This is a genomic window from Streptomyces sp. NPDC002845, assembly GCF_053591955.1.
Window position 1 is genome coordinate 55,053 of record NZ_JBSFUU010000028.1, and the last position, 57,671, is coordinate 112,723.

Annotated in this window: 48 protein-coding genes and 4 pseudogenes (2 of these 52 cut by a window edge); 13 read left to right on the forward strand and 39 right to left on the reverse strand. The window is 68.1% G+C overall.

Going from position 1 to position 57,671, the window contains the following annotated elements; genetic code table 11:
• The 17 genes and pseudogenes from ACWD3C_RS21615 to ACWD3C_RS21695 all read right to left on the reverse strand — a co-directional run.
• On the reverse strand, positions 1–421 hold the 5' portion of the coding sequence (locus ACWD3C_RS21615; protein ID WP_451146215.1) for a winged helix-turn-helix transcriptional regulator. It extends 416 nt beyond the left edge of the window; only the first 421 of its 837 coding nucleotides appear in the window; the start codon lies at positions 419–421; the stop codon falls past the left edge of the window.
• Between the two features lie 49 nt (positions 422–470).
• On the reverse strand, positions 471–1,013 hold the full coding sequence (locus ACWD3C_RS21620; protein WP_451146217.1) for a hypothetical protein: 543 nt from the start codon (positions 1,011–1,013) through the stop codon (positions 471–473).
• Positions 1,014–1,037: 24 nt separating this feature from the next.
• On the reverse strand, positions 1,038–1,871 hold the full coding sequence (locus ACWD3C_RS21625; RefSeq protein ID WP_451146219.1) for a large ATP-binding protein: 834 nt from the start codon (positions 1,869–1,871) through the stop codon (positions 1,038–1,040).
• Positions 1,868–2,536, reverse strand: a complete 669-nt coding sequence (locus tag ACWD3C_RS21630; RefSeq protein ID WP_451146221.1) for a hypothetical protein — start codon at positions 2,534–2,536, stop codon at positions 1,868–1,870. Before ACWD3C_RS21630 ends, ACWD3C_RS21625 begins: the two co-directional genes overlap by 4 nt.
• Entirely contained in the window at positions 2,533–3,021 is a 489-nt protein-coding gene (locus ACWD3C_RS21635) for a hypothetical protein (RefSeq protein WP_451146223.1), read from the reverse strand. The genes ACWD3C_RS21630 and ACWD3C_RS21635 overlap by 4 nt, the downstream gene beginning before the upstream one ends.
• Positions 3,018–3,785: a glycosyl hydrolase gene (locus ACWD3C_RS21640; RefSeq protein ID WP_451146225.1), complete on the reverse strand. Its 768-nt coding sequence runs from the start codon at positions 3,783–3,785 to the stop codon at positions 3,018–3,020. Before ACWD3C_RS21640 ends, ACWD3C_RS21635 begins: the two co-directional genes overlap by 4 nt.
• Entirely contained in the window at positions 3,782–4,372 is a 591-nt protein-coding gene (locus tag ACWD3C_RS21645; RefSeq protein WP_451146227.1) for a DUF4913 domain-containing protein, read from the reverse strand. Before ACWD3C_RS21645 ends, ACWD3C_RS21640 begins: the two co-directional genes overlap by 4 nt.
• 153 nt (positions 4,373–4,525) lie before the next feature.
• The gene (locus tag ACWD3C_RS21650; protein ID WP_451146310.1) at positions 4,526–5,038 is read right to left on the reverse strand and encodes a hypothetical protein; all 513 of its coding nucleotides are present in this window, start codon (positions 5,036–5,038) and stop codon (positions 4,526–4,528) included.
• A gap of 123 nt (positions 5,039–5,161) precedes the next feature.
• Positions 5,162–5,434 (reverse strand): annotated as a pseudogene (locus ACWD3C_RS21655) (DNA cytosine methyltransferase); the annotation flags it as partial.
• Between the two features lie 115 nt (positions 5,435–5,549).
• A pseudogene (locus ACWD3C_RS21660) lies at positions 5,550–5,732 on the reverse strand (hypothetical protein); the annotation flags it as partial.
• 1 nt (position 5,733) lies between these two features.
• Positions 5,734–6,318, reverse strand: a complete 585-nt coding sequence (locus tag ACWD3C_RS21665) for a hypothetical protein (RefSeq protein WP_451146229.1) — start codon at positions 6,316–6,318, stop codon at positions 5,734–5,736.
• 56 nt (positions 6,319–6,374) lie between these two features.
• The gene (locus tag ACWD3C_RS21670) at positions 6,375–7,547 is read right to left on the reverse strand and encodes a DnaB-like helicase N-terminal domain-containing protein (protein ID WP_451146231.1); all 1,173 of its coding nucleotides are present in this window, start codon (positions 7,545–7,547) and stop codon (positions 6,375–6,377) included.
• Entirely contained in the window at positions 7,544–7,789 is a 246-nt protein-coding gene (locus ACWD3C_RS21675; protein ID WP_451146233.1) for a hypothetical protein, read from the reverse strand. The genes ACWD3C_RS21670 and ACWD3C_RS21675 overlap by 4 nt, the downstream gene beginning before the upstream one ends.
• Positions 7,790–7,936: 147 nt before the next feature.
• Positions 7,937–9,724, reverse strand: a complete 1,788-nt coding sequence (locus tag ACWD3C_RS21680; protein ID WP_451146235.1) for a type IV secretory system conjugative DNA transfer family protein — start codon at positions 9,722–9,724, stop codon at positions 7,937–7,939.
• Positions 9,725–9,787: 63 nt separating this feature from the next.
• Positions 9,788–10,516 (reverse strand): hypothetical protein, encoded by a 729-nt coding sequence (locus ACWD3C_RS21685; RefSeq protein WP_451146237.1) that lies wholly within the window; start codon positions 10,514–10,516, stop codon positions 9,788–9,790.
• 198 nt (positions 10,517–10,714) lie between these two features.
• The gene (locus tag ACWD3C_RS21690; RefSeq protein ID WP_451146239.1) at positions 10,715–11,992 is read right to left on the reverse strand and encodes a hypothetical protein; all 1,278 of its coding nucleotides are present in this window, start codon (positions 11,990–11,992) and stop codon (positions 10,715–10,717) included.
• A gap of 118 nt (positions 11,993–12,110) precedes the next feature.
• Positions 12,111–12,263 (reverse strand): hypothetical protein, encoded by a 153-nt coding sequence (locus ACWD3C_RS21695; RefSeq protein WP_451146241.1) that lies wholly within the window; start codon positions 12,261–12,263, stop codon positions 12,111–12,113.
• A gap of 344 nt (positions 12,264–12,607) precedes the next feature.
• Between ACWD3C_RS21695 and ACWD3C_RS21700 the strand changes: the two are divergent.
• Positions 12,608–12,985 (forward strand): annotated as a pseudogene (locus ACWD3C_RS21700) (helix-turn-helix domain-containing protein); the annotation flags it as partial.
• A gap of 73 nt (positions 12,986–13,058) precedes the next feature.
• Here the strand turns inward: ACWD3C_RS21700 and ACWD3C_RS21705 are convergent.
• From ACWD3C_RS21705 to ACWD3C_RS21715, 3 genes and pseudogenes are all read right to left on the reverse strand, one after another.
• The gene (locus ACWD3C_RS21705; protein WP_451146243.1) at positions 13,059–13,553 is read right to left on the reverse strand and encodes an ISAs1 family transposase; all 495 of its coding nucleotides are present in this window, start codon (positions 13,551–13,553) and stop codon (positions 13,059–13,061) included.
• A 68-nt stretch (positions 13,554–13,621) separates the two neighbouring features.
• A pseudogene (locus ACWD3C_RS21710) lies at positions 13,622–14,317 on the reverse strand (ISAs1 family transposase); the annotation flags it as partial.
• A 190-nt stretch (positions 14,318–14,507) separates the two neighbouring features.
• A complete protein-coding gene (locus tag ACWD3C_RS21715; protein WP_451146244.1) occupies positions 14,508–14,984 on the reverse strand; it encodes a hypothetical protein in 477 nt (158 codons plus the stop codon).
• A gap of 190 nt (positions 14,985–15,174) precedes the next feature.
• Here ACWD3C_RS21715 and ACWD3C_RS21720 point away from each other — a divergent pair, with 190 nt between their 5' ends.
• Complete coding sequence (locus ACWD3C_RS21720; protein ID WP_451146246.1) at positions 15,175–16,134, forward strand: IS5 family transposase; 960 nt, start codon at positions 15,175–15,177, stop codon at positions 16,132–16,134.
• Here the strand turns inward: ACWD3C_RS21720 and ACWD3C_RS21725 are convergent.
• The 14 genes from ACWD3C_RS21725 to ACWD3C_RS21790 all read right to left on the reverse strand — a co-directional run bounded on the left by ACWD3C_RS21725 (position 16,049) and on the right by ACWD3C_RS21790 (position 31,344).
• Positions 16,049–16,552 (reverse strand): hypothetical protein, encoded by a 504-nt coding sequence (locus ACWD3C_RS21725; protein ID WP_451146248.1) that lies wholly within the window; start codon positions 16,550–16,552, stop codon positions 16,049–16,051. The genes ACWD3C_RS21720 and ACWD3C_RS21725 overlap by 86 nt on opposite strands.
• Positions 16,553–16,612: 60 nt before the next feature.
• Positions 16,613–16,912: a hypothetical protein gene (locus ACWD3C_RS21730; RefSeq protein WP_451146250.1), complete on the reverse strand. Its 300-nt coding sequence runs from the start codon at positions 16,910–16,912 to the stop codon at positions 16,613–16,615.
• 61 nt (positions 16,913–16,973) lie between these two features.
• Entirely contained in the window at positions 16,974–20,306 is a 3,333-nt protein-coding gene (locus tag ACWD3C_RS21735; RefSeq protein WP_451146251.1) for a P-loop NTPase, read from the reverse strand.
• A gap of 284 nt (positions 20,307–20,590) precedes the next feature.
• Entirely contained in the window at positions 20,591–21,361 is a 771-nt protein-coding gene (locus ACWD3C_RS21740) for a hypothetical protein (protein ID WP_451146253.1), read from the reverse strand.
• 97 nt (positions 21,362–21,458) lie between these two features.
• Complete coding sequence (locus tag ACWD3C_RS21745) at positions 21,459–22,604, reverse strand: hypothetical protein (RefSeq protein WP_451146255.1); 1,146 nt, start codon at positions 22,602–22,604, stop codon at positions 21,459–21,461.
• A 141-nt stretch (positions 22,605–22,745) separates the two neighbouring features.
• Positions 22,746–23,444: a hypothetical protein gene (locus ACWD3C_RS21750; RefSeq protein ID WP_451146257.1), complete on the reverse strand. Its 699-nt coding sequence runs from the start codon at positions 23,442–23,444 to the stop codon at positions 22,746–22,748.
• A gap of 28 nt (positions 23,445–23,472) precedes the next feature.
• On the reverse strand, positions 23,473–23,994 hold the full coding sequence (locus tag ACWD3C_RS21755) for a hypothetical protein (RefSeq protein WP_451146259.1): 522 nt from the start codon (positions 23,992–23,994) through the stop codon (positions 23,473–23,475).
• Positions 23,991–25,562 carry an ATP-binding protein gene (locus ACWD3C_RS21760; RefSeq protein ID WP_451146261.1) on the reverse strand — a complete coding sequence of 524 codons (1,572 nt, stop codon included), beginning with the start codon at positions 25,560–25,562 and terminating at the stop codon, positions 23,991–23,993. Before ACWD3C_RS21760 ends, ACWD3C_RS21755 begins: the two co-directional genes overlap by 4 nt.
• Before the next feature lie 30 nt (positions 25,563–25,592).
• Positions 25,593–26,045, reverse strand: coding sequence for a DUF6238 family protein (locus tag ACWD3C_RS21765; RefSeq protein WP_451146263.1), 453 nt, complete (start codon positions 26,043–26,045; stop codon positions 25,593–25,595).
• A gap of 34 nt (positions 26,046–26,079) precedes the next feature.
• Positions 26,080–27,552: an SCO6880 family protein gene (locus ACWD3C_RS21770; protein WP_451146265.1), complete on the reverse strand. Its 1,473-nt coding sequence runs from the start codon at positions 27,550–27,552 to the stop codon at positions 26,080–26,082.
• A 142-nt stretch (positions 27,553–27,694) separates the two neighbouring features.
• Positions 27,695–29,089, reverse strand: coding sequence for an SCO6881 family protein (locus tag ACWD3C_RS21775; protein ID WP_451146267.1), 1,395 nt, complete (start codon positions 29,087–29,089; stop codon positions 27,695–27,697).
• A gap of 26 nt (positions 29,090–29,115) precedes the next feature.
• Positions 29,116–29,805: a hypothetical protein gene (locus ACWD3C_RS21780; RefSeq protein ID WP_451146269.1), complete on the reverse strand. Its 690-nt coding sequence runs from the start codon at positions 29,803–29,805 to the stop codon at positions 29,116–29,118.
• The gene (locus tag ACWD3C_RS21785; protein WP_403745295.1) at positions 29,805–30,113 is read right to left on the reverse strand and encodes a DUF6112 family protein; all 309 of its coding nucleotides are present in this window, start codon (positions 30,111–30,113) and stop codon (positions 29,805–29,807) included. The genes ACWD3C_RS21780 and ACWD3C_RS21785 overlap by 1 nt, the downstream gene beginning before the upstream one ends.
• 85 nt (positions 30,114–30,198) lie before the next feature.
• Positions 30,199–31,344 (reverse strand): C40 family peptidase, encoded by a 1,146-nt coding sequence (locus ACWD3C_RS21790; protein WP_451146271.1) that lies wholly within the window; start codon positions 31,342–31,344, stop codon positions 30,199–30,201.
• Between the two features lie 579 nt (positions 31,345–31,923).
• On the opposite strand from ACWD3C_RS21790, the gene ACWD3C_RS21795 reads away from it, so the two are divergent.
• The 6 genes from ACWD3C_RS21795 (at position 31,924) to ACWD3C_RS21820 (ending at position 41,981) form a co-directional block, all read left to right on the forward strand.
• Entirely contained in the window at positions 31,924–32,670 is a 747-nt protein-coding gene (locus ACWD3C_RS21795; protein ID WP_451146273.1) for a DNA-methyltransferase, read from the forward strand.
• Between the two features lie 421 nt (positions 32,671–33,091).
• Positions 33,092–34,585: an N-6 DNA methylase gene (locus tag ACWD3C_RS21800; protein WP_451146275.1), complete on the forward strand. Its 1,494-nt coding sequence runs from the start codon at positions 33,092–33,094 to the stop codon at positions 34,583–34,585.
• Complete coding sequence (locus ACWD3C_RS21805) at positions 34,582–36,090, forward strand: type I restriction-modification system subunit M (protein ID WP_451146277.1); 1,509 nt, start codon at positions 34,582–34,584, stop codon at positions 36,088–36,090. The genes ACWD3C_RS21800 and ACWD3C_RS21805 overlap by 4 nt, the downstream gene beginning before the upstream one ends.
• Positions 36,087–37,268 (forward strand): restriction endonuclease subunit S, encoded by a 1,182-nt coding sequence (locus ACWD3C_RS21810; RefSeq protein ID WP_451146279.1) that lies wholly within the window; start codon positions 36,087–36,089, stop codon positions 37,266–37,268. The genes ACWD3C_RS21805 and ACWD3C_RS21810 overlap by 4 nt, the downstream gene beginning before the upstream one ends.
• Positions 37,265–40,204 carry a type I restriction endonuclease subunit R gene (locus tag ACWD3C_RS21815; RefSeq protein WP_451146281.1) on the forward strand — a complete coding sequence of 980 codons (2,940 nt, stop codon included), beginning with the start codon at positions 37,265–37,267 and terminating at the stop codon, positions 40,202–40,204. The genes ACWD3C_RS21810 and ACWD3C_RS21815 overlap by 4 nt, the downstream gene beginning before the upstream one ends.
• A gap of 163 nt (positions 40,205–40,367) precedes the next feature.
• Complete coding sequence (locus ACWD3C_RS21820) at positions 40,368–41,981, forward strand: hypothetical protein (protein WP_451146283.1); 1,614 nt, start codon at positions 40,368–40,370, stop codon at positions 41,979–41,981.
• Positions 41,982–42,181: 200 nt separating this feature from the next.
• Here the strand turns inward: ACWD3C_RS21820 and ACWD3C_RS21825 are convergent, their stop codons facing one another.
• Positions 42,182–43,120 carry a DUF5655 domain-containing protein gene (locus ACWD3C_RS21825; protein WP_451146285.1) on the reverse strand — a complete coding sequence of 313 codons (939 nt, stop codon included), beginning with the start codon at positions 43,118–43,120 and terminating at the stop codon, positions 42,182–42,184.
• 229 nt (positions 43,121–43,349) lie between these two features.
• On the opposite strand from ACWD3C_RS21825, the gene ACWD3C_RS21830 reads away from it, so the two are divergent.
• From ACWD3C_RS21830 to ACWD3C_RS21850, 5 genes are all read left to right on the forward strand, one after another.
• Positions 43,350–44,609, forward strand: coding sequence for a helix-turn-helix domain-containing protein (locus ACWD3C_RS21830; RefSeq protein ID WP_451146287.1), 1,260 nt, complete (start codon positions 43,350–43,352; stop codon positions 44,607–44,609).
• A 60-nt stretch (positions 44,610–44,669) separates the two neighbouring features.
• Positions 44,670–45,914: a restriction endonuclease-related protein gene (locus ACWD3C_RS21835; RefSeq protein WP_451146289.1), complete on the forward strand. Its 1,245-nt coding sequence runs from the start codon at positions 44,670–44,672 to the stop codon at positions 45,912–45,914.
• On the forward strand, positions 45,911–49,240 hold the full coding sequence (locus tag ACWD3C_RS21840; RefSeq protein WP_451146290.1) for a hypothetical protein: 3,330 nt from the start codon (positions 45,911–45,913) through the stop codon (positions 49,238–49,240). The genes ACWD3C_RS21835 and ACWD3C_RS21840 overlap by 4 nt, the downstream gene beginning before the upstream one ends.
• A gap of 14 nt (positions 49,241–49,254) precedes the next feature.
• Positions 49,255–52,059 (forward strand): RNaseH domain-containing protein, encoded by a 2,805-nt coding sequence (locus ACWD3C_RS21845; RefSeq protein WP_451146292.1) that lies wholly within the window; start codon positions 49,255–49,257, stop codon positions 52,057–52,059.
• A gap of 304 nt (positions 52,060–52,363) precedes the next feature.
• Positions 52,364–52,702 carry a hypothetical protein gene (locus tag ACWD3C_RS21850; protein ID WP_451146294.1) on the forward strand — a complete coding sequence of 113 codons (339 nt, stop codon included), beginning with the start codon at positions 52,364–52,366 and terminating at the stop codon, positions 52,700–52,702.
• 3 nt (positions 52,703–52,705) lie between these two features.
• Here ACWD3C_RS21850 and ACWD3C_RS21855 read toward each other — a convergent pair whose 3' ends face one another.
• The 4 genes from ACWD3C_RS21855 to ACWD3C_RS21870 form a co-directional block, all read right to left on the reverse strand.
• A complete protein-coding gene (locus ACWD3C_RS21855; RefSeq protein WP_451146296.1) occupies positions 52,706–53,086 on the reverse strand; it encodes a hypothetical protein in 381 nt (126 codons plus the stop codon).
• A 278-nt stretch (positions 53,087–53,364) separates the two neighbouring features.
• Positions 53,365–54,204: a hypothetical protein gene (locus tag ACWD3C_RS21860; RefSeq protein WP_451146298.1), complete on the reverse strand. Its 840-nt coding sequence runs from the start codon at positions 54,202–54,204 to the stop codon at positions 53,365–53,367.
• Positions 54,205–54,459: 255 nt separating this feature from the next.
• Positions 54,460–56,358 (reverse strand): DUF7380 domain-containing protein, encoded by a 1,899-nt coding sequence (locus ACWD3C_RS21865; protein WP_451146300.1) that lies wholly within the window; start codon positions 56,356–56,358, stop codon positions 54,460–54,462.
• A 266-nt stretch (positions 56,359–56,624) separates the two neighbouring features.
• On the reverse strand, positions 56,625–57,671 hold the 3' portion of the coding sequence (locus tag ACWD3C_RS21870) for a hypothetical protein (RefSeq protein ID WP_451146302.1). It continues 1,545 nt past the right edge of the window; only the last 1,047 of its 2,592 coding nucleotides appear in the window; its start codon lies beyond the right edge, outside the window; its stop codon occupies positions 56,625–56,627.

The window sequence follows — 57,671 nt, forward strand, 5'->3', positions numbered from 1 at the left end:
GGACCTGGATCACGGCGGTCGAGTGGCGAAGGTGCAGACGGCGCACGGCGTCCTCGACGCGCTCGGCACCGGCCACCTTGCCGAGCGGCAGGTTCGCCTGGGACCAGTCGGACAGCGCCCGGTGCACCGAGGACAGCGAGTTGCCGAACCCGCTGAGCTGGTACGGGGCACCGTGGCGATCACCGGCCCGTGTCACCAGCCCGTCAGCGTGCATCTGGGCCAGCCGCTTGCCGACGAACTGCTCGCTGACGAAGGGGAGCCGGGCGGCGACGTCACGCACACGCATGGGGCCGCCCTGCTGGGCCAGGGTCTGCGCCGACCAAGTGGTCCACTTCGGCGCTATCAGAGACAGCGCGTCCTCGACGCGCTGCGCGTCGACGGAGCCGATCTGGGAGGTTGCGGGCTGTACAGGGGTGGACATGGCGGTAACTCCATTATGGCGAAGGGTGAATCGGGCGGCGGGGCGCGGATCAGTGAGGGTCGCGTTCGGCGCGAAGACGCTGGAGCACCGTGCCGAGGCGGCGGTTGCTGACGTGGATGCCTCGGTCGCGCAGGCCCTGGCGCAGGGCTTCGCGGTTGAGCCGGGGCAGACGGGCGGCGACCTGGCGGGCGATGGCCATGAGGTCCTCATCGCCCGGCGCGGGTCCGGTTCGCCGAGCCGAAGGCCGGCGGGCGGCAGGCTGGTCCAGCAGGAGGCGGACGTCCAGCAGGTCCCACACTGCCTCGGCTTCCGACTGCTCCTGGCGTTCGAGGTCCACGACTTCCGCCGCGTACCGCAGCACGAGGTCGTCGAGGGCGTGCTCGCCGGAGCGGCAGCGCTGCCAGGCCGCGTCGAGGTTGCGGCGGGCGGCACGGGCATGAGCGTTCGTCTCGGCCAGACCACCGAGCCGCCGCAGCACGATCGGCAGAACGGGATCGCCCGAACCACCATGCGCGCCGTCGCGCCGGAGGTCCTCCAGCGGGCGGCCGAACCGGTGCTCGACCAGGTGGCGGGTGTAGATCGCGGTGGACATGGGGGTCGTCCTTTCCGGGGGGAATCAGCGGGAACGGGAAGGCTTGGTGGCCGGGCTTGTTGCGGGTGCGACAGCTGAATCGGCGACGACGTCGGAGATCGCCGCGGTGTTGCTGCGGCTGAGGGCGGCGGATAGGCGCGGCGTGGCCGTACGTGCATCCCGGAGGGCCGCCTTGCCCTGCGGCGTGAGCGAGAGGAGCTGTCCAGGCCGGTACAGTCCCTCGCTGATGTCCTGGTCCAATAGCCCGTCGGCGACCAGCCGCCGGACGGTTTCGGGCCAGACCTCCGGGGTGGGGCGTTGGCCCCGAACGTCGGAGAGATAGATGTAGCCGTAAGCCGCGCTCTGGTGGAATCGAAGCCCGCCCGCCTCCACGGCTTCAAGGGCTCCGAGCTGGCGACCACCCGCGATGGCCCAGTCGTCGTCCCGTCCCGGCGCCTGCTCCGGGGCCAGGCCCAGGCTCTGGCGCGGTGCCTTCGAGGCCGGCTCGGCGTCGGACTTGGGCAGAAGGCGGTGGTACGTGGACACGGCCCGGGTCAGTTGCTCGTAAGCCGCACCCCGGCGGGCGACGAGCAGCTCGATCTGCGGACCCGTGGTGCGCAGGATGCCGTACCAGCCGCGCATGCCGGCATGCTCGCCCCGCCCGACGGGCTCAAGAAGCTCGATCGCGGACTGGGCGGCGCGGGTCAGTTCGCCGTGCAACTCGTCGACATCGCGAGCGGCTTCGGCGACTGCCCTGCCGACGAGGTGAAGCGGGCCGAGGGGCGGATGGTCGTCGCTCAGCGCCCAGGGGTCCTCGACACCGAACTCCTCGGCGACCAAGTGCGCGCCGGGCCGCTTCGCCATGTCATGGGGGTTCATTCGGCCGCCTCCATCCGGGCGAGCAGGGAGCGCACCAGGGTGGGCAGGCTGTCGGGGCCCTCACCGATCCAGACGTGGTCGGTCGCCTCGCCGAGGACGTACGCGGCGTCTTCGAACAGGCCGCTGGAGATCTCCATGCAGGCGTCGGTGATCCGGGAGGCGGCGAGGAGGGACTGCGAGAGCACGTCGACGTAGTCGCCGGGGCTGAGGCCGGCAGCCTCAGCGGCTGTGCGGATGGCGGCCAGTTCCAGCGCGCTGAACGCGAAGTCGAACTCGTCGTCCTGCTCCGCCGGTGAGTGCGCGGCGAAGGCCGGGTCCGGCGGTTCGGCGGGGATGCCGACGCGCGTGCAGATCTGGTCCACGGAGGCGGTCAGCTCGGCGAGGGACTCGGTGAGCCAGCCGAGCGCGGAAGCGTAGGACGCCAGGGTGAACAGACCGGCGGGGGTGGAGGGAAGCGGCTCCTCGATGACGAACCCTTCGAGCCGGTCGTTCAACTCGCAGACCACCCGCGGGCCGGCGGACAGCGCGCCGAGGACGGGATGCAGGTAGGAGCGGCTGGCGGAGGTGGGGTACTCGGTGGTCAGGACCCCGGAGACGCTCTGCGCGGCGTCGGTGAGCAGCCCGGCCAGTTCGGTGCGGGCCAGGGGAGTGCGGTCGGCGGTCATCGCAGGAGGGCCTTTCGGGAGGCGGCGGGAGCGGAGGGGCTGGTTTGCGCCGGTGCGGTGGCCGCGAGGGACGCGGTCTGGTCGACCGCGTGGGGGGATCGGGATCGGGCTGCCTGGCCTCGCGCCTCGGCCACCGGGTCGGTGTCGGCGGGCCGGTTGAGGTCGGTGCGGTTGGTGCGGAGCTGGGCCGTGCGGTAGACCGCGTAGTCCTCCCGGGCACCGGCTGCGACGAGGTAGATCTCGCGCTTGTGGGTCGAGGTGGGCGGGGCCGGGCGGAACTGGATGACCATCCGGTAGGAGACTGCCGGGTCGACGTAGACCTTGTGGAAGCCCGCGAGGCGGCCGGTCAGCGGCAGGCAGTCGTCGCTGCCGTGGACCAGGTTCTGCAGTTCCAGCAGCGCCAGGTCGCGGATGTCGTCGGGGAGTTCGCGCAGGTCCGCGATGGCATCCGGGTGCGCGGCGAAGGCGAAGCGGGCGCGGCTCACATCGACCTCCGAGGGTTCGGTCGCTGGGCGGTGTTCACGGACGGCGCGGTGCTGGTGCCGAGGCCGGCGTTGGGGATCGCGGAAGGGCTGGTGGAGCGGGTGAGGGCAGCGCGGGTCCGCAGAGCGGCGCCGTCGCCGCGGTATTCCGGCGGCTCAGGCAGGGGGCCGTCGCGGTTGTCCAGCCAGTCCTGGGCGGCGTCCTCGTCGGCGAAGGCGCCCTCGCGAACCGTGTAGGTGAGGGAATCCGTGGCCACCGCTTCGAGGAACACCCGGATCGGGACATGGGCCGCGCCCGAATCGCGGACCATGGTCCACGTCTCGCACGGGGCGTAGTCCGAGGCCTGAGTGGCCAGGACCTTGTACCGGTCGCCCGAGGCGCGGATCTGCTGCTCGACGCCGACCGTGAGGACGTCGGCGGGTTGTATGAGATCGGCGCCGACCTGTGCGATCGGCTCGGGCGGGCAGCCGCGCTCGACGAGCCAGTTCTGGGCGAAGGCCAGACCGGCGTGGCTGGCGGCCTCGAAGGTGAACGTGCGCTCGAGCAGATCCCGCGTGATCTTGATGGCAACGAGCTGTGGCTCGCCGGGCACGCCCCAGGTCACCGACCCGTCGTGGGCGACGAAGTAGCTGCGCGACCCCTCCGGGGTGGTGTGGTGCTCGGCCAGCACGGTCAGGTCTCCGGCCCAGAGACTGCTCTCGGCGAGTTCGGAGACGGCGTCGGCAGGCTCGAAATCGTCGAGGCGGAAGTCGAGTTCGGTGGTCACTGAGTGGCTCCCGCCAGCCCGGGCGCCGGGGTGGCCAGCACACGGTGGTTAGGCCGGGTCGGGCTCGTCGTGCATGCGGCGAAGGGGCCGTCGGGGGCACGGAGATGAACCAGGGCCTGGTCAAGGTGGTCGCGGTGCCACGTCGAGGGACCGGACAGGCCGGCCTCGGCGTCGGTGAGCTGCTGCCACGCGAGCCAGAGCGCGTGCAGCCGGGCAACGGCCTCGGGGTGCTCGTGCCACTGGTCGCACCATGGCCGGGTGGTGCTGATCTCCCGTCCGTAGACGGGCAGGAACAGGTAGTTCACCCAGTCGCTGAGTGCGGCCAGTTCGACGGCGTACGCCTCGCCGCCCAGGGCGAGGATGAACACCGAGGCCGGGACGTCGGCCTTGTCGGCGTCGGCCGTGTCTGCGGTGGGGGTGTCGTCGGTGGGCTGAGGGGTGGAGACGGGCTCGGAGCCGAGGCGGTCGAGGATGACACCGTGCTGGCGTACCTCCGCCATGGTCTTGGCGAGGGTGCTGGCGAGATCGTCGAGATCGCCGTCGGGAACGCGGAACGGCTCGGGGGCGGCCTTGCTGGGGTCGGACATGGCGGATCCAAGGGAGTGAGCGAGCAGGGCGGGGGCGAAGTGCGGCGCGCTCTTCTGGAGGTCACGGCGGTGCTCCGTTCGCAGGTCGGCATGAGCAAGAGGATGCGGAGATTCCGCGATTTGGTCCGGCCGGGGAAAGGCGGTAGTGCAGCGCTACGGCGCGGTGCAGCGGGGGCAGCGGGGGCAGCGGGGGAAGGGCGGTGCCAGCAACTGCACGGCGCGGGCGGCCTGTTGGGGGACCACGCCGTTGCCGAGCGCGGTGAGCTGAGCCGGTCGGCCGAGTCCCGGAGTTGCGGTCACCCAGCCAGGGGCCAGGCCCTGCATCCACTCCACGAAGTCGGCGCGCAGGCGTCCGGCAGCGTCGGTGGGCGCCGGGGCGGGGCGGGTGAGGTTCTCCCATCGGGCGATGGCGGAGGCGTACGCTCCCCATCGCCCGTTGGTTCCACGGCCTCCGGGGGCGTCTCCGCCCACAACGGCAGCGCCACCGCCGACAGGGGCGGGCGCCAGCCCTTGCCCGGACGACAGCCAGGAGTGCCGGTGTCGCTCGCCCTCGGGGTGGGCAGCAGCGATGCTGCCGCGCTCGGCAGCGTCATGTCCCCGTTGCCGTGCCGCTGGTTCGGCGAGCCCTTGATCCCGTCCGACGCCTTCGGCGTGGGCAGCAGCCACTCCACCTCGTCGGCCAGGTTCGGGCCGTGGCCGCCACTCTTCCGCTTCGACGGGTGCTGGGAGCCGCCGTTCTTGCCGATGTTGCTCGTCGGAGTCTTGAGCAGGGTGCTCGGCGGGCCAGGCGGTGAGGAAGGTCCGCTCGCGACGATGCGGGGCTCCGACGTCGGAGGCACGAAGCACGAGCCACCTCGCGTCGTACCGGAGATCGGCCAGGGAGCCGAGTACGGCACCAAGTGCCCGCACAGGAAGCTGGGTTGGGTCGTCTCCCAGACACCACGGGCAGAATTCCACGTCGCCAGGGGAACCGGCGGGCGAGGTGAGGAGACCTCGGACATTCTCGATCACCACCAAGCAGGGGCGGAGGGCTTCGACCGCACGGGCGACGTGCAGCCACAGCCCCGAGCGGGTGTGGGGGTTGAGTCCGGCCCGGCGGCCGGCGACGGAGACGTCTTTGACAAGGGAAACCGGCCGTCAGAACGCACACCCGAGGCACATCGGCCCAGTTGACGGCGGTGATGTCCTGCAGATTGGGCACGCCGGGCCAGTGCCGGGCCAGGATGCGCGCGGCGTCGGGGTTGATCTCGGCGTGCCAGGCCAGAGTGCCGCCGAGAGCGGCCTGGACTCCGAGGTCCAGACCGCCGTATCCCGAGCAGAGCGAGCCGATCAACGGCCCTCGCGCGGTGGTGGTCTCCATGTCACCGGCCCCGTGCGATTCGGTCGGAGGAGGACGCCACCGCCGTGGTGACGCCGGGAGGTGGTGACCCCGGAGTGGGCGCGGTGGTCGTGGACCGGCTGCGGGCAGCCTGGAGCCGAACGGACGGGGGAGAGACCGTTGCCGATGCGGAGTGCAGGGAGTTGGCCCTGTCGTGCAGGGCAGCGTCGGCGGTGGTGAGTGCGTCCTCCATCGCCCGTACGGCTGCCTCCCGGGCATCCCTGGCGTCTGGCTGGTCGCGCAGAGGCTCGGTCTGGTTCAGGAAGGCGAGCTGGTGGGCCACGGCTCCCAGGGCGGAAGCCGCTTCGCCCGCGGGCTCGACGGCGGCGGCGAAGCTGGTGATCACCCGAGCGGTGTGGAGGGCCTGGTCGTGGTCGGCGGCACGGAAGAGGACCTCGTCGCCCAAGTCGGTGATCAGCTTTCCGAGTTCGGAGACCTGGCGTGCGACGGCGACGGCATCGGGTGAGCGGTGGGGGTCTCCGGGCACCGGCAGCTTGCCGCGCTGGGCGTCGAAGGCGGAGGCCGTGGCGCGCAGGGCCAGGGCGTCGGAGAGGGGGGTGTTGTCCACGGTGCGTTCCAGAGGTGAGGACAGCCGGATGGGCTGGGTTGGTGGGTGAGGACGGTTCAGCCGTGGGTGCGCGAGGGCGGTCGCGCGGCTGATGGCGTGGAGGCAGGGCCTGGGCATTCCGAGGGCTGTGCGGCCGGTCGCGGTGTGCTGCGGGCGAGGGCGGCGTGGACCCGCGCCGTCGGGGGCCCCTCGGTCGGCGGCGCGGGGGGCGGCGGCGCCGGAGCGGGGTGGCCGTTCGCGGTCTGCCAGCGGGCGCGCACTTCGTCGAGCGGCCCGAGCGCGTGCAGGGCGTGGTTGATGAGCCTCCCGGGGGCCAGGGTCTCGTTCTCGGCCAGGGCGCGGATGGCGCGGGCGGAGGTGGCGGCCGTGCGGGTGACGGAGGAGCGCATGATCTGCTCGCCGAGCCACTCGGCGCTGCCGGGGCCGACGCCGTCGCAGATGGCGGTGAGCTGTTCGGCGGTCAGCGTGCCGTCGGCCAGCAGACCGCGCCGCTGGGCTTCCCACAGCACGGTGATCCGGTCGATGGGCTCGCCGCGGTGGTGCAGTGCGCCCAGGCAGCGGTAGAGCTGGGAGTGGGCGGGGTCGGCGAAGTCGCCCGGTCGCAGCCAGCCGACGACCTCGTCCATCGCCTTCGGTCGCTCGACCAGGACCGCCAGCAGGAACTGCTCGTCTTCGGCGACCTGGTCCGCCCGTACCGGCGGCGGCGCGACGGGTGCTGTGGAGGGCGGCGTGGCCGGGGCGACCGGGCTCGGTTCGGACCCCCAGCGGTGCGCGAGGTCGCCGAGTACCCCGGCCAGGACGTCCGCATGGTGCAGCGCTCCCTCCACCTGGCCCTGGAGGGCGTCGGCACGGGCTGCTTGGTGGAGGCGGATCGCGTGCTCGGTCACGCTGCGGTGGATCGCTCCTTCCAGCACCATCCGGCCGTACACCGGGGCGTGCTCGGGGCGCGGGCAGGTAGAGATGAGGATGTGGGCGTATACCGCGGTCAGCCCCCGGACGTGGTGGCTGGCCTCGTCGACCGCGTCGGTCACCCAGGAAAGCGGCACCGGTTCCTTGGTCGCCAGGGCGGGGTGGCCGTCGGTCCGGAGTTTGCGCAGGGCGGCGAACAGCGCCTGGTGGACCGGGCGGTAGAAGTGATCCGGTGCGAGCCAGTCGAGGTGCGCGAGCTGGCCTGGATCAAGCAGCACCGAGCCGAGCACCGCCTGCTCGGCACTCAGCAGCGGGTTCATCGCTGCCGCCCGGGGTGGGTTGTCGGTGGATTGTCCTGCTGGGAGCGGAGGTTGGCGATGGCCTGGTCGGCGGCGGCCACCGCGGTGGCGAAGCGGTCCAGTTCGCCGGTGAACGTCGGATCGGTGGCGAGGATCGAGCCGGAACCGGTGACCAGCCACCACTGGCCGCCGCGCCGGACGACCGGTGACGGGGCGAGGCGTTCGGAGCGCGCCAGAGGGGAGGATGGAGTGCGCGAAGACACGAGGGACTCCTGAGCAGGTAGAGGGGGGAGAGTCAGGCCGTGAGGTCGATATCGGCCTGGACGGGGGCGCCGGAGCGGCAGGACCAGGGCGAGCAGCCGTCCGGCTCGCCGTTCTCCAGTTCGGCGTCCGACAGCGCGTCACAGCGCTCATGCCGACAGCCCGAAGTCGTCGCGGCCCACGGACTTGGCGATGGCCCGCTCGGTGATGGCCTTCGTCGCGCGGGCCGAGGCCGGACCAACGACCTTGGCGGAGGGCTCCTTGTACCAGGGCCGCAGGTCGAGCATCGCCACCCGGATGCCAGTGGCGAGCAGTAGCGCCTTGCCCTTCGGGAGCGCGCGGATCGCGTCGGGGGGCAGGATCCGCTCGGTGCGCATGCTCACCGAGGTGGACTTGCCGCCGTCGCTGGTCGACACCGACGTCGTCTGCACGTCGTGGTCACCGACCTGCCTGCTCAGACGGTCGGCGAAGTCGGCGTCATCGATGCCACTTCCGATGATCTTGATCGTCGCGGCGGACCAGAGGGCGTCCATGCCTGCCTCGCCCCAGCACCGCTGGCCCTGCCGGTAGGACTGCAGGATCGTCATCGGGATCACGCCCCGTGAGCCCAGGTGGCTGTACAGGTCCGGGAGATCGGAGATCTTGCACACGTTGGCGGCCTCGTCGAGGACACACAGGGCAGGCGGGTCGAGCCGACCGCCGGAGCGCTCGGCGACGACAACGGCCTCGCGCATCACCGCATCGGCCGCTGCCGCGATGATCGCCGATGCCGAGCCGCCGCCGTCCTTGCTGAGCAGGTACAACGTGTCGCGGGAGCTGGCGAACGCGGAGGGCTTGAACTCGGGAAGCTGCTTGCTGGGGGTGACCCAGGCGGCGACGTCCGGATCGAGCAGGCAGCTCGCGTACTGCCGCGCCGTCTCATAGATGCCGTCCCGCGTTTCCGTGGCTCCGCTGACGGTGCCCTGGAGCTGGGCGGCGACCGCGTCGTGGCCGGCGTCGGTGAGCAGGTCCACCGGAGTGCGGTCAGCAGGGGAGGCGAGCCAGGCCAGGACATCGGTGATCGGGCGCCGATGGCTGGCGGCGGCCAGGAACAGTGCACCGAGAGTGTTCGATGCGGCGGTGGACCAGAAGTCGGAGCCGTTCGACTCGTCTACCGAAGCGGCGACGAAGTGCCCGGCCAAACGTTTCGCCCCGGCCAGGTCGCGGGCGTCGGCCAGGATGTCCCACCACATCTCGCGCGGGTGGTGGGCGATCTGCTGCGGGTCGAGCGTCCAGATCGTGCCGATCCGGGCGCGGGCGTCCACCGTCGCGGTGAAGGCATCGTTCGCCGCCTTGTTCGAGGTCAGCAGCACCGGGCCGGGAGCGGCGAGGATCGCGGGGATCGCCAGCCCGGACGTCTTGCCGGAGCGCGGGGCCATGATCGCGACGATCACGTCCTCCCAGGAGGCGCGGACCTCGGCCCGGCCCGGGGAGAGCGTGCCGACGAGGATGCCGCGGTCGGCGGGAGCGACCTCCTTCGGCTTGAGATCGGAAAGGCTCGGCCGCAGGCTCTTCGCCTTGGCGGTGATCTCCTTGTCCAGCAGCGGTGCGAGATTTTGCTTGCGGGCGAGGCCGTTCTTCGCGCCGCCGCGCAGCCTCAGCCACAGGACCAGGCCGGTGATGGTGAGGCAGACGGAGAGCAGGCCGGGGACGAGTCGCGCGCCGACCAGCAGGGCGGTGGGGCTTAGGTGCGGCCACAGCACGTCGGGGTGAAGCAGCGCGTCGGTGGCCTTGAACGGCACCCAGGGGCCGGCGCCGACAAGGGAGTTGGTGAGGTTGCCGGTCAGCCAGGCGAGGGAGCCGAAGGCGATCGTGGCACCGAGGACGCCGAACAGGAGGTAGAGGAGCGCGTCGGACCCGGTGGTGGTCGAGGGCGCGCTGGTACGCGGGGCGGACATGGCGGATCCAAGGAGGGAGAGCGGACGAGGCGTGGGGCGGGGCGCGCGGCGCTCTTCTGCTGGTCATCGGGGCAACTCCTGTTCCGGGAAGGGGGCGGCGGTCGAGGTCATCGGGTGCGCGGCGACCGGGGCGGCGGCGCGGTGGCCGGTGGCCGGTGGTTCGGACGTCGCGCCGGCGGAGGGCGCGGTCCGCTGGATGGCGGCATGCGGGGAGGAGGCGCGGGCGGCTCGCTGCCGGTCCGCTCCCGGGTTCTGGGCGGCGGGCGGCTTGGTGTCCGCGATCGCGTCGCTGCCGAGGACGTCGCTGAGCAGTTTCCTGGACCGCAGGACAGGCACCTCGTCGCGGTACTTGGGGTCGCTGAGTTCCGCAGGACACGTGGCGATCATCTCCTCGGCGACCTCCAGCTCCTCCTGGACGTCCCGCAACAGGCGGGTGGCGGCGGCCAGCCGTGTCCACGTATCGAAGGTCGGGTTGTGGTGCGGGTCTTCGAAGGTCAGGCGGGCCCGGGTCCAGTCGGCTGCTGCGGCGACGAGTTCGGTCAGCTGCGGGAGGGCCCCGACCAGGGCGCCGTTGACCTCCTCGATGATTCCGGCGACCTCATGGGGAGTTGCTGTCTCGGTGAGCCGGGCGATCATCCCTGGGACGGAGTACGGGTCGGACGACGGATGGGGCAGGTATCGGACCTGCAGGGGCGTGTCGGAGCCGGACGCCTCGCCGCCGTGGGCAAGCCGGATGTTGTGCTGCATCGCGGCGCCGATGGCCTCGCCGATGCTCGGGTAGAACTCGGGCACTGCTCCTCCTCGGTCGTGGTGCTGGATCGGTGCCGGGTAGGTGGGGAGCACGCGCAGTGCGTGCTCCCCACCTGGATGGATAAGCCCCTCGGGCCTTGGCCGGTCTGATGGCGGACGCGCTGGCCAGAGCGTTGGTGGCCCGCGTGAGGTAGGTGCGCGCCAGCCCGACGGAGGGAGTACGGGAGGAGAGCATCGGGATCACCGGGTCCGAGGACTGGGGAGCAGCGGCGGACGTACGGCTGTGCCGACTTCCGGTGCGGCGGCGCCGAGTGTTGAGGACGCCTTGGCCTTGTCCGCTGCGGGCGACGTTGCGAGAGCCGCGCTTCGGGAGTCAGGCAGCGCGGAGGACTGCGTCTGCGCCTCGGCGTGGTCCTGCTGCGCGTCGCCGACACGGTGCAATTCGTGTCCCGCTTCGGTGAGTTCTGATTGCGCTGCGCTGACGAACTCCGCAGCGAAGCCGAACCGGTCGGCGAGCGCGTACGCCTCGTCGTCGAGGTCGGTGATCTGCTCGCCTGCCGTCTCCAGCGCTTCCCGGACGCGTTCCAGAACGCCGTGCTCGGGATGAAGGAGGTGATCGACCGCCTGCGCAAGGCCGGCACCGTTCTCGGCGGCCCTGATCTGGTCGGTCAGCCGCAGGACTTCGGCTCCGGCGGTGTAGAGCCCGAGAGGGTTGGCCGGGGTAGTCAACCGGCTGGTGTCGAGGTCGGGGTCCAGGTCGACGCTGTACCGGGCGGCGCGGAGCATCTCGGCTGCGTGGGAGGCGACGGCGGCGCGGTCAGCCTGCGGGGTGGTGGTCGGCAGGCGGTGGCGTCGGCCGTACCAGTCCTCGATCTGCTGGAAACCGGCGTGCTTGAGGAGCGTGGCGGACAAGTCGTCGCTGGCGCCCTTCGCCGAGACGCTGCCGCTGGGCTCGGTGTTGATGGTGATGTAGGGGGCAGGCACGTGGGTCTCCTGGGCGTGGGGTGTTGGGCGTGGGGCCCGGGGCAGGTGGCCGAGTTCGGTGGCGATGCGGTGGCACTCGGTCTGCAGGTGGAAGGCGTCGCGGTAGGCGTGGTGGACGCCGCCGTCCTCGCGGGCGAGGGTGGCCACGACGTGCACCAGACGGGCCTGGTTGCGCAGGGCGATCCACCGGCAGGCGGCCGGGTCGCCGTGCGGGGCGATGCCGGTGGCCGCCACCACCCGGCGGGCAACCTCGGCCCACTGCGAGTCGGTCAGGTCGGGGTGCCGGGGATCGGAGCGGACCGAGCAGACCCACACCGGCCGCTCGGGCGCGCGGGCCCCGAGACGGTCGACGGGTGCGTCGAGGACGTGGGCCAGATACGCCAGCACGTCGGGCTGGGCGAGCATCTCGATCGGGGCGCCGTGGCCGTCCCCGGCGATCAGGCGGGGGTTGGTGTGGTTGTCGCGCTCGCCCGGCCCGTACAGATACGTGAGCAGACCGGCGGTGTGGCTGGCGCGCTGCAGGTGGGCGATCACGGCGTCTACCTCGAAGGGGAGTGGCGAACGGGAGCCCGGGTGGCCGGGCCGTCAGGGAGAGAGGATCCGCAGAATCCGCGATTTGGCCCGGTCGGAGATGGGTGATAGACGCCTGCGGTCACCGCGGCTCGTCGAGGCCCCGGTCGTGGGCGAAGTCCGCGCAGGCGGAGCGGGCGAAGTCCGCGTCGTTGTGCAGCCGGGCCCAGCGGCCGTCCTGGCGGATGACGGTGGCGACGATGTGGAATCCGTGGGCCTGGTTGCGCAGGCCCACCGGCAGGCGGCCGGGTCGTCGTCCGGCTCGATGCCGGTGGCGTCGAGGACAACAACATCGGACTCGGCATGGGCGGCATGGAACGGGTCGCAGTGTTTTCCCTCTGGGTGTGGAAACTGGCCGCCGGCGTCCCCGGTTTGATCCGCGGGGTACGCACCGCTGGGCCGACGGTGCGTCCCGAAGTCTGTCCGCAGAGGACGAAGCCCTGACGGGCGATCACTAAAGACGACGATGCCCACCAACCTGCCGATGCAAGAGTCAAGTTGGAGCGTGGATCCAGTACGGATTCGGGGACCGGACCTGGACGCGGCGAGTGAGGTGAACCGTCCGACATGCAGATAGTCAGGCTGGAGCGTGGCCCGCTGGTGCACGGGTGGGCCGACCCGCGGTGGGACGCTGGCCCGGGTGAAGGTGATGATCGGCCGCCTGTTCCACGTCTCGTACACCGTGGAAGGCACGTGGCGGTTGCTGCAGCGGCACAGATGGTCCAGGCAGCAGCCCGTCCGGCGTGCGATCGAGCGTGACGACGATGCTATGGAGCTGTGGAAGCGGGAGGAGCGGCCGCAGGTAAGAGCACGGAGGCGGCGAACGGAGCCTGGGTGGACTTCGAGGACGAAGCCGGTCAGTCGATGACGTCGCTGCGCGCCAGGACCTGGGGCCGCAAGGGCAGCACCCCGGTCGTGCGCGGGCGTGGCTCGAGCCGGGTGTCGAAGGCGGGCATGAGTCAATCCTTCCAAGGATCAACGCCCTAAATCGAACCCGGTGCGGTTCAAGGCGCCACTGGTCAGGGCTTGATCAAGTTCCGTAGGTGTCCGGGTCGTTGGTGATGCCCAGGATGGGGAGTGCTCGTTGGGGTTCGTCGCGGATCGCCCGGGTGGTCTTGGCGATGTTGTCGGCTCCGAGAGTTTTCAGCACGCCGATGGCGAGGTTGCGGAGGGTCGCCATGGCCCGTGGTGCGGTTCCGGCGTGGACGGTGGAGGCGTCCTCGGCGAAGGTGACATCCCTGATGTGGTGCGAGGAGTTCTCCACTCCCCAGTGCCCGCGAATCGCGGCGGCCAGGCCGGCCGGGCCGGCTTGGTGGGCGTCGAGGCTGGTGACGGCGTAGACACTCTCACGGGTCTCGCGCTTGCCGGTCTGCTTGCGGCGGCGGTGGACGCGGATGGCCAGGCGGGCGCAGGGAAAGGCGATCCCGCCGAGTTCGTTCGCGACGGCGCAGGTCTTGATCGAGCGGGACTCGCGCCTGCCGTGCCCGGAGGCGGAGGCGGTGTGCGGACGGGGATGTCCCGCCACGGCAGGGCCGCAAGCTGGCTGTGGGCGGTCGGCTGGTTGGTCTTGATCACGGCGATGTAGTGGGCCTTCTTGGTCTCGACCAGCCAGGAGATGTTCGCCTTGACCGAGTGCAGGGCGTCGAAGGTGACGACGGTGCCGGTCAGGTCCAGCGGTGCCAGGAGCGGTTGGAAGTGTGTGGTTTCGTTCGTCTTCGCGCCGACCTCCACTTGGGCGAGGGTCACGACGGTGCCGTGAGTGACCGCGGAGAGCAGATGCCGGCGCGTCGCGGTGAGACGGGCTGATCCCTTGAGTGCTTTGCCGTCGACAGCGATCACGCGCGGCCGCCCGGACACGGAGGGTGACGGCGCCTGGGCGGGCTCGGTGGCGGCGCGGTGCCGGTCGGCCAGGTAGGCGCCCACCGCCCGGTCCAGGGCGTCACCGTCAACAGCCCCCAGCACACGGCCGATCGTGGCCGGCGACGGAGTGCGCCGCCATCTGAGCAGGTGGCGGCGGATCCCGATGACTGTCAGAAGTGCGTTCGAAGCACGCTGGCCCCACTCGGCGAGTTCGTCGATGCTCCTCGCTCCCGAGACGACCGCGCAGGCACACACCAGCAGGATCGCGGTCAGCGAGTACCACCGGCCCCGCCGGGAGCGCGGGTCGGGCACCGAGTCGAAGTAGAGGCGCAGGTCAGCAACCCGACCGGCATCCAGCGGACCCAGCTTCACCAGCATGGCGGGAATGGGAGAAGATACAATGGCAGGCACGGGCCACCTCGTGATCATCGGGCTTAGACACCACAATGATCACGAAGCCCGTGCCTGCCCTGTTAAGCACCCCAACCGGTCATAACCCGACCAGCCGCACGCCCCCGGAACTTGCAACCGCCCTGGCCACTGGTAGCTCGTACTGGTAGAAGACGCTTATGCGTCCTTCGTCTTTGCCGTAGGTGCCGACGCAAGTCTGCGACGGCACCTAATCTGAACCGTGCAATAGTGCCCACACTTCGTTGAGCCGCTTCATATAGGACTCGCCAACGACACGGGTGAGTTCCGCCACGGCATGGGCCAGGCGGATAGCGGGGACCGCCTCGGGCTTGCCGAGTACGTTGAGTTCGCTAAGCACGTCGAAGTAGCTGCAGGGCAGTTTCCCGGTCCGGGAGATGAGGCTCTCCTCGGCGAACGCAGCCAGGATGTCGTCGGCGGTTTCGCCCCTGCGAAGGGTGTAACCGGCCCACCTCCGCTTCACTTGAGCGACATGAATTCCCCGCAGCCCATCGTTCAGCCTCATCCCAAGGTCGGCCGCCACCCGCATGACGACGGCCTCTTCGCTCACAGCCACCTTGGTCTGCCACGCGGTTCGGAATTCATTGTTCCGATTCTGCGCAATGGTCTGGCAGAGCACCTCTATCGCTGTGTTGAACGCCTTCATCAGCGCGGTGCCGCACGCCATCCAGTCGTCAGACGTCGCTGGTTCGCGACCGTCGCAGACCTTCTTAGAGGGCTTCTCGAAACCGAGTGTGGAGCTGGGGGTTCCGTACGGCTGTGCTGTTCAGGTGGATGTCGCCGGGTGGGGGCATGAAGACAGGGCCTCTCGGTAGCACGGAGGGTGTCGAGTCCACCAGGCTGCCGGGGAGGCCCTGTTGCCGCAGTTGTATCCGTCGACGGCGGAACAGTCCATTGCGGACACGCGGGAGTGTGACTGCTTCGCCCACACGTACGGCAATGCCGCGGACAATCCGTGCGGTGGGCACTGCTATCCGACCGACATGAGGGACGCGGAGTGGGCCGCGGTCCGCGACATGATCCCGAAGCCCGCGTGGGCCGAGGGCCGGGGCGGACGGCCGGAGGAGTACTGCCACCGGGACATACTCGACGCGATCAGGTACGTGGTGGACAACGGCGTGAAGTGGCCCGCCCTGCCTGCCGATTACCCGCCGTGGAAGGCGGTGCACCGGTTCTTCACCCGCTGGCGCAAGCAGGGGCTGATCGGCGAGTTCCACGACCGGCTCCGCGCCGCGGCCCGCCAGGCGCAGGGCCGGGACGCGGAGCCGACGGCCGGGGCGATCGACTCGCAGTCCGCGAAAGGCACGTCCACGGTCGAGGCCGCCACCAGCGGCTATGACGGCGGGAAGAAGATCAAAGGGCGCAAGCGGCACATCGTGGTGGACACCCTCGGCCTGATCCTCGCGGTCATGGTCACCCCCGCCTCGGCGGGGGACCGCGACGCCGCCCAGGACCTCCTCTGCCGGGCAGCAAGCCGGCATCACCGGCTTCGGCGCGTGTGGGCGGACAGCGGATACACCGGCATGCTGGTCGGCTGGTGCGCGACCGCCCTGAACCTGACACTGACGATCATCCGCCGCAGCGACGGCCACAAAGGCTTCGTCGTGCTGCCCAAACGGTGGATCGTCGAGCGGACTTTCGCCTGGCTCACCCGCTCCCGGCGCCTGGCCCGCGACTACGAGCGGCTGCCCGCGTCGTCGGAGGCGATGATCCTGTGGTCGATGACCATGGTCATGACCCGCCGTCTCGGCCATCACCGCAGGCGAACCGGCCCGGCGCCGGCTCGTGCGCCCATCCCCGCGCAACGAGCCGCTTGAGCTTGCACCGCACGCCCTCCGTCTTCGCCGCAACCACCTCCAACCCCAACAAAGCAGTGATCTCACGGCAGTTCAGTGGCTGGCCGCCAGTGGCACGGCGTTCGGCCAGCAGGGCCATGACCTGCTGATACTCCGGCGCCAGCACCTCGGCCGACAGCCCCTTGCGCCAGGGAGGAACCACCGACCCGGGCCTCGCCGCCGACGGCACCGCGACCTCGTTCCCGACCGGGGTCTTCCCCGCCTCACCCTCCTGGCCTGCGGTTTCACCCCGGTCGTCCCACACCTCGCCGACCCGCCTACGGGCGATCAGCCACTCGTCCCACTCCGACTGCGCCGCCTCCAACTCGGCCTGCAACTCCTCCACCCGCTTCCGGGCCGCCTGCTCCCGCTCCTCCAGCCGCCCCAGCACCGACGCCATCACACACCTCCAGCACGCCACCTCCACGGACGCTCCGGACCTACCTCACCCACCCCGGCGCTATGCCTGACCAGCACAAACCCAGCCCCACACTCGGTTTCGAGAAGCCCTCTTAGCCCAGTCCTTGGCCTGTTTGTCTTGCTTGTCAGCGCCGGCATGCTGGTATGAGGTGCGCAGTAGGTTGATCAGGCGGTCGAAGTCACGGGCATCACCTCGTGGCCTGTAGCTGATCAGGAAGCGGACATCCAGTTTCCAAGTCTCCCACCACAGCTTGTACGCCCTCGAGACCAATGCCTTGAAACCTGCCTCGTCCTGCACGTTGTCAGGCCAGGCCGTGATGAGCGACAGGTCCAGAGCCATGCCGACCGAGATCTGGCGGTGTTTAGCCAGAGTGGTGCACCAAGTGCGGAAATCCTCACATTCAGCGCGCATCAGCGGACCGCCGCAGTACGCGGCCGGGGCGGCCGGTGATCGGGTCGGCCAACGCGCCGCGCATGTTGAAGGCGATGTGGAACGAGGGCAGGTTTTCGTTCTTCTTTCGGTAGTCGGAGATCGAAAAGCGAAGGGGGATGAACGGCACCTCGGTGCGCAACTCGTAGACCCAAGCCGTACCGCGGCGACCGTCCGGGGTGGCCGATAGGACTCGGCCCGTGAAGGTCTGGGCGGTGCCATCCGGCTGCGAGGCGAGATATTTGGAGATGATGCGCGAGGACACGTCTCGCGACTCGCGGTCGAGCCTGACGAACACCTCCTTCGATGCCTGATACTGCCCGAGGTGGAACAGGGCAAGTCCACGCAGGAAGTCGCGCCGATACCGGTCGTAGCCACCCGTGTCTGGGATCGCGTCCACGATGGCCAGGCACTCGGTCCAGGTCTCGTCGCTGAATGCCACTACTTCGCGTTCGCCTTGCAGGAACCGCCGGCCGACCTTCGACTCCCAGAACAGATCCAGCAGCAGCCGCGAGCAGCGCCAATCGGAGCGGACCTCGATAGGTGCCCGCCGCAGTGTCTCGACGGCCACCTGCGGCCCGTCCTCGCCAGCCTTGGCCGCGCGCAGCGCTAGGAAGTAGTACGCGGCCGGGTCGTCGTTCTCGGTCAGCGCGACCAGATGCTTGGCCTCCATGACTGGATCGTTGAGCAGTCTGGCCAGCTCCACATGTCGGTCGTCATATTTGGCCACCTGCTTCGGGCTGAGCGCGCTGGGGTCAAGGGAATCGAGCGAGGACTGGGCACTGGCCAGTAGGTCGAGCCGATCGTCCGGCGTCAGCGTGCCGGACTGCACCGCATCTCTGGTGGCCCAGGCGATGACGTCGACCGGGTACACATTCTCCGGATCCACGGCGCGGGCCTGCAGTGCCACCCGGGTCACGTCTCGCATGAGCGCGAGGATCTGGGGGGATGTCGCCTCGTCCGGTGATGCCGACAGCTCGTAGATCTGTGCCCCTTCGGCGCTGGCCAACTCCACGAGTAGGTTCAGCCGGGAGTGCGGCGAGGGATCGGAGTCCTCCAGTGTGGCTTCCAACATCCGCTGCACGTCCCGCATCAGCTGGAGACGCTCATCGCGAGGGATGACATCGTTCCGCTGCGCCCACTTGACGTACTCACGGGTGAGGTTGGCCTCCAGCAGGGCCAGGCGGGGATGTGCGTCGCCACGGGTCAGCCGCAATTCGCGGAAGGCTTCGGCCAGCTCGAAATAGTGAGGTGTGAACCGGCGGTCGTCGGACTGCGGTCCAATCCGTTCCAGGAGGTCAGCGATGAACTGGACCTCGCCGCCGCCCCACCGGCTCAGCTCCGGTCGCAGGTTGGTGATCAGCTGGGATGCGACTTCGACCTCGGTGGGCAGGTTCAGGTCCTCCCGGGCAAGCAACTCGGCTTCCAAAGGCGTGCGGGTGCCAAGGAACTGGCCGCCACTGTCGTCCTCGGTCCAGCGGAAGATGTCGAAATTCTTCACGAGGTCGACCAGCCGGTTCGCGCCTTCCCGGCCCAGGACGCGTAGCGCGAGTTCGAGCGGGATGCGCAGCCCGCGGCGGCCGGCGACCAGGATCATGGAGGTTATCTGTTCGGCCGCGCTGCGCTCTTCGAACGAGAGGTTGATCAGCTCCGCGTTCGGGCGTTCGGCAGGTCGCAGCGCGCTGATGTTCACGCCCGCGTCCTGCAGCGCGCGTGCGACGGCCGTGAGCCGTGCCTCGCTGTTCCTGGCCGCGACCCGCGAGAGCCGCTCGAGCCCGATCTCGGCGGCCCGCGCCTCGCCGACCAAGCCGTGGCGTAGGCTCCACTCCGTCTCAGGGAGCAACAGGTAGAGGAGTGCGAGGAACGAGGCGTCGAGCTTGTCGACCTCCTTGTCCGGGACCGATACGCCGAACGAGGACAGCCATGGGGCTAGCCGGCGGCCCTCGGCGGCGCTGAGGACTGGCTCGACTGTGAGGATGCTCTTCCGCTTGCGCGCGGACTCCGGCGGTAGATAGCTGCTGCCGACGATGACCACCCGCTGCCCGCGAGAGCCTAGCTGCCGCTGGAGGAGGTAGTACTCGTCGCTGTCGACCATGCCGTCCCATACAAGCAGGGTTGGCAGATTATGGCTCCGGTCAGCCCAGGACGCGAAGGCCTCGACGTCGGCCAGCGTCGGCCGTTCGCCGCGCACTGAGCGGTGCAGCACCGCCGCGAGGCCGGATCGCGCCACCTCGAGCGCCAGCGCGGTCAGGGCGATGGTTTTGCCAGTCGCAGTCTGTCCAGCCACGATGATCGGCTCAGGCAGGCCCAACTCCTCCAACGCCGACTGCACCCGCTGCAGCAGTCTGGCCTCGAAGTCACGCTGCAGGTTGTAGCCGCTGGCTACAGCCTTCCATTGTGGCTGCCCTTCGCCGGTGCCGAGGAAGTGCCGGAATCGCTCATATCGGATCGCAGATGAGGCGGAGGCAAACGGCTCGAGCAGGTCAGTATCGACCGGCCGGGCCGCGCCGATCACCCGGTTCCTGGTGTCGACGTCGATCTCAGCGAAGGTGTCGCCGACCGGGATGAACCGCCCGCCTTGGGCCCCGCGCCCGGCCGCTGAACGCTGCAGTCGCCCCGTCTCTTCGAGCTCGGTCAGCACCGTGGCGAACGACTCGCGGTGCGTCACCAGCACGCCACGCTCTTGCGCGGCGTGGACGTATGGATTGGAAAGCAAGTCGTCGGTGGCAGAGAACAGGTGGGCCTGATGCGCCTGGAGCCGGGTCAGGAACGTAAACAGGTCATCTGGCTGCAGCCAGTCGTCGGCTGTGTAACCGTCGATGACCAGAATGCCCCGTGGTGTGATGATCGAGTCCGCCAGGGTGGTCAACATCTCGACGGCGTGGGCGCGAGCCTCGGCGGCGGCAATAGGCCCATCCGGGGGCCGCTCATCCTCTGGCAGTCCCAAGCCGCCGAACAGATACCGCAGATGCAGCTCTGTCGCAGACCGAGGATGCCTGCCGATCTGAGCCTGCGCGGTCGGCATCACGCGGCGCCAAGCCTTCTGGAAGATGTTGAGAAGTCCAGAGTCGATGCGAGAGGTGACCACCCCGTTCCACGGGTAGTCCGCAGCGTCTAGCAACCAGTCAGGCACCACTTGCGCACGTGTCGACTGATCGTATGCGGCGTAGACCATAGTGCCGTCCGGGCCAAGCAGCATTGGCTTCGGAATCGGGATATCGGCATCGTTGAGGGCCTGCCCCAAGAGAAAGAAGGCAGGCCCCTCGACAAGTCGTTGCACAAGGGCTGTGATCGCGGACTCCACGAGGACGAGACTAGCGGCACACCCCGGGCCGCGGGCCCATCAGGCCGCCCCGCTCGAACTCCTCGTCCGCCGTGATCCCAGGCGAGCTGAGATCTCGCTCGCGCTGACTGCTTAACTCATGATGCGGATCGACCCTGCCGACCACTTGGCATCCACCGGTGGCGGCTGCGGTCACGTCCTCTGGAACGTGATCACCGTCTCAGGCCGGTCCGAAGAACGCGAACGCATTCCTCGGGCTCCCACACGGAGGGATCCCTTTGAGTCTGACATCAGGCAGTTCAAGTTCAGTACTTACGGCAAGTGATGCGCGGGTTCACCGGTCGGGCCGCCGGGCTGGAGGCGGCGGGCGTGGCAACCGGCGCCTTATCCGGCAGGCCGGCGCGGGCGGGACTGGCGGCGAGCGCGGTGGCGCTGATGGGGAACTTGTGAGCGGTGAAGCCCTGGTTGCGCTGGTGGCGCGCTGCCGTCGTGGGCGCGGGTGGGCGGCGCGCGGCTACGTCCTGGGCGAGGAGGGGCTGCACGGCCACTTGGAGGTCGGATCGGTGCATCGCCAGCGTGGCGGTGGCGACCTTGCCGAGCGCCTCGCTGCGGTCGGTGGTGATGGGCAGCGTGTAGATGTCCAGGCTCGGGTTATGCCGCCAACCGTGCTCTTCCAGGATGAGTCGGCCGCCGAGAGCGGAGGAACCGTCGGCGGTGGCGGCGACCACGCCGAGCTGCGGATGCTCGGCGAACGCGACGTCCGGCTCCACGCGCGGGGGCTGGCCGCGGACGGGCGCTGGTCCGGAGGCCAGCGAGGGGTCGAACGCGGCGTCCACATCAACCCGGTAGCCGGCCTTGCGCAGCAGCGCGACGGCCCGTGTGGCGCGGCCCTGGCCATCACGCTGCTGGTTGGCCAGCGCGTACAGGTTGGGGTGGTCGGGGACGGGGTGGAAGTCGAATCCCTTCAACATCCAGGCACTTGCGGCCAGGTGCTTCGGGTTGGAGGCGACGATGCCGAAGTCGGGGTGGCGGCCGACTGCGATGTAGGGAAGCGGGTCGTGCTCGGGGGTGGGCATGGCGGATCCATCCGATGCGGGCAGGGGGAGAGGGGCGGTCGAGGGCGGGGATGGTTCTGCTGGTGCGGGACATGGCGGGCTCCAAGCTGGGCAGCGGTCAGCGACCGGGTGCGGACGAGGGTCGGGCGGGAGGCAGGGCGGGACGTACGGCTGAAGCCGACGGCAACGCGGCTGGGGTCGTGCGCCGTGCGGTCGGCGAGACCGCGAGAGCGGCGGCCACTCGGGGCGCCGCCGGTTTCTCCGGGGCGACTTGGTCCGCTCGGGCCTGGACCCTGTCGGGGTGGTCGGTGTGCCGGTCGGCCAGGTCGCCGCGCATGGACCGGATTTCGAGCGCGTAGGAGTCGAGTTTCTTGGTGATGTAGCGCAGGCGGTTGGCGTAGTGGGGATCGGCGGGTGCGCGCAGGCCCTCCCACCAGTCGGCCGTCGTGTTGAGGGACTCGACGACGCGCTGGAGAACGCCGTCACCGGGAGCGGTCAGCTCGCTCAGTGCGGCGACGGCCTCGCTCGTATGCGCCGCCGACTGGATGGATTGGGTCAGGTGGCCGAGCCGGTCGCCGAGGCTGAGCCCGTGATCGCCAGGGGGCGGCCGGCTGGGGTCGAGCAGGTCGGGGTCGCATGAGACGTCGAAGCCCTCGGCCTGCAGCATGTCGAAGGCCCGGGTCACCATCTGTCGCTGCTCGACCAGGTCGGTCATGGCGGAGGGCAGTCGGTGGAAGCGCTCGCGGAACAGCACGACGGGGACGAAGCCTGCACGGTGGAGCACCGCGTCGGCAGCGCTCTCCGGGGCAGGTCGCCGCGGTTCCGGTCGGGGCGTGAGGCCGAGCTGATCCAGGCGCGTGTCGATGGCGGCGAGCAGGCGGGGGACGCTGCCGCCATGCCGGGCGTGGGGACCGTCGGGCTCCGAGTCGTAGATCACTTCGTGGAGCGTGGAGTCGTCGGGATGCCCGCGGGTTACCAACCAGCTCTCGGGATACCCGGGCGGGCGGTCGGTGGCTGGTTCCTGGGGTGGCGAGATGATCAGGGAGCTGCCGTCGGGAAGTTCGGCGTGGACGATGTAGTCACTGAGGCCGTACTCGACGGTGCAGGCGACGCCGCGCTGCCGAAGCGGCGTGGTCAAGTGGCTGTACTCGTGCTCACGCTCCGACGTGCCAACGGCGGCTTCCTGGATGAAGGGTTCGCTGGTGCGCGCAGTGATGCGTGTGCCCTCGCGTTGGAGGGTGACCAGGGTCTGATCGGGGCGCATGTGGGCTTCTCCGTGGCCGGTCGTCCCCAGCGGTCGACGGCGGGAAGCCGCAGCCGGGCGGGGGCTGGCAGGGGTAGTGGTGTTCGTCGAGGATCCGGCGATATGGCGGTTTGGCCTCGCCGGAACTCGGTGCTAGAGGCGTCAGCGCGAGCGGCGCGCGGCAGGGGGGTCCGACGCTGCCGAGGCGGGCGGCGAAGTGGGAGAGGCACCACGTTGGCCGGAGGCGGATCGGGCCAGGGCCGCCTGGACACGCCCGGTGTGCGCAGACTGGTCGACGCCGATCCGGTCGGTCAGGTGATCGGCAGCCCTGGCCAACGCCGCTCCGCTGTAGCCGAGTTCGTCGGCGTAGTGCCAGCCTTCGGAGTTGCGGATCTCGCGGGCTCGTTCCTCGTAGAGCTCCCGCGACCCGGGCATGGAGCCCTCCATGAGCGCGATGACCTGATCCCACTCGCGGCGGATCTCGCCCGCCCGCGCCAGTACGGAGTCGATCCCCCGCAGGCGCAGCAGATCGGCGCTGATCGCGCCGCTAAGATAGTCGGCCGGTTGCGCGGTTGCCCGTACACCGGCGAGGACTTCAGGGCCGTGGGTCAGAAAGGTCTCGACGTGCTCCCAGGCGGCGGCGTCCCTGGCCACCTTGCCGTCGGCGTACCCGGTTTCGTCGACGGGCCAGCCGTCTTCGTCGCAGTACGAGTCCGAGACGGCATCCCATCGGTCTGACGCCTGCCTGATGCCGTTAGCGGCGGAGGCCAGGGCCTGGACGCGCACCCGCCATCCCGCCTGTTCGCTGGTGTCTTGCGGCTGACTGTCAGGGGAGGTGGGGGAGTCGGGAGAGATGGGCATGGTTGTTCCTCGTTCCTGTACGGGTGCCTCACCGCGAACGCGGCAGCGAGCGCACAGCGGACGGTGAGACGGGAGCCGGAGCGTCGCTCTGCTGGCCGGGGGAAGTTCCCCGGGCCGACGCTGCTGGCGAGAGGCGGGCCGCTGCTGCGGCTCGGTGCGACCGGGAGCGGATCTCGTGGTCGACGTTCTCCGTGACGAGATGCAGCTCCTCGCCGAGGTCGGTCAGCCGGGAGGCGATGGCGTCCAACTCAGACGCGCTGTTTCGGGCAAAGTGGGGGCGACACCACTCGGAGGCGGTTTCGAGCATTTGGTGCAGGCGGGCCACCGCGCCGAAGTCCTCCGTAACGGCCTCGTGGAACAGGTCGGTGAACTCCTCGGTTCGGGCTGCGGCGAGGCGGTCGTTCCAGTCCGTGGCCGGTGCGCCGTTGTCCGGACTCGCGGCCGGGCCGGTCGTTGGGTGGTGCTGGGGTGGGGCGGCGTTCTCGACCGCGCCGAACCGGAGGCCGGGGACGAGCCCGGACCGGGAACCCACGACCCCACGTGGACTCATCGCCGCACCTTCCGGCGCTGGAAAGGCACCAAGGACGCTTCAGTTTTCGTGAACTCGGCGCGTTTGCCGGACATGCGGGCGTCGGTGTCGAACAGCTCGCGCTCGGCCGGATGCAGGATGTGCTGGGTGATGAAGCTCCGACCTGCGACTTTCCACAGGCCCCGGCCCTTGGTCAAGGCGGACACGGCCTGGGTTTCGACACCGGTCAGGCCGAGCAGCGACGCGGCGGCGGCGAGTTGGTCGGGCTCCTGGCGGTAGATGATGCGGGTGCTGCAGTCGGCGAGGAGGCCCTCGGCCAGCACCCGGCCGCGCGAGCCGACGTCGCCCGCGCTTAGTAGATCGCTGAGGCGGTGGATGACCATCAGGTTGGCGATGCCGAGACCTCGGCTGAGCTTCCACTGGCTCTGCATGCGCTCCAGGAGGCCGACGTGCCTCATCACACGCCATGCCTCGTCGTAGATCACCCAGCGTCGGCCGCCGTCCGGGTCGGCGAGCGCGGACTCCATCCAGGCGCTAGCGCAGGTCATCGCGAGGACCAGCGCGGTGTCGTCGCCCGAGCCACCGAGCCGGGAGAGGTCGATCGACAGCATCGGGGTGGTCGGGTCGAAGGCCACGGTCGAGGGCGCGTCGAACATGCCGCTCAAGTCGCCGTGGACCAGACGGCGCAGGGCATGCGCGAGGTCTTGCGCGGCGGGCCCCATGTGCCCGGCCTGGTCGCCGAGGGCCTGGTCGAGGCGCTCGGGCGAGCCGAGGGTGTGCGCGATCTCGCCGAGCAGCGGCACGGTGCCCCCGGCCTCGGCCTCGGCGACGACCAGGTCCAGCGCGAGATCCAGGGCCGTGTGCTCCATCGGCTGGAGATCGCGCTTCAGCACGGTGCGCGCGAGGCCGGCCAGGAGCAGGAGACGGCGCTTGCGGACCTCGGTCGACCAGTCGTCCTCGCTCACCGAGGCGGGTCGGGCCGGGGCATCCAGGGGGTTCAGCCTGCCCGGAAGCCCCGGGCCCAGGGCGATGCTGTAGCCGCCGAGAGCCTGCGCGACGGCCGTCCACTCCCCCTTGGGGTCGCACGGCACGTAGACCCGGTAGCCGTGCGCAATCGCCCGGGTCGCGATGGACTTGGCCAGCGCCGACTTGCCCATACCGATGATCCCGGCCAGGACCGCGTTGGGATTGGTGAAGCCTTCGATCCGGCCGCTGCTGTACAGCGAGAACGGGTCGTAGCAGAACGCCGCCTCTGCGTGGACATCGCGGCCGATGAAGATGCCCTCCGCGCCCAGGCCGCCCTCGGCGAGGAACGGGTAGGCCCCGGACACGGTGGCGGTGGTCATCCGGTGGGCGGGCAGGCTGAGCTTGCCGCCGCGTGCCGAGGAGGGGCCGGGGCGTCCGGAATGCGGGTAGGTAGGCCGCAGCTCCGGGTCGAGGGTTTCCTCGTTGCGGCGCTTGGGCGGGGCTCCGGCGAGTCGGGCCTGGCGGCGGGCCTCAGCGAAACCGGCGCGGGCGGTTCGCTGCTCGGTGCGCGATGCCTTGCGAGGGACGAACAGGTGGGAGGCGCTGGCGCGGGTGCGGGGCATGAACGTTTCTCCAGACGGAAGGCAGAGATGTCAGTGGCGGACGAGGCCGGTGAACGGCGCGTGGAGGTCGGCCGGGGTGGTGCGGCGGCGGACCAGGTGCGCGGTGAGTTGGTGGCGCTGGCAGATGGTCAGCTCCGGTGCGCCTTCTGGCAGGCCGGCCTGGCACGCCTCGCGGTCGGGTACCTCGCCGGAGTCCGGCCGGGGTGCCGCGTGGTAGGCGGCGTGGACGTGGTCGGCGGCCTGCCAGATTCGGGTGCGGGCGGCGCGGAGCTGGGCGCCCTCGATCGGCACGAGCTGGCCTGTGCGGGCGGCGTGGGCGTCGAGCAGGCCGTGCAGCGAGACGAGGTGGGCGTGCAGGGCGTCCAGCTCTGCGCGGGTGGTGACGAGAGGACCGCCTGGAACGTTGAGCGCGCGGTGGAAGTCGAGCGCGGCGGTGGCGAAGGGCACGAAGTCCTGCGTGGTCGGGCTGGCGGTGCGGGACATGGGGGTGCTCTTTCGGAAGGGAGGAGGGCCGGCATCAGGCGGCGAGGGCGAGCGGCATGGCGGCGGCGGTGAATGCTTCGGCCTGCTGCCAGGTGAGCGGCCGGAGGTCGAGCTGGGCGCCGACCGCCGCGGTCTCGACGACCGCGCAGGCGGAACGAAGCTCCTCCTCCGTGTCGGCCGAGACGGTCAGCAGGCCGGTCAGGGCGACATCCGCGTGGCCCGCGATGAGCTGGCGCTCACGGGACTTGATGTCCTGGTACTCGATCGAGTCCGCTTCGGAGTCGACCTGGCCGCGCCGCGCTCGCTCGGCGGCGTCCGCGATCACGGTGGCCTTCTTGCGCTGGACATCGCGCAGTGCGGCGTCCAGACCCTTCGGCTCGTATGACAGCGACAGGGTCCGCCGCACTCCGGCGGTGAACAGGAGCTGGTGCAGGAAGCCCGCCGACGTCTCGGTGCGGGGCCAGTTCTCCACCCAGTACGTGGAGTGGACGGCGGAGTCGGTGGCGATGTGGTCCGACTTCTCGACGACCACGACCGGGCCGGCAGCGGCGGGGTCGGCCTCGGGACGCCCGGAGGAGGACCAACGGTCCAGTGCGGCAAGGGCCTTGGGGTCGTATGCCGTTCGCACGACGGCCGCGATCTCGTGGGCGGTGAGCCAGCCGGTGGGGTTGAGCCCGGCGGTGCGGGCGGCCTGGTCGAAGGTCGAGGTCAGCTGCGCCAGCACGCTGAAGGACCCGGTCAGACCGCCTCCGGCCTGGTTGATCAGGCGTCGCGCGGCCTTGGCGTCCAGCGAGACCGCGACGTACGCCTCGTGCGGCGCCGCGGCCGGGCCCGCGCTCTGGATCAGCTCGCTGTAGATCGCGCCGGCCACCGGGGCGTCGGGTCGGCCGTGCTCCTCCCAGTACCGGCGAAGGGCGTCGCCTGAGTCCGGGACGGTGCGTTCGATCACCTGGATGCGGGCGACCTGGCCGGTGCGGGCGAGAGCGGCGAGCGTGCGTCCCCAGCCGTTGACGTTGGCGTTCTGGGTGCCCGGGTCGAGCAGCGCGTAGGCGTGGGAGGACACCTTGACGACGGCGGTCAGCGTGCCGGTGTGGGGGTTGTGGACCGCGCCGTACCGGCGGTCCGGGGCGGTGACCACGCGCAGGCTGGCGGCGGTACCGGGCAGGTGGAGGAGTCCTTCGCGGACCGGGCGGCGGGAGGGCCGGACGAGCCAGATCAACTGGCCCCGCATCCGCCGGAGCACGTACCGGGTGACGATCGGAGCCCAGTCGGCCAGGGCTCGGCCTCGGTGGCGAACGAAGACGAGGAGGGCGATGGCGGCCCACAGCGGGGTGAGTTCGAGAGCGCCGGCCACGCCACGGGCGAGGATCACGGCGAGCAGGAGCAGGCCGGTGAGGCTCACGACGATCAGTTGCGGGGCGGTCAGGCCGAGCAGGATGCCGCGCCTGCTGCGGTGCGGGAACTTCACGGTGGCCGTGGTGGCTTCGGCCTGGGGGTTGTCAGACATGGCGGTTCCAGACAGTGGGAGCGGGCGGGAAGGGGCGGAAGGCGCGGCGCTCTTCTGGAGGTCATGGCAGGACTCCGTATCGGGTGGCCGGGGGAAGGGGGCGGGCTGGAGGGATGCAGCCCGCCCCCTGGGTGGTGGTGGGTCAGGACCCGGACGGCGGCTGGTTGGGGTAGACCCAGCTCGTCGGAGTCGGGGAGCCGGTCGCCGACGGACCGGTGGAGGGCGGCGGTGGTGCGGCGGGGCCGCTGGGCGGCACGGCACCTGCGCGGGTCAAGCTGCCGCCCGGAGCCGACGCGCCAGCGGGCTGGGCGGCGGAGGGAGCGCCCCCCTCGGAGCCTCCTGCTTCGGCGTCGGCAGGCCGTGTGATCAGCGCGGGGATGCCGGGGCGCTGGATCAGGGCGCGGCCCTTGTCGCCGGAGGCGTTCGGGTCCTCGCCGTACCGGAAGCTGGTCTGCGGCCTCGGGGGTCCGGCGTCGATGCCCTCCTTGCTCAGGTTGCCGCCGGTGGGGTTGATGCCGGAGGCGACACCGTCGCTGCCCGCGCCGGGGACCTTGCTCGGCCCCTGCGGAGCAGGAGTGCCGGTGCTGGCCTGCATCGCGAGGCTGCCCGCGGTCTTCGCGGCCCCCGCGGCGACCGCCATGCCGGCGACGCCGGTGCGGTGCAGGTCGTCGTGGCCTCCGCCGTCGGTCGCCCAGTGGACGAACTTGTAGGTGGCGTACGGGCAGAGCAGGACCAGGACCATGACGACGATGCCGGCCATCGCGTCGGACAGGGCGGCCATTCCGTCCTGGGGATCGGACTTGCCCATCGCCGAGACGCCGATCAGGAACACCACGGTCATCAGCAGTTTCGACACGACGAGGGTGGCGGTGGCCTCGATCCAGCCCCGCCGCCAGCGCTTGGCGACCTCCCAGCCGCCGCCGGATCCGGCGAAGACCGCGAGGGCGACCATGATCAGGACGCCGACCTTGCGGGCGACCATCACGCCCCAGTACATGAACGCGCCGATCGCGCAGCCGAGGGCGACCAGGGCTGGGACGCCCCAGCCGAGGCCGTACATCGCCCCCAACTGGTTGACCTTGATGACGCGGCGGATCGCGTCGTCCACTGAGCTGTTGGCTGCTTGGAACAGGCCGTCGGACAGAGCATCGACCACCGTGATGGCCACAGAGGTGAAGGCGACGGCGCAGAAGGAGAAGAGGACGCCGGTCATCGTGCCGATCGCGGCTTGGGCGAGGGCGCGTTCGTCCCGTCGCCAGGCCGCGAACATCAACTGGATGCAGAACGTGCCGACGGTCAAGGCGAGGCCGATGGGCAACAGCAGCTCGTAGTTGTCCCGGAACCATCCGGCGTTGAGATCGATGGCGGTGGTTTCGTTGACGGCCTTGGCGGCGAGGTCGGCTGCGCTGGCGGCCAGCTCACCCGCTGACTTCGCGATCCACGCCCCGATGCCGTCGGTGACGGTCCCGGCGGGGTTGGTGGCGAAGTCGACGGCGCCGCAGACCTTGTCCATCAGCGGAAGGTCGCAGACTCCCATGGCGGTACCTCCTTTCTGGGGTGGGGTCAGGGCGCGACGGCCGGCAGGACACCGGCCAGGGCACAAGGCTGGGAGGGGCGGCACTGGACCGCGAGGGTGGTGACGCGGCTCTCGGCGCCGCCGTGCGACGAGCCTTTCCAGGCGATCGACTGTTTGCCGGAAACCGTGACGGCGTAGACGTACGCGGTGGTGATCGCCCCGGGGTCCGCCTGCAGGGCCTGGGTGAACGAGTCAGGGAAGTGCGCCTCGTTCACGGTGGCGGTGGCGAACTGGCCGTTGGCGGCCATCTCCTTCCACAGCACGCGCGAGGGGACGAGCGCGTCGACCGAGGCGGTGTCGGCGTACTTCCTCTCGCTGGTCAGCCACCCGTGCAGGGCAGCCAGCAGCTCATGCTGGGAGTACGCGCGGGTGTCGTAGGACCACAGCGCTGCGGCTGCCGCCTTACCGAACTTGATCGGATCGTGGGTGGACGGGGGCACGGGCAGGGCGCTGCGGCTCCCGTGCGGTGGTGGGGAGGAGGAAGGAGAAGCGGTCGGGGAGGAGGGGGAAGCCGAACTCGCCTGCGGTGCGGGAGCCTTGGAGGAGGTCCTGCCGTCGCGGGTGAGGTAGGCGGCCAGGCCGGCGAGGGCGACGAGCACCACCAGGACAGCGGTGCCGAGCAGCGCCCGGCGGCGCACGCGAGATGCGCCGCCGGGGTTCGTGGAGCGGGGAGACATCAGTGGACCTGCGTCCCCAGCGTGCTGAAGAACGCCACCACACCGTTCGCGGCACCCAGCAGGAGGGCCGCGCCAGCGCTGACCAGCACGCCCTTCTTGCCGCTGGCCTCGGCCTGGTGACCGCCGGAGTGATGGCCCCAGGCCCACACGCCCGCGCTGACGGCGAGCGCGCCGACCACGGCGATGATCCCGAAGAGGTTGATCGAGCCCATCACCTGCTTGAGGACGGCCAGGCCCGGCAGCCCGCCCTCGTTCGGCTTGATCCCGGGGTCGTAGGCGAGCTGGATGACCTTGTCAGCGAGATACATTAAGAACTCCAGTTCGATTTAATGCACGCCAAAGCCCGCGGGGCGAAGCGGCGGTGCAGGGAAAGGGGGAGGGGAGAAGCGCCGGTCAGACGACTCGGCGGACCGCGAGAATCTGCGATTTCCAGGAGGCGACGGTTGCGATGCGAACCACGTCGCCGGTCCGCGGGGCGTTGATGATCAACCCCTGGCCGGCGGCCATCCCGACGTGTTCCGGGACTTCGGCCGTCCCCTCGGTGAAGACGAGGTCACCGGGCTGGAGAGCGTCAACCGATACCGGCTTGCCCTCTTTGACCTGCGTGTACGTCGTCCGGGTGAGGGTGATCCCGGCGGCCTTGTACGCCTGCTGCATCAGCGAGGAGCAGTCGCAGCGGCCCATGGGGTCGGGCCCGTGGGAGTCGGTGCAGCTCCCGCCCCACTGGTACGGGGTGTTGAGCTGGCCGAGCGCCCAGCGGATCGCGGTCTGGACCTTGGGCGGAGCGTCTGCCGGGATCTTGTATCCGGTCGGCACCGCGCCGGGCGGGATGGTTCCGAAGTCGGTTCCGTCCCCGCCGGTCGTACAGCCGCCCGCGGTACTCGGCGGAGGACTGCTCGTGCTGCCCGAGCCGGATGGCGAAGGGCTCGGCGACGTGCCGCCGGCCTTAGACAGCAGCGGCTCGATCGCCTGATGCAAGGCGGTGGCCAGGGGCTCCCACTTCGCGTAAGCCTCGGGGAAGCCAGACTTCTGCACCGCCTGGGCGGCCTGGGTGAGGGACAGGGACTGCCAGCCCGAGACCTTCTCCAGCGCCTCGTAGAACTTCGTCGAGGCGTGCACCGGGTCGAGGATCTCGTTCGCGGTGCCCCATCCCTGCGACGGACGCTGCTGGAACAACCCGAGGCTGTCGCGGTCGCCGTAGGTCAGGTTCCGCAGGCCGCTCTCCTGCAAGGCGGTCGCCAGGGCCACGATCTGGCCTCGGGCCGGGATGTTCATCGCGACACCGGTGGCCTGGATGGTCTTGGCGTTGGGCACCTGCTCGGCCGGATCGTCCAGGCCCGGCACGGAGACTGTCCCCTTGTCGCCGCCGTCCAGGATCGCCTTCACCTGAGCGGCAACGGCCGAGGTATCCACAGCCTGTGCACCGCCGGTCGAGCAGGAGGCCGAGGCACTCCCGGCCGCGATACCGAGGATCGGAACGGCCAGCAGCAGCGGACCGGAGGCGAAGAGACCGACGACGGTTCCGGTGGTCTTCTTCATCGCCGCCGCCGTTCGCCGGGGCGGACAGCCCGGCCGGGCAGCGGGGTTGGGTCAGGGCGTGGGCGTATCAGGGCGTCCTGCATCGCAGCGGCTCCTCGCGGTTCGTAGGAGGCGCGGTGCCGACTTCTCGTGCAAAGCCGTCGGCACCGCGCCGATGTGAATCCGCCTCTCAGGGCGGGCCCGTGTCAGGGGAGTTGGTAGCTCCCGGACGCCGGTTTCAGGTCATGCGCGGCAGCCAGCCGCGCTCGTAATCTCAGGCGGTGCACCGGGTCTCCTCACGGCTTCACGAACGGGGGGGCAACGTGCCCTCCGGGCCGCGCCTTTGGACGCGGCAACACGGATCAGCACAGGTCAGCGTGGGTGGAGACGGGCTCCGCCTCGGTGACACGGCGAGACAGTAGACCGGGATTCCGGCCGCACCAAACGACCGCCGAACCCGGGCCCGGAGTACGGCACGGGCTCGCTAGGTGCGGCCGGAAATCGCGGCTAACCTCCGGCGCAACCCCACTCCGAACGGCCGCTGTTGACCGCCGTCTGGAGCTGGCCTAGTCCCGTCGTGCCCTGAAAGAGGCCCCGCACATGAGCTACACGCTGCACCGAGGCGACGCCCTCACCGTGCTGAAGACCCTCCCCGACGAGAGCGTCAACGCCGTCATCACCGACCCCCCGTACAACTCCGGCGGACGCACCAGCTCGGACCGCACCGGCCGCACCGCCCGCGCCAAGTACGTCACCAGCGGATCGGCGCACGACCTGCAGAACTTCCCCGGAGAGAACCGCGATCAGCGGAGCTATCGAAGCTGGCTGACCGCGCTGCTCACCGAGGCGTACCGGGCCGCGACCGAGCACTCCGTCGCCATGGTCTTCTCCGACTGGCGCCAGGAGCCGACCACCAGCGACGCCCTGCAGATGGCGGGCTGGACCTGGAGCGGCACGATCCCCTGGATCAAGCCCGCGAGCCGGCCCCGCAAGGGCGGGTTCAAGCAGTCGGCCGAGTTCATCACCTGGGGCGTCAAGGGCAGCCTCGAAAAGGACCGGGACCTCTACCTGCCCGGCCACTTCATCGCCTCCCAGCCCCGCAAGGACCGCGTCCACATCACCCAGAAGCCGGTCGAGATCATGCAGCAGCTCGTGCGGATCTGCCCCGAAGGCGGCACCGTCCTTGACCCCTTCACCGGCAGCGGCTCGACAGGCGTCGCCGCTCTGCGCGAGGGCCGGCAGTTCGTGGGGGTCGAGCTGTCCTCGCATTACGCCGATGTCGCTGAGGCCAGGCTCCGAGCGGAGCTGACCCAGGACGACTTCATCCTGGCTGGACCGGAGGCGTGATCATGAGATCCAGAAGAACGGGTTTGGCAGAGCGCATACCGATGGTCGGTCGGAGCATTGGACCCACTGATGCTCCGGTTGACCATCGCTGTACTTTCCCTCTCGCGCAGCTTAATAAGCTGCTGCCCTTCCTTGCTGAGCGAGTCGCGTCGACGGACTGCGTGATGAGACCGATCGCATTTCGGCAGAGTTGGCCGCCGCCAAGCTGGAATGACAGGATTGGGTGATCGCCCGCAGGTGGGTCGGTATGCTATGGGCTCGGGACAGCGGTTCCGCAGTAGGCACTTATCCGGTACAGCCCTGGCGGATCCCGCTAGGCTCCGACACGTCCTCACCAGGACGACGAGCTGAGCAAGCCGAGGAAGCGGGCAGTGATCGAGTGGGGTCGAGGGCAGTCGGTGTGGGGGAGCAGGAGCTTCCGGTGCCGTTGACGTTGGGGGAGCTAGAGTCGTATCTGGCGAAGGCGGCTGATCTGCTGCGGGGCAGCATCGATCAGGCGGACTTCAAGGCGTACATCTTCCCGTTGATGTTCTTCAAGCGGATCAGCGATGTGTACGACGAGGAGTACGCCCGCGCGCTGGACGAGTCCGGTGGCGACCACACGTATGCGGCGTTCGAAGAGAACCACCGGTTCACCATCCCCGAGGGATGCCACTGGGTAGACGTGCGCGAGCGGACCGAGAGCGTCGGTGAGGCGCTCAAGACCGCCTTCCGCGGGGTCGAACAGGCCAACCAGGGCACGCTGTACGGCATCTTCGGCGGCGCGACCTGGACCAACAAGGACAAGCTCCCGAACAGTAAGCTGATTGACCTGATCGAGCATTTCTCGACCAAGGTCCTTTCGATCTCCCAGGCCGCTCCCGACGTGCTGGGGCAGGCGTACGAGTACCTGATCAAGCGGTTCGCCGACCAGTCCAACAAGAAGGCCGGCGAGTACTACACCCCGCGCGAGGTGGTCGCACTGCTGGTCAACATCCTCGACCCCCGGGAGGGCGAGACGGTCTACGACCCGGCCTGTGGTACCGGTGGCATGCTGATCGAGGTCATCCAGCACATCAGGGCCCTCGGCGGTGACCCGAAGACCGTACTCGGCAAGTTGTACGGCCAGGAGAAGGTGCTCACCACTTCCGCGATCGCCCGGATGAACCTGCTGCTGCACGGCGTGGAGGACTTCCACGTCGAGCGCGGTGACACGCTGCGCGACCCGGCCTACTTTGACCACGGCCGGCTGGCCAGGTTCGACTGCGTGATCGCCAACCCGCCGTTCTCGTTGAAGAACTGGGGCCATGAGCAGTGGGCCTCCGATCCGTGGGGTCGTAATAAGTTGGGCGGGGTGCCGCCGAAGGGATACGCCGACTGGGCCTGGGTCCAGCACATGCTCACCTCCGCCGCGCCTACCGGAGGAAGGGTCGCAGTCGTCCTCCCGCAGGGCGCACTGTTCCGTCAGAACGCCGAGGGCCGCATCCGCGAGCACATCCTCAAAGCTGGCTTCGTGGAGGCCGTCATCGGCTTGGCGCCCAACCTGTTCTACGGCGCCGGCCTGGCCGCCTGCGTGCTGATCCTGCGTCACCAGCGCCCCGTCGAGCAGCAGGACAAGGTGCTCTTCATCAACGGAGAGTTGCTCTTCAAGCGCGGCCGCAACCAGTACACCCTCGAGCCCGACCACGCCGAGACCCTCCTGAAGGCGTATCAGCAGTACGCCGACCAGCCCGGCCTGGCCGCGGTCGCGACCCTGGACGACATCAAGGCCAACGGCTGGAACCTGAACATCCCGCTGTACGTCGAGCCGGCCGAAGTCGGCGAGCAGATCACCCTGGAGCAGGCCTTGGCCGACCTGGAGACCGCGCACGCGAAGACCCGCGAGACCCGCGCAGCGCTGGAGGCCGAGCTGACGAAGTGGGGGCTGGGCGCATGATCACGACGAGCCCGAAGCGGATCACCCAGCGGGAACTGGAGTCCTACCTGTGGGGCGCCGCAGTGCTGCTGCGCGGCCTGATCGACGCCGGCGACTACAAGCAGTACATCTTCCCCCTGGTCTTCCTCAAGCGCCTCTCTGACGTCTACGACGAGGAACACGCCGCCGCCCTGGAGGTGTACGGCGACGAGGAGTTTGCCGACCTCCCGGAGAACCACCGCTTCGCCGTCCCCGACGGCGCCCACTGGGCCGACCTGCGCAAGGTCACCAGCAACGTTGGCACCGCACTTAGGGCCGCGATGCGGGCCATCGAGTCCGCCAACCCCGACACCCTCACCGGCGTTTTCAGCGACGGCGAGTGGACCAACAAGGACCTGCTCCCCGACTCGACCCTGTCCGATCTGATCGAGCACTTCTCGACCAAGACGCTGTCGGTGGCGAACCTGCCAGAGGACGAGCTCGGGCAGGGCTATGAGTACCTGATCAAGAAGTTCGCCGATGACTCCGGCCACACTGCCCAGGAGTTCTACACCAACCGCACGCTCGTGCACCTGATGACCATGATGCTGGAACCTCAGCCGGGGGAGTCGGTCTACGACCCCACCTGCGGCACAGGCGGCATGCTGATCTCCACCGTCGCCGAGCTCAAGCGCCAGGGCAAGGAGTGGCGCAGCCTGCGCCTGTACGGCCAGGAGCTCAACTACGGCACCTCGGCGATCGCGAAGATGAACCTCTTCCTCCACGGCATCGCAGACGGCCACATTGCCCACGGCGACATCCTCGCCAAGCCAGCCTTCCTCGACGCTCACGGCCGGCTGCGGACTTTCGACGTCATCCTGGCCAACCCGCCGTACTCCATCAAGACCTGGAACCGGGCCGCGTTCATGAAGGACCCCTACGGCCGCAACATGTGGGGCGTCCCGCCACAGAACCGGGCTGACTACGCTTTCCTGCAGCACATCGCGAAGAGCCTCGATCCGAGGACTGGTCGGGCTGCGATCCTCCTGCCGCACGGTGTGCTGTTCCGTCGCGATGAGGTCATCGTGCGGGAGGGCTTGGTCGAATCCGACATGGTCGAGTGCGTGCTCGGGCTTGGCGAAGGGCTGTTCTACAACTCGCCGATGCCAGCAGCCGTTGTCATCCTGCGCACGCAGAAGCCACGCAAGAGGCGAGGCAGGATTCTGCTGATCGATGCGAGCAAGGAGGTTGCGCGCGAGCGGACGCAGTCATTCCTCCGCGCAGCGAACCAGACGAGGATCCTCGATGCCTACCAGGCTTTCGAGGCCGTCGACGGCCTCGCAGCCGTGGCGACCATTGATGAGGTCCGCGAGCGTAGGTACTCGCTGGCCATCTCCTCGTACGTCACCTCAGCGACGGGCAGCAGCGCTAGCGTTGCTGGTGAGTCGCTCGATGTCGCACTGAGGAATTGGCGTGCGGCTGCAGCGGAGTCCGACCGGGCGGTCGAAAAAGTTCTGGCCATGCTCGGCGAGGAGGTGTCTCAGTGAACCTCAACCTGGACAAGTCCGCCTGGAAACGCGTCGCCCTCGGCGACGTCGCCAAGCACGTCACCGATCGCGTCGATGCTGAGACGTCTGGACTTGAGCGCTTCCTCGCGGGCGAGCACATCCCTAGCAACGACCTCGCAATCACCCAGTGGGGCGTCATCGGGCGCGACCCGATCGGGCCGATGTTTTACAAGCGGTTCAAGCCTGGCCACGTCCTCTACGTCTCACGACGCTCCTACCTGCGTAAGGCAGCCGTCCCGGAGTTTGAGGGTATTACGGGAGAAAAGACCTTCGTGCTGGAGAGCCGTGATGAGTCGGTCCTGCTCCAGCGGTTCTTGCCGTTCATCATCAGTGCTGAGGTGTTCCACTCGTACGCGGTTGCTAACTCCCGCGGTTCGGTCAATCCGTACATCAACTGGACAGAGCTGGCGAACTACGAGTTCGACCTCCCACCCCTCGACGAACAACAGCGCCTCGCCGACCTCCTCTGGGCCATCGAGGGGTACCGGCGTTCGGTCGTGAGCGCGATAGCGGCAGGCCTCAGTGCTAGGTACGCATGGCTAGGCACTTCGATCGGCAGCCTCGTGGACAGAGAAGCTGTGCCATTCGAGCGTGTATGGGCTCGGTCCCCCGAGAGCGGATGGTCCGCCGCACCTGTTGACGAGGTGACAGACCACTATGTGCTGTCGCTGGCAGCCATCGGGCAGTTTGGCTACCGCGCTGGCCAACTGAAGAACGTTCCGGACAGTCCCGAGGTGAGGGCGGCCAGACTCAATCAGGGCGATCTGTTGATCTCGAGAGCGAACACAGTCGAGGCTGTCGGCCGCCCCTGCATTTTCACGGAGGATCGGTCAGACGTCTCGTTCCCAGACACGATGATGCGTCTGCATTTCGTTGACGACGTTCAGCCCGCATTTGCAGAGGCAGTCCTCGCGAGCCCCCATGGGCGCAAGCACATGAGGAGAAACGCCGCCGGGAGTGCGACAAGCATGGTCAAGATCAACCGTCAGTCGTTGTCTCGCTTGGCCTTCCCGACGGCAACCGCTGAGGAACAGAACAAGTTCCTTGACAGGCTTGCGCGATTGGGTGAAGCGGTGGAGTTGGCGCAGTCCGATCTCCGCGCACTGGATACCTCACGAGGCACCGTGTCTGCCGAGATCTTCGGAGGTGCCGAGTGACCTTCAACGAGGCGAACACCGTCCGCGACTTCGTCCGGGATCTGTTGGAGTCGGTGGACGTGCGGTTCGTGCCGGGGGATCATCTGCCGCGGCGCACCGATGAGGTCATGCTGGAGCAGCAGGTGCGGGCGGCGTTAATCCGCCTCAACCCGACCATCGAGGCGGATCCGCGTCTGGCCGATGAGGTGATCTACCAGCTGCGGGCGATTCTGATCTCCGCGCGCAACACGCCGAATCCGACGGTTGCGAACGAGGAGTTCGCGGCATGGCTCACAGGGCAGAAGTCGATGCCGTTCGGGCCCGATGGCGAGCATGTGACCGTCAAACTGATCGACTTCGACCACCCCGACGAGCACAGTGCGAACAACTGGATCGTCTCTACCGAAGTGACCTACAGAGTCGGGCGGCTGGAGCGGCGCTTCGACCTGGTGATCTGGTGCAACGGCTTCCCCCTCGTCGTGGGGGAAGCGAAGTCGCCGGTCCGGCCGGCGTACTCCTGGATCGACGCGGCCGCGCAGGTCAAGGAGGACTACGAGGTCAACGTGCCGGCGTTCTTCGTGCCGAACGTGCTCAACTTCGCCACCGAAGGCAAGGACTTCCGCTACGGGTCGGTCGGGATGCCGGTGGAGCTGTGGGGGCCGTGGCGGGCGGATGAGTCCGGTGACGACCACACGTCCGTGAAGGTAGGCCTCGCGGCAGTCAAGGAGGCGGTTGAGGGCGTCCTGGATCCGGATGCGATCTTGGACTTCCTGCGGTTCTTCACGCTGTTTGCGACCGACAAGAAGCACCGCAAGATCAAGGTGATCGCGCGGTTCCAGCAGCTCCAGGCGACCAACCTGATCGTGGAGCGGGTGCTGCACGGGCGGATCAAGCAGGGGCTGATCTGGCACTTCCAGGGGTCGGGGAAGTCGCTCCTGATGGTGTTCACTGCGCAGAAGCTGCGCGCGATGGCGGGGCTGACCTCGCCGACCGTGATCATTGTGGTCGACCGGATCGACCTGGACACCCAGATCACCGCGACGTTCAACGCCTCCGACGTACCGAACCTGGTCTCCACCGAGTCCCGCAGGGAGCTACAGGAGCTCCTGGGCGCGGGGGCGCGGAAGATCATCATCACCACGATCCACAAGTTCGGCGAAGCACCCGGGGTGCTGGACGCGCGCGACAACATCATTGTCATGGTCGACGAGGCCCACCGCTCCCAGGAGGGCGACTACGGCCGCAAGATGCGCGAGGCACTGCCTAACGCGTTCCTGTTTGGGCTGACCGGGACGCCGATCAACAAGCGCGACCGCAACACGTTCATGTGGTTCGGCTCCGAGGCCGACGAGCACGGGTATCTCTCGCGCTACTCCTTCTCCGACTCCATCCGCGACGGCGCCACCCTGCCGCTGCACTTCGAGCCACGTCTCTCGGAGATCCACCTGGACGAGGAGGCGATCGTCGCCGCCTTCGCCGAACTCGCCGACCGCCACGGGCTCACCGAGGAGGACCGCACCACCCTGTCGAAGAAGGCCGCCTCCCTGGAGGCGCTGATCAAGGCCCCCGACCGGGTCCGCAAGATCGCCGCCGACATCGCCGAGCACTTCACCACCAAGGTCGAGCCGCAGGGCTTCAAGGCGCAGGTCGTGGTCTACGACAAGGCTACCTGCGTGGCTTACAAGAAAGAGCTTGACGGCCTGCTGGGTCCGGACGTGTCCACGATCGTGATGTCCGCCGGTCGCGGTGACAAGCTAGCGTGGAAGCAGTGGACGCCGGGTCGGGAGGAGCTGGAGCGAATCACCGCTCGCTTCAACGACCCGGCCGACCCGTTGAAGATCATCATTGTAACCGCGAAGCTGCTCACCGGCTTCGACGCCCCGATCCTCTACGCCCAGTACATTGACAAGCCCCTGCGCGAGCACACCCTGCTCCAGGCAATCTGCCGTACGAATCGGGTCTATCCGCCCGCGAAGACCCACGGCCTGATAGTGGACTACCTCGGCATCTTCGACGACGTCGCCAAGGCCTTCGAGTTCGACGACAAGTCCGTCCAGCAGGTCATCTCCAACATCGCTGTACTCCGCGAGCAGCTCGGCCCCGCGATCGAGGCTGCTCTGGCATTCTTCCCGGGTGTCAACCGCACCGTCGGCGGCTATGAGGGCCTGATCCAGGCGCAGACCGCGATCGACTCCGATGAGTCCCGTGACGCCTTCGGAGCTGCATACAGCTTCGTCGCCCAGCTGTGGGAGACCCTCTCCCCGGACTCGATCCTGTCCGAGTACGAGTCGGACTACCGCTGGCTGACCGACGTCTACCGGTCCGTGCAGCCCACCGACGTCACCGGCCGACTGGTCTGGCACACGCTGGGCGCCAAGACCCTTGAGCTCATAAACGAGCACGTCACCGTCGAGGTCCCCCGCACCGACCTGGAGACCATCGTCCTCGATGCGCAGGTTATCGAGGACCTGATGACAGGCAAGCGCAAGGACATCGACCCCGTCGAGGTCGAGAAGTGGATCACCGCCCGCATCGCCAAGCACGTCGGCAACCCGGCCTTCATCGAACTTGGCCAGCGATTGAATGCTCTGCGGGAGAAATACGCCCACTCCCAGCAGGCATCGCTGGAGTTCCTCAAGGAGCTCTTCGCACTGGCGCGAGACACAGTCGCAGCGGAGAAAGCCGCCGCTGAGGTGCCCCGCGAGGAGCGCGGAAAGGCCGCCTTGACCGACCTCTTCGAGTCACTCAAGGGCGAGGAGACCCCGATCATCGCCGAGAAGGTCGTCGACGAGGTCGACTCCGTCGTCCGTACCGTCCGCTTTGACGGCTGGCAGGGCACCAACGAAGGCGATCGCCTCGTCCAACAGGCGCTTCGAAAGGCGCTCTACATCAAGTTCAAGATCCGCGACCAGGATGTCTTCGGGAAGGCACTGGGATACATCCGGGAGTATTACTAACGGGGCTTTGCCCCAGCCCGACGAGCCATGTCCGGTGGTGGCGGCTTTCGGGGGTGTGTGGAGACTCCGGTCGGCAGCAGACGGTGACACGCGGTCGCCGGAGTAGTACTGCTCTGGGCAGTGGTTGGCCGCATCGGCGGCCGCTGTCCGACCGGAGCCCGTCATGACGCTACCGCGCACCGTCGCCGATGTCCTGGGTCCGCACACGGTCTTCGAGGTGGAGTGCATCGACCGGATGTACCTCAACGTGTACGTGCCGCAGCTGCAGTTCGCGGCCGGGCTGGTCGGGTATGTCCACCGGCAGTTGGGGCTGCCGGTGGCCTCGACCGCGCCGATGGCCCAGATCACCGACGCGTTCACGGCAGCGGTCCGCGCCTTCGCCCGCGACCGCGCCCTGCCGTGGGTGGATTTCGCCAAGGGACAGCGCAAGGACGACCTCGCCCACGAGTACCTCGCCCGCTTCCACGGCGACGAAGGGGTGCTGTTCATCGGCCGGGCGCAGGAGAAGAGCAGGGTCTTCCGCACCGAGAAGCGCCGCGACGCCGAGGGCAGGAGCTACCCGTGGATCGTGAAGACCACCGGGGTGGTCAACCAGTTCTACTTCTACTGCGTGGATGAGGACTTCGGTCCGTTCTTCCTCAAGTTCTGCGCCTACTTCCACTACAACGCCAAGCTCTGCATCAACGGCAACGAGTGGGCCAAACGCCAGGCCGCCAAGGCCGGGCTCGGCTTCACTCCGCTGGACAACGCCTTCGCCGCCGTCCAGGACCCCGCCGCCCTGCAGGCCATCTGCGACACCCTCGGCCCCGCCCAGATCGACGCCCTGCTGCGCAAGTGGCTCGCACGCCTCCCGCACCCCTTCAGCCCGGCCGACCGGGCCGCGGGTTACCGCTACGAGGTGTCCATCCTGCAGGCCGAGTTCTCTCTCACCCAGATGCTCGACCGCCCGGTGTCGGGGCGGATCTTCTTCGAGCAGGTCATCCGCGACAACCTCGACCTCGGCCGCCCCGACCAGGTCTCCCTGATCTTCGACCGGCGCATCCACCACGGCCGCAAGCGACCCACCCCCGGAGTCTTCCGCACCCGCGTGCTGACCGACGGCGTCATCCCCAGCCTGCACATCGACTACAAGAGCACCAGGATCAAGCAGTACCACAAGGAAGGACGCGCGCTACGGACCGAGACCACCATCAACAACACCCGCGACTTCGACATCGGCAAACGGCTGACCAACCTGCCCGCCCTGCGGCAGATCGGCTTCACCGCCAACCGGCGCCTGCTCGGCGTCCAACGACTCAGCCACGACCCCGCCCGAGGCGCACAAGCACTGTCCGCCGTCACCGATCCCATCGTCACCGCCGAGGGCACCCGCATCCCCGGCCTGCGCTTCGCCGACCCACGCGCCCAGGCCCTCCTGCACGCCCTGCTGGTCTTCCGGCTCCTGCCCCGCGGATTCGCCAACCGCGACCTGCGCGTCTTACTCGCACCCCTCCTCGGGAAGCCACCCGAGACCATCACCGCCGGGCAGATGTCCTACGACCTGCGCCGCCTGCGCGCCCACGGCCTCATCGAACGCATCCCGCGCACCCACCGCTACCACCTCACCCCACCCGGCCACGAACAGGCACTCTTCCTCACCCGCGTCCACGACCGCGTACTGAGAACCGGACTGGCCGACCTCACCGACGCCGACCATCCCACCCCGCTCCGCACCGCGACCAAAACCTACGACCGAACCGTGGACGACTACCTCCGAAGAGCCGGACTCACCGCCTGACCGCAGCAAACCTGCCCCACCACGCAAACTTGACTCGATCACGACGGCTTCACCCGTCCTAGCCTCCTAGCTGCTCCTTGTGCTGGTTAGGAGGGAAGAGGTCTCTCGCTCGCTACCGACACGCTCCAAATCGAAGAAGCCTGCATCGCCCAACTGATGGGACACTTGCGCCCTATCATCCGGACGGTTCTCGAGAAACGCTAGGCCGCCTCGAATGCCCGCCGGATCAGTGGCCCGGCCTTTTCCAGGTCGGCTGCCGAGGCGATCCGCAGCTCCAGGTCGCCCGTCCCGAGGTGGCCGATGCCGCGCATGTCGCGGGAGAAGCCCTCCTCCAGCTCGACCGTGTTCGGGTCGATTCTGAGGTAGACGAGGATCACCTCGTGCTTCGGGCGGAAGATTACCGAGGCGAGGTTCACCATGCGCCGGTAGGCGATGTAGTGCATCAGCTGAGCCACCTCGACCTCGCCCCACGCGGTCAGGGCCTCGTCCAGTTCGGCGTACAGGTCCCGCAGGCAGGCCGGGGGCGCGCCCGGGATCGCCTGGACCGACGGTTTCCCGTCCCCGCCGGCGGCACCGGCTGTGAACTCCCGCTCCCGATGCTGCCGCCGAGCCGGAGCGTGGCTCGGAGAGCCGGGTGCGGACTCGATCAGCAACAGGCTCAGCAGCGCACCGTCGAAGACGCGGTAGCGCACCAGGTCGATTCGCTCGCGCAGTCGCTGCACCGCGACCCGGTCGTGGTGGGAGAAGCTGGCCGCGATACAGACCATCCGCGGGTTCCGCCAGTCGATCGACTCGGCCGCCTCAGCACCCAGCTTCTCCTTGACCAGTGCCTCGAACTCGTGATGCGCCGATTCCAACCACGACAGGTAGGAGACGGCCTGCGACAGGACCCCGCTGTCGGAGCCCTTCTTGTATTCCACCACGACGGGCGTGTTGTTCTCGTCGAGCCCGAGCGTGTCGATCCGGCCCCGGTGCCAGGGCCCTGTCGGGTACTCGGACGCCAGGAAACGGATGCCGAGCATCGCCTCCATCCCCGCCTCGATCCGATGCTGAAGCTCCACCTCCAGCGCCACCGTCGAACCCTGCAGCTCGATGTCCCGGCCATCGGCATCCAGATGGAACAGCTTCAGGTCGCTCACCAGCGCCCCCTCCTGCGATCACTACAGGAGGATCAATCGATAGCGGTACCGCACTATTCCGGCCGGAAGATCGCCGGAGACCGTACAGACTCAAGGACGACGGAGCGGTCGGGTGGAGCGCACCGTTCGGGGGACGGCTCGCCGATGTCAGCGTTGATCCATGCCAGCAGTAGGGCCGACAGCAGAGGCACGGTTGCAATGAAGTCTTCAGCCTGGTTCTTATGGAGCTATGCCTGCGCCCCTTCGCAGAATCGAGCCGAGCCGCCTGGCGGCCCGGCGCGAAGAGCTGGGGCTGACACGAGCGGAACTGGCGGCGCGGGCGGGGGTGTCGGAAAGGATGATCTTCTTCTACGAGGAGGGCAGGCACTCGCCCACTCCGGCCCGGTTGGACCAGCTGGCCAAGGCGTTGGGGTGCGACTCGGGAGCGCTCACCGGAGCTCAGCGCGGTGCGGAAACGTTGATCGATCTTCGTTATGCCGCTGGACTGCCCCTCGACCGAGTCGCTGAACTGCTGCGAGCATCATCAGCCGGACGTGAGCTGTGCGTGTCCGCAGCCAAGGTGGCGGCTCTGGAGAGCGGTCGCGAGGTGCGTGGCCGGAGGTGGCAGGACGCCCAGACGACCGGCAGGTTGCTCGCTCCTCTTGCGAAGGTCTACGGCGTGCCCGTGCGTATGGTTCTGGACGCCTGGATGCGCACACGTACAGGTGAGCCGGCGCCGCAGATCCCGGGCAAGCGGGAGCAGGACCCCTCGCAGGCCGCACTGAAGACCTGGGAGTTGTTGAACGAACGGCAGCGCATCTACCTGGGCGAAATCATGCGGGATGACCGTATGACGGAGACCGAGATGTGGATGCGACGGGTGCAGCGTCTGCCAGTGCCCCGAGCGGCAGAGTGGCGCAAGCTGCCGTTGACCCTCAAGGCCGCACCGTCACTGGTGGGCTATACCCGCCTGCAGGAACGCCTTCGGCGTGGCGGAGTGCACGATCCTGGCGCTGGCCAGACCGTGCATGCACTTGAGCGGCGGGGGCTGCTGATCATCACGGAGGACGCCGTCGAGCATCCCGGCGTTGGTCATGTGGACCGGGTGCTGGTGGAGATTACCCGCCGGGGCCGAGCAGCTGCCCGCGCCGGACTGGGCGAGCCTCGTGAACCCGACCACGCGGTGCATCTGCTGTCGGAGTGGCTGTGGGGCGTATTGGCACGGGTTGCGGCGGCGGAGCCGACCGGGTTGGAGGACGACCGGTTGGCGGGCCGGTCCCTCTTCTTCATTGGCGTGGGCTACAAGGGGAAAGCCGGCGGTCAGCCGAGCCGGGGCTTCGTCGAATCCGTTCCGGTGATGGCGGCAGGGGGCACGCACGTTGCCGAGTACCGATGGCGATTGACCAGGCTCGGTAAGCGGCATGTCGCGGAGTATCTCGATCTCTATCGGGAGCTCTATCCGCAGGTCGATACCACAGGGCTCGGCCCTTTTCCGGTCGACTCACTCTAGAAGCTGGCATTCCCTCCATCTCGGGGTGATTGTCAGTGGTGCGGTCTACGCTGCGGATTTGTGACGAGCCCCACGCACGACGATGCTCAGACACTTGACGAAGTCAGGGTCCGCTACCTGGTCACCCGGGCTGCCCTGCGGGCGGCGAAGGCCATGACGTCGCCCGGCTTGAAGCCGGAGCAGCGTCTGGCGACCCTGATGGAATGCCACGGCACGATGCTGGCGGCTCGCGGCCCCAGCAGCCCGCTGCCATTCGCCGAGTTCCGGAAGGCACTCAGAGGCGATCTGGCCGGGCTGCTGCCGGACGGCGTGAGTGCCTTGGACCTGGGCGGGTTGCTGGTCGTCGACAGGGACGGGCAGGTGACCGAGGATGCCTTCGACCTCGATCTGGAGCAGCGGATTCTGCTGCATACCCTGCGGAAGCTCGACAAGGACGCGGGTGCGATCAGTGACCGGGAGCTCCAGTCGGAGATCGAGCAGGAGACGGCGTACGCGCTTCTACGAAAGCAGGGTACGCAGAACGCCTACGAGGCAGGCCGGTCCGACCTCATCCGGTATCCGGCGGGTCCGGTCGACCAACTGCGCAAGCTGAAATTGCCGATGGGGGTCGTCGACTTCTACGAGGAGATCCCCTACGGGTCCGTCCACCACGGCTGGTGGTTTCCCTGCCCGGTCTGCCGTTGGCCGATGCGCCTCACGCTCCGCAAGAACGCCGGCAACATCGTGGGGTCGGCTCGCTGCTGGCATGCCCCCCACGCGGACATGGGTGCCGCGTACCTGTTCCGACCAAGGTTGGACGAGAAAGCGCCAGAGTTGCTGCCAGAGCCGTCTCCGGCCCGCCCGAGCGGGAGGGAAGCAGTGCTGTATCCGGACACCGAGACTCTGCCCGAGGCGCTGCCCACGGAGGGGCACAAGGCGCTCGCCCGCGGAATCTGGAGGTACACCACGGTGCCGGGGCTTCCGGAGCTGGCCCTGTACGACCAGTTGAAGGACCGCGGGCTGAAGGTGGACCTGTGGCCGGGGCTGGACGCCTACGACCTCCTGGTGGAGGTCGCGCGAAAGCGACGCAAAAAGGCGTCGTTCAAGGTCGATGTCAAGGACTACACGTCGGTCACGACGCTCGCGAAGCTCATCCACGCACAGGAGGGCGACAAGGGCGGAGCCGAGTGGCTGGTCGTGCCGGACTACCGGGCCCGCCAGGTCCCGCTGCTCTCTGGGGTGTGCGAGAGGTACGGGATGAGGGCGGTCACCGCCTCCGAATTCGGCGAACTGGCGTGCAAGGAGGCAGGGGTGAGCTGGACATGAGTGAGGCGTCTGTCAAGGAGACCGCGGTACTAGCGGCGCTGGCACTGGCCGCCCACTACTTTCCCGAAACGGTGGACGGGGACGAACGCGGCGCTGCCCCCTTTGAACAGGCGGCGTTCCTGGTCTCCGGCAAGTACCAGGCGTGGGAACGTTGGGACAGCCTCACCCATGAGGAGAAGCAGCGGATCACGGCGGTGTACGCCATCGCCCCCGCCGAGATCTCGGGTCTCCGGGCCTTCTCGATCACAGCCCGGTCCATGCTCGCGCCCCTGCACGAAGACAACCCCGACGGCCCGGGGACGATGCTTCCCTTTGAGCTCGTCGGTGACACCCCGTTCACCGCCAGCGCCGCCTTCCCACGGGTAGGCGGCGACCTGCCGGGATACGTCGACCGTCTCACGGCCCGCTTCCGCCGGCCCAGCAGCCGCCCCAAGCCACCGGACTTCGCCGGTCCGGGGACATGGGCCACGCAGGAGATGTTCGTGAATGGGGAGGGACAGATTCAGGGGCGGCTCACCATCCCCACCTATCCCCAGTTCACCGCCCCGCTCGGCCACGATCGGCTCCCGCACGTCTCCTCTGTCCCCTACCTGCCCGACGTCCGTATCCCCACGCCCGAACTCCTTGGCCTGGCCCGGCATATCGACCTGCGCTACACGCCGGAGAAGCGCTACCTGCACCAGACCCTGCAGCAGCTCTTCGAGGTGCTGCAGACCACCGACAGCCTGTCCCCCCGCGAGGCGCTGACGCTGACCGCCGGTCGGACAGAGATCTTCAACGCCCCGACCGGCACCGGCAAGAGCGTCCTGGCCCGGGTTATGGCGGCATGGTTCGCAGCGAAGCAGCTACGCGTCGCCATCGTGCTGCCCGACATCAAGGCGTGTCTGGCAGCGACGTGGAATGTGCGCGGGGACCTCGACCACCTGCACAAATCGGGGGTCATCGAACACGAAGCAAGTTGCGCCCACCTGATGTCCTCGTCCGGGATGCACGACCGCGCCCTCAAGCACGCCTCCCTTATCAAGGAAGACCCCGACCTCCCCGGCGAGTGGGGTGAGCGAGGCGAGCGCGATCTTGACCAACTGGCCTACGGATGCGCACAGAAGACCTTCCTGGAGGCCACCGGCGACTACCCGCCCGGGCGCGAACCGTGCGTGAACCTGCGCCGTCAGGGGGTGGGCTCCGCAGCCTGCCCCTGGATCCCGACGTGCGGGAAGTTCACCCCCGTCTACGACGCCTGCGCCGCGAACGTCGTCATCATGAACCACTACGCCTTCATGCAGGGCAACCTGCGCATCGGCGTGAACCTGGACGGCCGGGCCGTCCGGAGCATGACGGCGGCCGAATTCGCGCTTCGGACCTGCCACGCCGTGCTCGTCGACGAAGTGGACCAGTTCCAGTCCCGGGCCATCGACAACTGCGCCGGCGAGGTGGTCCTGCACTCTCGGCGGCACTGGTCCGCAGCGCCGCAGGAGATGGACACAGACGCGAAGCGGCTGCACATCGACGACGAGCACAACCTACTGCCCGCGGTCAGCCATGTGCGGCTGATGGCGGAGTTCCTCCTCCTGAGTATCTGCAAAAACGCCCTCAGCCTGCACGCCACGGAGGACGAGCGAGCCCAGGCCCGCATTCCGGACCAGACCAGTACCCGGTGGCACCTGGCCCGTGGGCGGGACCGCGCATTGATCCGCCTGCTCTGGCCCGAGACGGAGATCGCGGAAGAGGCGGACATTCCGCCGGACTTCTTCCAGCGGCTCAACGCTCTCATGCCGGCCCGATATCGGGGCCTCGATCCGCTCGCCTCCCAACCGAGCCTGCTCGAACCCGACTGGGACGACGTGCGGCGTGCTCTCGGTGCCCTCGTGGCGCCACGCGGCGAGCACCTGCTCGACATGGTGAAGCTGGAGCTGCACACGCTTCTCGAGGATTCCATCAAGGACGTTCAACGTCGCGCCAAGGCCATCAACCTCCTGGTGACGCGCACTGCCATGACCGAGCTGGATGAAGCTCTGTCCGAACTTCAGGACAAGGCCCAGGACTACCGTTCCTCCGGCCTGCGGTCGGCGCAGAAGATCGTGGAACTCCTGCGGGCCACGGCAGTCTCCTCGGTGATTCCGCTGGGCATGCTCGGCCGTTCCATCACCGGCTACCGCATCACTGGGCTCGATGACAAGGAGAAGAACGCCAGCCTTGTCGCCCAGACCATCACCGGTGACCCGCACACCTACACCGCCGAGCTCGGCGGTGTCGTCTCGCTCCTCCTGGCCGCTGTGGAGCGGCCGGTGATGGGCTTGTCGGCCACCGCATACTTCCCCCAGGCCGTGCGCGAACACGTCCATGCCCCCGTCCGGTGGTGGATGACCGACGCGCAGGCCAAGTCCATCCGGGCCAGGAAGCACCGTATCGAGTACGGAGAGGGCCACCCTCTGTTCGGGGAGCCCATCAAGGTGTCAGGCACCCACCCCAGCCGTAAGAAGGACGCCCTGATCGAACTGGGCAGCAACCTGTACGACCAGAAGATCCACCGCGAACTCGAACGAGCTGCGGCCCAGGACCCCGACCGCGCCCACGTGCTCGTGGTGGCCAACTCCTACCAGCAGTGCGCCTGGCTCGCGCGCGGCATCGCGCAAGCCGGCCACTACGGCGGCGGATTGTGCGTCGCGGTACGGGCGGAGGACCGCCACCGCGCCGACCCCGACCTGCCCAAGGAGAACGTCGCAGTACGCCTCACCGCCGAGGAGTTCGAGGACTTCCCCAAACACGGCAAGATCCTGGTCGTGCCCCTGTCGCTGATTGCCAGGGGGCTCAACATCGTCGTCGGCATCCGCTCCGCCGTCCGCTCCGTCTACCTCTGCGTACGTCCCCTGGCGCTCCTCAGCGAGCCCGCCGAGATGTACGCCAGCATCAACGCAGCCGGTCTGCGGGCCCTGCCGACCGGCGGTAGCTCGAACCCGTCACAGGCGCTTGCCGTCGGTCGTGACGCTGCCTGGGAACGCCTGTCCCTTCTCCTGCGGACGGCCCCGCAGTTCACGGCCATGCACAAGTCCCTCCAGGAGGAGGTCGTCGCCGGCATGATCGTCGATCTCATCCAGCTGGCCGGCCGAGCTCGCCGCGGAGGCACCGAAGCGGTCCTCCACATGGTCGACTACGCCTTCCACGAGGACACCTGGAACGCCGACCTGGAAACAGTCCTGCGCCGCATCCACTCCCAGTGGACGCCCGAGGTGCGTCAACGGATGAACGAACTGTACGGAGAGGTGCTCAACGCATTCCTGTCCTACGCCGGCATCGAACCCCACGAGCCCGGCTTCCCGGGCGTCTGAAGAGAAGAGGACGCGTGACCCAGCAGGACCGCGAGCCCGGGATGTACCTGAACACCCTCGCCTACCGCTGCACACCCAAGCTCGTCGGCGACGCCGCGGTGTACGTGCGGCACTTCGACAGCGAGACCGAGAAGCTGTGGAGCGACTTCAGCAGGCAATGCGCACGCCGCTACGGCGACGACGCGGCGCAGGCCCCGTACTCGATCGCTACCACCGTGCTCAGCACCCTGAGCGGCGGCTACGTCTACTTTGACCCCGACTTCCGTGGGCCGTTCCTCGCCTCGCGCGAACCGCTCGACAGCGAGCTGCTCTGTCAGGTGTTCACCCTCACCCATGCGCTAGCGCTCGGGGAGAAGATCGAAACCATTGACCTCGCCATGGCTCCTGAGCTCGCCAAACGGATCGCCGCGTCACCAGAACACCGGTACACGCTCGCCGACCACCTCAAGCCGGCCGACGGCAAGCAGCCCAACGCCCCCGGATGGGTCTACCGGACCGTCGCCTGGGACCTCTCCCGCCGCATGGCCGCCAAGCCGTGGGCGATCTCCGAAAGCAGGAAGATCGCACTGCGCCCCGACACCACCGGCGGTCTGGTCGCCCTGGAAGAGCCCTGGCAGAACGAGCAGGGCGGCCGGTATGCCCTCTCCCGCACCGCGCTGCGGCTCAAGACCCTTCCGAACATCGCCAGTCCCGTGCTCCTGGTGTCGTCGAGAGTGACCCGCATCTCCTCCTCGCTGATCTTCTCGAAGACGGCCCTGGCTGTGCAGCCCGGCTCTGGGCGCCCGCTCCTTGAAGTGTCGCTCAACGGCCGCGGCGCCGCCCGCACCGTGAACCGGCTCGCTTTGGAGGCGCTGGGGCGTCTGGAGATGGACTACTCGATCCTGCGGACGATCGACCAGCGATCCCGCCGGGAACAGGAGTTCCTCAAGGCGGCCCGCGAGGAGAAGAAGCCAGCGGCCTTCCCCCGCGAACACCCTGGCCAGGTGTGGCCGGTCCTCCCCAAGAGCTATTCCTTCCCTATCGGCACCGGCACCGGGATGCAGCACTTGCGCCTTCTCTACGGCCACGTCGCCGAGGCGTTCGGTGACGTGGCCGTGCCTCTGACGATGCGGGAGGCGCCGATGACGCTTCCCCACCGGCCGACCGACCCTGAGCGCGTCACCAAGAAGGAGCTCGAACGCCGCAAGGAGGAACGGGAGAGGAACGAGAGCAAGGAGCCGCTCCGGGCGAGAGGCAGCGCTGTGCCCACGCCGGAGTCCGTTTTCTCCGCAGTCGAGGCCGCCGGCTTCAAGAAGCTGCGCATCGCCTGCCTGTGGTACCGCGACGAGACCCGGCTGCGGATGCTCGACACCCTCTGCAAGACCTACGGCGTCGACCCCACGGGGCTCGACCCGCACAACGGCCAGGAGTTCAGCCTCCACGGCGACCAGATCACCGCGGTGCTCCACCTGGCCACCGACTTCCTCAAGCCCGGTGGACCGGACGGCAGGCGAGAAGCCCTGGCACACACCGGCGCTTCGCTGGTCTCCCGAGACGGAATCCTTGTTGGCGCCTGGTGCGAGACGGAGAAGCCCGAGGCCGTTGACGAGCAGAACGGCACGGACGCCGACAGCCGCGACGGCAAGCTCCTGACGCGATCGCTCCTTGCTGGCCTCGGCGTTCCCACCCAGTACATCCTGGGCAAGAACGACAAGGGCATCGTCACGCCGAAGGCGAAGGACCACCCGGCCGAAATGGCCCTCCTCGACCTCTACCGCTCGCTCGGAGTCATCGACGACCGCATCGCCAACGCGCTGGAACCCGAAACCTCCGATTACCCCGTTCACCGAGTCGCCCAAGTCGGTGTCCATGTACGCCAGCAGAACCGGCGGAAGGGGGAGAACGGGCCCCCCAAGGTCGTGATCACCGCATCAGCACTCATCCCGCCAGCCCGGGCCGGTGGGACATGGGGCATGCTCGGATGGAGCTCCACCCGACCCCAGTGGCAGCCCTACCGCAGCGCCCAGCCCGCCTTCCACGCCACGGCCTACCCCCAGGAGAACGGGGACAAGAAGAGTCACCGGCAGCGCTGGGACGACGCAGCCGAGGCGGTTGAGTTGGCCCTCGGAGATCTGGCTGAGGAGCTGGACGGCGTCCCCTACACCGTCACCGTGGACGGGCTGGCCTGCCGCCGAATGTGGGAGGGGCTGCAGAACATGAACCAAGGGGCATCTCCGACTCCGCGCTTCAGCCGCTATTGGCTCCCGGGCAGCTCCCTGAGCAGCGACGAGAGGCCGCGTGCCGTGATCCGCATCAACATCGCGGACGAGGAGGTCCCGCCGCCTGTCAGCACCACGCGTGTGCTGAAGGGACAGGCTGGCGTCACGACAGACGGCGAAACAACCCGGATGCTGTATCAAGTCGAGGTGGACTTCGGCGCACCCGTCTGGATCTTGTGTAACGTGCCGCGCGCCTACGACGGCGACGGCGCTGGCCGACTTGGCTCGAAGTGCACCCGATGGGACGCCAAGCGGTCCGTCCACTCAGATAAGAAGGAGGAGCGCCGCAAGGGCGAGATGCCCCAGAACTGGTACTCCATGACTGCGACCGAGATCTACCCGCTGGCCTGCGCCGAGGGCGTCTCGGCGGAAGCTTTTGCCGTGGCCACGGCAAAGCTTTGCCACCAGACCCTCTTCTGGTCAGACCGGGCCCGCTTCCCCGTGCCCTTGCACGCCGCCAGGCAGATGGACCTCGACCACCCGCAATACCGGCGCACTGCTCCTCCCGAGGAGAAGCCCGCCGCCGAGCCGGGTTCTGACGGCGAGGCACCCGAGCAGTAACGGCCGGGGAACAGCGGTCCGTGGAGGCGCCGCCGTTTGTCTACCAGCCCGCCCTAGCCTCGGGCTTTCACGAGGTGGGCAAGGGCAGGGGCCGACAGCGAAAGCCGACCTCGGCGGAGGAGCGGGACCAGCAGGCGGCCCAGCGCCCGACGGTGGTCACGGCGCATCAGCGTCGCTCGGCGAAGGCCCCGCTGTGGAGGCAGGCAGTCGCCAGCCGGGCGTAAGCGGTCGTGATCGCCAACTGGGCCAGACGGGCGGTACCTTCAGCAGCTCGGTGTCGAGTACGGGGAAGGGGAGGGGCAGCATGTCGAGGGGCAAGCAGGTGTTGCGCGAGCTCGGCCACGCGGTACGAGAGGAGGCCGAGGAGAGGGCACGCGCCTATTACTTCAGTGTGTACGATCGCGGCTTCGACGAGGCGGCCCAGACCTGCCTGGGTGTCCTGTCCGATGCCACGGAAGAGTTGTTGGCGAGGATGAAGTCCGGAAACCTGTCCAAGCAAGAACAGGCGCTGTACGCGCGGCTGACTGGACTGGCGGCTGAAATGGACGAACGTCTCCGGAACGCCTGCCAAGAAGAGCCGGCAGGAGACGCCCTGCCGCAGCCGTCCGGCGCCCGATCCGGCCAGCCAACAAGACTTTCCTGAGGCTCACTTCTGAGGATCGGCCCCGTACGTCACGACGTCCGGCACATCGAGAGCCATGCCGGTGATGCAGCCCTTGTTCCATGCGTCGCGCTCGTCGCCGTCCAGGCCGTCAGGGAGCGCTTCTGCGCACTCCCGCTGTCCCACGGAGGTGGGGTACCGGGTGTCGGGGCCGCCGGGGCGGGTGCACATGTCCTGCCCGGTGGCCACCTCCTGGCCGGTCGTGCAGTACGTGAAGTTGGTGTCGAGGACGCGCTTCGCGTAGTCCGTCGCCGTCTGCTCGCCGAACCGGTAGCCGTCCCAGTACCTCGCGGCCTTGTCCTCCTCGGTGGTGCAGCCGGCCAGCGCGAGAGCGGCGAGGGCGAGCGGTATGAAGGTGCGTCGCATGCGCCGGAGCATACGAGAAGTACCCCGCCCCCCGCAGGGGGCCGGGGTACCGGCCAGACCGCCAAGTCGTACTCGTCGGTCCAGGGTTCCTCGGTCCACAGGTCGTCGTAGTGGTACAGGCCGGTCAAGCAGGCCGCCCGTGCGGTAGGCGTACACGAACGGGGCCCATGATTCGGCATGGAAGAAGGTCACCGGCGATTCGGATCTTTCGAATCGCGACAACGACTTTACCCAACGAGGAAGGTCCCCTGCGGACCGCCAGCAGGGCGAAGCGGTCCCTAGTCGATCTGATCCAACTCAGCCCGTAGACGCTCGGCCTCGGCTTCGGCCTTTCGCAGCCTCCGCTCCAAGGTGGACCGTGAGGGTGTGGGTGCGGTGCTCGCAGCCTTCCCGGGCTGTCGTGGTCGGGGGACAAGCCATCCGACGCGCTCGTAGGCCGAGATCATCCGAACTTGGGGGCAGGAGTAGCAGAGTCGCTCAGGCTCCGGGCTCGGCCAGCCGTCCGCGAGCATCCGTCGGGTGTGCTCCCGATCCCGCTCGGTCTGCAATTCCGGGTTCGCACGCCACGCGTCCTCGAACTCGGCAGACATCTGCTGGACTCGTTCCGGATCCGCACGACGAGGTCCAGAAGCAGGTACCCAATCGAGACTCGGGGCGATGGCCTCCTCCACGTGACCGCAAGCCAACGTCACTTCCCAGAAGGCGGAGGTGTGCGGCTCGTCATGGCGGATCATCGACCAAACCTTGGGGTCAGTGTCGTCCGGCGGTTCGACCGGGTCGGCGGGAAACTTCACCTCCCTCCGTTCTCCCCACTCAGCGATCACGCGATAAGGCGGCGGCGGGGAGTCGTCGTGATGACAGATCATCTGCCCCGGAGGCAGTGGTGAGTGGAGAGCCTTCCACTGTGCCTCGTGCGGTGGGGTGCCGTCGTCACGAGTGAGAACCTCGGGGATGCAGCCGCAGTCAAGCTGAACGCGCCACCGGAACACGCGGCTCAGATCCGGAATCAGGAAGTCCCAGAGCACCCTCGGGATGTACCCGCGCATTTCGGCGACCTCCGCCTCGCACTCCCGCAGCACCTCCTGGCGTGACCTGGCCTTGCCGGGAAGCCGCTGCACCGTGGGGGTGCTCGGCGGCGGCCGGTCTTCCAGGAGAAGACGGCGACTATTGATTGAAGGAGCACCCATGGCGTCCCCCCCGTTCCACGTCCGGTGTTGGCATTCATCGTCCGAGTGGACGGTGAGTTGCAGCCAGGCGCGCTCCGGCTGCCTTCCTGGTCACAAGCACTGTGAGACTTGAGCGGACGTGACCGGACGACCGTGGAATGAGCGGCCGCTGAGACCATGATTGAGACCACTCGAAGCCCAGCACGCTTACCTCAGAAGCTCGTTCCGGGCCGCTCGCACAGCACGCCCGATGCGCCGCCACCACGGACGTGGCGGTACTCCGAGCGGGTTGGCCAAGCCGGCCTTGACGAGCCCCGCGTCCCTCCCAGCGTGCTCGTGGGAGGTAATGAGTACCAGCAGCGAGTACGCCCGAAGTGCCAGAGCGGCCTTCTCCCGGCTCACAGTGTCCATAAACCCGTGAGCGACAAGGTTGCGGACACTCATCCCGTCTCCGAGTAGAAATGTTCTCAGGAAACGCTCCCAGTCAGGGTCAAAACCATTGTCCGTCAAGTACGGGAGGAGCGCGCCAAGGCCCGGAAATTGCCCCACCCCATCGCCGACCTGCGTTTTATATACAGGCTCATTAAGCTCCAATAGAAGCGCCCGAACCGATGCTTCAATTTTGGGCACAACGAGATGCGCACAAGCATCAAATTCGCCGACCCAATACAGAATCAATCCTTTCGCAAGAGCCCTAGCCGACACGGGATTGGTTCCCGACGTGGCGATAGAATCTTCAAGATCCCTGAAAGAAGGAATCCCGAAACGCTCCTTGATTATATCTAGAGCGTCTGCAAGAAAGATCCCGTGAAAATTGATTCCACAGGTCTCTTCCCTGACTAGCTCATGCTGAAATGCTTCGTCTTCTTCTGAAAGAACACGCTTTGGGAGATCGCCCGGTCCAAAGACTACTGTCGTTACGAGCCTGGCGAACGCCGAACGATTCAGCACACTGCGTGCCGCAGCCTTATTGTTAGTCAGGTTGCCGCTGGGTGACTCGCTATTGAACCAGACCCCCAGGGCTTTACGCCACGTGTCGACTCGCCTGTATGGTCGCAGATAACCGCGGATATAGGCATTCGGGATTTTGAATTCGGTTTCTATGGTCTTCCACTCGACAGGAGGAGCAGACTGCAAACGAGAGATTGCCAAACTTTCCAGTTCTGGGACATTGAGTCGGCGAGCAAGCGAAGCCGCGTCATTCAGATGCGCCCTAATGACTAGCGCATCAACGGCCCCATCGGCATCACTCAAATAAGCCTTGACCTCAACCTCACTGGCATGCCGAGCACGGGCATCGTCGTCAGTAGCAACAGCTCTACGCCGGACAAGCGCAGCTATTTGACCAACAGCAAGCGTACCCGGGTAGGCCAGAAGTGCCCTGTCGAGCAGATCGTCGACCCTGGGATCTACCGGCTGTGCATTCTTTTTTCGTTGCGGCGCACTCAGGGCATCCAGCAGGTGGGTGAAGATGTATCCATCTTCACCGTCACCCAGCAGACTCTCCGCCATATCCAGCATGGCTGTTTTAACTTGCTGCACCATTGAGGAGAGATTTACTGAACGCGTAAGCTCCCACGCGCGCAACAAGCCAGTTCCCTGCTCAGTAACAGAAAGACTGCACCCGATTGCATCCAGATAAGCGCGGACAGCTTCTTCGGCAGCGTCACGGCTATTCGCCAGGCGAAGACTGAAGACAATATCCGCACAACGAGCCTTCATCACAGGATGCGTCACGGATGAATAGAGAGAGCGCCACAGTTCTCGCACGTCACTATCAGCATCGCGCAACGCCACCGGAAAGAGCGACGGCCCGTCCAGTGGAACTAGAGATGCACCTGGCTGAGCAGACATGAATGGACGCATCGCAAGATGATACGTAAAGGTTGCGGTCAGCACCTGTAGAGCGGCAAGATCAAACGAAGTCTCAGCGTCCTGCGCTATTTGTGGAATGCGAAGACTCGCAGTCACCAAGTCGTCGGCCCCTTCACACGCCGCATCCGCGAGTCTAGCCAGGGCAGGCACCAAGGACGAATCATGCCGATAAGTGGCTCGCGATTCATCAGAAGGACCCGCACTGCTCGCTACGGAATCGCCTTCACTCACGATGCCCTCCCCACGCAACGTTCCATACTGCGAGTCGCAGATTCCTTGACGACTTCAAGCTACTTCGGGCACGACAAGACGAATTACGGTCAAGGAGTCGATCACGCGATCCAGATTCTACTCTGAGACCATGCTCGACCCTGGAGATTTTTCACACCCACATGAACGATCTGAGTGGGCAGAAATACGCAGCGCGTCAAGTCGGTAACGGGATCCCCTCGTTGCCGGCCGTCTTCGTTGCCCCGAGCGAGCATGGGAAGCTTGGACTAGACATTGTGGGTCTGCGGGCGGGCAAGGAGCTCCCGAACGCGGCTCTCGACGGTCTCGAAGTTCCGGTCGGATGCGATCACTGTCTCCAGGTCCGTCTGGGCATCGGGGGCTGCGCCGCTGTCGATGAGCCATTCGGCACGTTGCAGCCGGGCTGCCATTTTCTGCTCCGGTGCGATGTCGCCCGTCGCCAGGATCGACTCGATATCTCGCTGGGCGCCGTCGTGGTCTCCGTACTTCCACAAGGTGCGCGCTCGTCGGATGAGAGCGATGAAACGCCGGTTGTACGTCGTCTCTGCCAGTTCGAGCACGCTCGTGCGGTCCGCGACGGCGGAGGCAACATCGTCATCGTCGTCAAAGATGTCGGCCCGGTTGTTGAGGGCACAGGCACGCGCCTCGTCCGTGGCGGAGGGGACGTTGATGACCGCGGTGAAGTCAGCGGTCGCGGCGTTATGGTCGCCGATGTCCAGCCAGGTGATGCCACGGTTGTTCAGGATGTTGGAGCGCACAGGCCACGCCGGATCGCAGGCGGCGAGTGCCTCGGTGTAGAGCGTGTTCGCCCGGCGGGCGTTGCCTTCGTTGAGGATGAGGTTGGCGAGGCGGAAGCGTGCGGTCATCGTGAGTTCGTCGATTGCCTCGTCGGCAGCGGACTGCCGCAGGGAGTCGAGGCGGGAGAAGATCCATGTGAGGGCCGGGTGATTGCTGCGCTGCAGGAGCGGGATGGTGTCCACCGCCATGCGCACACACGCCGTCGGAGATGTGAGCCAGTCGCCGGCGCCGAGCAGATCCACCAGGCTGGGGTGCTCTCTGTGATCGCCGGCAGCGCGTTCAACGAAGGCTCGGTACGCCTCCTGATCGGACTGCCACGCCAATCTCAGCAGTGCTGCGGCGGCAAGGTGTTCGGCACCAGCAGCGGCGAGCCGGTCGAGGACGTACAACTCGCCCAGGATGTCGGGACGGACTCCGTCCAGGAGGTCGTCGAGCGATACTGGATGGAAGTCGCTGTACACGTCCGGCAGCAATCCCGTCGGAGGGGCGAGCGTGTG

What these genes read in the sequence shown, in the direction of transcription:
- ACWD3C_RS21620 (WP_451146217.1), bottom strand. Translation starts at nt 1,013, where the DNA reads ATGTCCACCGCGATCTACACCCGCCACCTGGTCGAGCACCGGTTCGGC.
- ACWD3C_RS21625 (WP_451146219.1), bottom strand. Translation starts at nt 1,871, where the DNA reads ATGAACCCCCATGACATGGCGAAGCGGCCCGGCGCGCACTTGGTCGCC.
- ACWD3C_RS21630 (WP_451146221.1), bottom strand. Translation starts at nt 2,536, where the DNA reads ATGACCGCCGACCGCACTCCCCTGGCCCGCACCGAACTGGCCGGGCTG.
- ACWD3C_RS21645 (WP_451146227.1), bottom strand. Translation starts at nt 4,372, where the DNA reads ATGTCCGACCCCAGCAAGGCCGCCCCCGAGCCGTTCCGCGTTCCCGAC.
- ACWD3C_RS21670 (WP_451146231.1), bottom strand. Translation starts at nt 7,547, where the DNA reads ATGAACCCGCTGCTGAGTGCCGAGCAGGCGGTGCTCGGCTCGGTGCTG.
- ACWD3C_RS21680 (WP_451146235.1), bottom strand. Translation starts at nt 9,724, where the DNA reads ATGTCCGCCCCGCGTACCAGCGCGCCCTCGACCACCACCGGGTCCGAC.
- ACWD3C_RS21715 (WP_451146244.1), bottom strand. Translation starts at nt 14,984, where the DNA reads ATGGCGTGCGGCACCGCGCTGATGAAGGCGTTCAACACAGCGATAGAG.
- ACWD3C_RS21725 (WP_451146248.1), bottom strand. Translation starts at nt 16,552, where the DNA reads ATGGCGTCGGTGCTGGGGCGGCTGGAGGAGCGGGAGCAGGCGGCCCGG.
- ACWD3C_RS21730 (WP_451146250.1), bottom strand. Translation starts at nt 16,912, where the DNA reads ATGGCTCTGGACCTGTCGCTCATCACGGCCTGGCCTGACAACGTGCAG.
- ACWD3C_RS21740 (WP_451146253.1), bottom strand. Translation starts at nt 21,361, where the DNA reads ATGCCCACCCCCGAGCACGACCCGCTTCCCTACATCGCAGTCGGCCGC.
- ACWD3C_RS21745 (WP_451146255.1), bottom strand. Translation starts at nt 22,604, where the DNA reads ATGCGCCCCGATCAGACCCTGGTCACCCTCCAACGCGAGGGCACACGC.
- ACWD3C_RS21750 (WP_451146257.1), bottom strand. Translation starts at nt 23,444, where the DNA reads ATGCCCATCTCTCCCGACTCCCCCACCTCCCCTGACAGTCAGCCGCAA.
- ACWD3C_RS21755 (WP_451146259.1), bottom strand. Translation starts at nt 23,994, where the DNA reads ATGAGTCCACGTGGGGTCGTGGGTTCCCGGTCCGGGCTCGTCCCCGGC.
- ACWD3C_RS21760 (WP_451146261.1), bottom strand. Translation starts at nt 25,562, where the DNA reads ATGCCCCGCACCCGCGCCAGCGCCTCCCACCTGTTCGTCCCTCGCAAG.
- ACWD3C_RS21765 (WP_451146263.1), bottom strand. Translation starts at nt 26,045, where the DNA reads ATGTCCCGCACCGCCAGCCCGACCACGCAGGACTTCGTGCCCTTCGCC.
- ACWD3C_RS21770 (WP_451146265.1), bottom strand. Translation starts at nt 27,552, where the DNA reads ATGTCTGACAACCCCCAGGCCGAAGCCACCACGGCCACCGTGAAGTTC.
- ACWD3C_RS21775 (WP_451146267.1), bottom strand. Translation starts at nt 29,089, where the DNA reads ATGGGAGTCTGCGACCTTCCGCTGATGGACAAGGTCTGCGGCGCCGTC.
- ACWD3C_RS21780 (WP_451146269.1), bottom strand. Translation starts at nt 29,805, where the DNA reads ATGTCTCCCCGCTCCACGAACCCCGGCGGCGCATCTCGCGTGCGCCGC.
- ACWD3C_RS21785 (WP_403745295.1), bottom strand. Translation starts at nt 30,113, where the DNA reads ATGTATCTCGCTGACAAGGTCATCCAGCTCGCCTACGACCCCGGGATC.
- ACWD3C_RS21790 (WP_451146271.1), bottom strand. Translation starts at nt 31,344, where the DNA reads ATGAAGAAGACCACCGGAACCGTCGTCGGTCTCTTCGCCTCCGGTCCG.
- ACWD3C_RS21795 (WP_451146273.1), top strand. Translation starts at nt 31,924, where the DNA reads ATGAGCTACACGCTGCACCGAGGCGACGCCCTCACCGTGCTGAAGACC.
- ACWD3C_RS21805 (WP_451146277.1), top strand. Translation starts at nt 34,582, where the DNA reads ATGATCACGACGAGCCCGAAGCGGATCACCCAGCGGGAACTGGAGTCC.
- ACWD3C_RS21820 (WP_451146283.1), top strand. Translation starts at nt 40,368, where the DNA reads ATGACGCTACCGCGCACCGTCGCCGATGTCCTGGGTCCGCACACGGTC.
- ACWD3C_RS21830 (WP_451146287.1), top strand. Translation starts at nt 43,350, where the DNA reads ATGCCTGCGCCCCTTCGCAGAATCGAGCCGAGCCGCCTGGCGGCCCGG.
- ACWD3C_RS21840 (WP_451146290.1), top strand. Translation starts at nt 45,911, where the DNA reads ATGAGTGAGGCGTCTGTCAAGGAGACCGCGGTACTAGCGGCGCTGGCA.
- ACWD3C_RS21850 (WP_451146294.1), top strand. Translation starts at nt 52,364, where the DNA reads ATGTCGAGGGGCAAGCAGGTGTTGCGCGAGCTCGGCCACGCGGTACGA.
- ACWD3C_RS21855 (WP_451146296.1), bottom strand. Translation starts at nt 53,086, where the DNA reads ATGCGACGCACCTTCATACCGCTCGCCCTCGCCGCTCTCGCGCTGGCC.